At 40.5% G+C, this 57,453-nt stretch carries 56 protein-coding genes and 1 tRNA gene (1 of these 57 only partly in view); 31 read left to right on the forward strand and 26 right to left on the reverse strand.

Annotated features, from left to right (window positions below):
* Positions 1–272: 272 nt before the first annotated feature.
* From CVT14_RS08865 to yedE, 5 genes are all read right to left on the reverse strand, one after another.
* Entirely contained in the window at positions 273–896 is a 624-nt protein-coding gene (locus tag CVT14_RS08865) for a tetratricopeptide repeat protein (protein ID WP_103635748.1), read from the reverse strand.
* Positions 897–1,102: 206 nt separating this feature from the next.
* A complete protein-coding gene (locus CVT14_RS08870; protein WP_107850151.1) occupies positions 1,103–2,857 on the reverse strand; it encodes a response regulator in 1,755 nt (584 codons plus the stop codon).
* 105 nt (positions 2,858–2,962) lie between these two features.
* Positions 2,963–4,114, reverse strand: coding sequence for a Cj0814 family flagellar-dependent secreted protein (locus CVT14_RS08875; RefSeq protein ID WP_107850152.1), 1,152 nt, complete (start codon positions 4,112–4,114; stop codon positions 2,963–2,965).
* Between the two features lie 266 nt (positions 4,115–4,380).
* Positions 4,381–4,457: transfer RNA gene (locus CVT14_RS08880), tRNA-Met, on the reverse strand.
* 116 nt (positions 4,458–4,573) lie between these two features.
* Positions 4,574–5,632, reverse strand: a complete 1,059-nt coding sequence (yedE, locus tag CVT14_RS08885; RefSeq protein WP_107850153.1) for a YedE family putative selenium transporter — start codon at positions 5,630–5,632, stop codon at positions 4,574–4,576.
* A gap of 135 nt (positions 5,633–5,767) precedes the next feature.
* Here yedE and CVT14_RS08890 point away from each other — a divergent pair, with 135 nt between their 5' ends.
* A complete protein-coding gene (locus tag CVT14_RS08890; protein ID WP_107850154.1) occupies positions 5,768–6,967 on the forward strand; it encodes a molybdopterin molybdotransferase MoeA in 1,200 nt (399 codons plus the stop codon).
* 76 nt (positions 6,968–7,043) lie between these two features.
* Here the strand turns inward: CVT14_RS08890 and CVT14_RS08895 are convergent, their stop codons facing one another.
* On the reverse strand, positions 7,044–8,105 hold the full coding sequence (locus tag CVT14_RS08895) for a TRAP transporter substrate-binding protein (protein ID WP_103574330.1): 1,062 nt from the start codon (positions 8,103–8,105) through the stop codon (positions 7,044–7,046).
* Between the two features lie 92 nt (positions 8,106–8,197).
* Here CVT14_RS08895 and pyk point away from each other — a divergent pair, with 92 nt between their 5' ends.
* Complete coding sequence (pyk, locus tag CVT14_RS08900; protein WP_103606912.1) at positions 8,198–9,649, forward strand: pyruvate kinase; 1,452 nt, start codon at positions 8,198–8,200, stop codon at positions 9,647–9,649.
* Between the two features lie 972 nt (positions 9,650–10,621).
* Here the strand turns inward: pyk and dnaJ are convergent.
* Positions 10,622–11,764 (reverse strand): molecular chaperone DnaJ, encoded by a 1,143-nt coding sequence (gene dnaJ, locus CVT14_RS08905; protein WP_107850155.1) that lies wholly within the window; start codon positions 11,762–11,764, stop codon positions 10,622–10,624.
* 123 nt (positions 11,765–11,887) lie between these two features.
* Here dnaJ and CVT14_RS08910 point away from each other — a divergent pair, with 123 nt between their 5' ends.
* From CVT14_RS08910 to CVT14_RS08955, 10 genes are all read left to right on the forward strand, one after another.
* Positions 11,888–12,559, forward strand: a complete 672-nt coding sequence (locus CVT14_RS08910) for a response regulator transcription factor (RefSeq protein ID WP_009294394.1) — start codon at positions 11,888–11,890, stop codon at positions 12,557–12,559.
* Positions 12,556–13,812 carry an ArsS family sensor histidine kinase gene (locus tag CVT14_RS08915; RefSeq protein ID WP_107850156.1) on the forward strand — a complete coding sequence of 419 codons (1,257 nt, stop codon included), beginning with the start codon at positions 12,556–12,558 and terminating at the stop codon, positions 13,810–13,812. Before CVT14_RS08910 ends, CVT14_RS08915 begins: the two co-directional genes overlap by 4 nt.
* Positions 13,809–14,381 carry a recombination mediator RecR gene (gene recR / locus CVT14_RS08920; protein ID WP_103633391.1) on the forward strand — a complete coding sequence of 191 codons (573 nt, stop codon included), beginning with the start codon at positions 13,809–13,811 and terminating at the stop codon, positions 14,379–14,381. Before CVT14_RS08915 ends, recR begins: the two co-directional genes overlap by 4 nt.
* 80 nt (positions 14,382–14,461) lie before the next feature.
* Positions 14,462–16,066, forward strand: a complete 1,605-nt coding sequence (gene trpD / locus CVT14_RS08925; protein WP_107850157.1) for an anthranilate phosphoribosyltransferase — start codon at positions 14,462–14,464, stop codon at positions 16,064–16,066.
* Positions 16,066–16,677 (forward strand): phosphoribosylanthranilate isomerase, encoded by a 612-nt coding sequence (locus CVT14_RS08930; protein WP_107850158.1) that lies wholly within the window; start codon positions 16,066–16,068, stop codon positions 16,675–16,677. Before trpD ends, CVT14_RS08930 begins: the two co-directional genes overlap by 1 nt.
* A complete protein-coding gene (gene trpB / locus CVT14_RS08935; protein WP_087582720.1) occupies positions 16,670–17,851 on the forward strand; it encodes a tryptophan synthase subunit beta in 1,182 nt (393 codons plus the stop codon). Before CVT14_RS08930 ends, trpB begins: the two co-directional genes overlap by 8 nt.
* The gene (gene trpA, locus CVT14_RS08940; protein WP_021086085.1) at positions 17,844–18,593 is read left to right on the forward strand and encodes a tryptophan synthase subunit alpha; all 750 of its coding nucleotides are present in this window, start codon (positions 17,844–17,846) and stop codon (positions 18,591–18,593) included. The genes trpB and trpA overlap by 8 nt, the downstream gene beginning before the upstream one ends.
* 77 nt (positions 18,594–18,670) lie before the next feature.
* Entirely contained in the window at positions 18,671–19,090 is a 420-nt protein-coding gene (locus CVT14_RS08945; RefSeq protein ID WP_002942548.1) for a chemotaxis protein CheX, read from the forward strand.
* On the forward strand, positions 19,087–19,404 hold the full coding sequence (fliN, locus tag CVT14_RS08950; protein WP_002942551.1) for a flagellar motor switch protein FliN: 318 nt from the start codon (positions 19,087–19,089) through the stop codon (positions 19,402–19,404). The genes CVT14_RS08945 and fliN overlap by 4 nt, the downstream gene beginning before the upstream one ends.
* Entirely contained in the window at positions 19,401–20,279 is an 879-nt protein-coding gene (locus CVT14_RS08955) for an excinuclease ABC subunit A (protein ID WP_107850159.1), read from the forward strand. The genes fliN and CVT14_RS08955 overlap by 4 nt, the downstream gene beginning before the upstream one ends.
* Before the next feature lie 551 nt (positions 20,280–20,830).
* Here CVT14_RS08955 and CVT14_RS08960 read toward each other — a convergent pair.
* The 14 genes from CVT14_RS08960 to CVT14_RS09025 form a co-directional block, all read right to left on the reverse strand.
* Positions 20,831–22,279 carry a Ppx/GppA phosphatase family protein gene (locus tag CVT14_RS08960; RefSeq protein WP_107850160.1) on the reverse strand — a complete coding sequence of 483 codons (1,449 nt, stop codon included), beginning with the start codon at positions 22,277–22,279 and terminating at the stop codon, positions 20,831–20,833.
* 3 nt (positions 22,280–22,282) lie between these two features.
* A complete protein-coding gene (locus tag CVT14_RS08965) occupies positions 22,283–23,500 on the reverse strand; it encodes a sensor histidine kinase (RefSeq protein ID WP_199907334.1) in 1,218 nt (405 codons plus the stop codon).
* Positions 23,501–23,538: 38 nt separating this feature from the next.
* On the reverse strand, positions 23,539–24,210 hold the full coding sequence (gene hsrA, locus CVT14_RS08970) for a homeostatic response regulator transcription factor HsrA (RefSeq protein WP_002942555.1): 672 nt from the start codon (positions 24,208–24,210) through the stop codon (positions 23,539–23,541).
* A gap of 76 nt (positions 24,211–24,286) precedes the next feature.
* Positions 24,287–24,613: a dihydroneopterin aldolase gene (locus tag CVT14_RS08975; protein WP_002942574.1), complete on the reverse strand. Its 327-nt coding sequence runs from the start codon at positions 24,611–24,613 to the stop codon at positions 24,287–24,289.
* On the reverse strand, positions 24,610–25,221 hold the full coding sequence (gene plsY, locus CVT14_RS08980) for a glycerol-3-phosphate 1-O-acyltransferase PlsY (RefSeq protein ID WP_021089007.1): 612 nt from the start codon (positions 25,219–25,221) through the stop codon (positions 24,610–24,612). The genes CVT14_RS08975 and plsY overlap by 4 nt, the downstream gene beginning before the upstream one ends.
* A gap of 59 nt (positions 25,222–25,280) precedes the next feature.
* Complete coding sequence (locus CVT14_RS08985; RefSeq protein WP_021089029.1) at positions 25,281–27,569, reverse strand: ATP-binding protein; 2,289 nt, start codon at positions 27,567–27,569, stop codon at positions 25,281–25,283.
* 8 nt (positions 27,570–27,577) lie between these two features.
* The gene (locus CVT14_RS08990) at positions 27,578–28,660 is read right to left on the reverse strand and encodes a PilZ domain-containing protein (RefSeq protein WP_021089041.1); all 1,083 of its coding nucleotides are present in this window, start codon (positions 28,658–28,660) and stop codon (positions 27,578–27,580) included.
* Positions 28,661–28,782: 122 nt separating this feature from the next.
* On the reverse strand, positions 28,783–29,382 hold the full coding sequence (locus CVT14_RS08995) for a peroxiredoxin (RefSeq protein WP_107850161.1): 600 nt from the start codon (positions 29,380–29,382) through the stop codon (positions 28,783–28,785).
* Positions 29,383–29,579: 197 nt separating this feature from the next.
* Positions 29,580–30,584 carry a beta-ketoacyl-ACP synthase III gene (locus CVT14_RS09000; protein WP_107850162.1) on the reverse strand — a complete coding sequence of 335 codons (1,005 nt, stop codon included), beginning with the start codon at positions 30,582–30,584 and terminating at the stop codon, positions 29,580–29,582.
* Positions 30,585–30,587: 3 nt separating this feature from the next.
* Entirely contained in the window at positions 30,588–31,577 is a 990-nt protein-coding gene (plsX, locus tag CVT14_RS09005; protein WP_087582711.1) for a phosphate acyltransferase PlsX, read from the reverse strand.
* A 3-nt stretch (positions 31,578–31,580) separates the two neighbouring features.
* Positions 31,581–31,727, reverse strand: coding sequence for a 50S ribosomal protein L32 (rpmF, locus tag CVT14_RS09010; protein ID WP_002942540.1), 147 nt, complete (start codon positions 31,725–31,727; stop codon positions 31,581–31,583).
* Between the two features lie 11 nt (positions 31,728–31,738).
* Positions 31,739–32,098, reverse strand: a complete 360-nt coding sequence (locus tag CVT14_RS09015) for a hypothetical protein (RefSeq protein ID WP_002942543.1) — start codon at positions 32,096–32,098, stop codon at positions 31,739–31,741.
* A 14-nt stretch (positions 32,099–32,112) separates the two neighbouring features.
* A complete protein-coding gene (ndk, locus tag CVT14_RS09020) occupies positions 32,113–32,526 on the reverse strand; it encodes a nucleoside-diphosphate kinase (protein ID WP_002942517.1) in 414 nt (137 codons plus the stop codon).
* A 102-nt stretch (positions 32,527–32,628) separates the two neighbouring features.
* Positions 32,629–32,913: an NADH-quinone oxidoreductase subunit I gene (locus CVT14_RS09025; RefSeq protein ID WP_107850163.1), complete on the reverse strand. Its 285-nt coding sequence runs from the start codon at positions 32,911–32,913 to the stop codon at positions 32,629–32,631.
* A gap of 174 nt (positions 32,914–33,087) precedes the next feature.
* Here CVT14_RS09025 and uvrA point away from each other — a divergent pair, with 174 nt between their 5' ends.
* The gene (uvrA, locus tag CVT14_RS09030; RefSeq protein WP_107850164.1) at positions 33,088–35,916 is read left to right on the forward strand and encodes an excinuclease ABC subunit UvrA; all 2,829 of its coding nucleotides are present in this window, start codon (positions 33,088–33,090) and stop codon (positions 35,914–35,916) included.
* A gap of 113 nt (positions 35,917–36,029) precedes the next feature.
* On the opposite strand, the gene rpmA is transcribed toward uvrA, so the two are convergent.
* The 3 genes from rpmA to CVT14_RS09045 form a co-directional block, all read right to left on the reverse strand.
* Positions 36,030–36,287, reverse strand: a complete 258-nt coding sequence (gene rpmA / locus CVT14_RS09035) for a 50S ribosomal protein L27 (protein ID WP_002942569.1) — start codon at positions 36,285–36,287, stop codon at positions 36,030–36,032.
* A gap of 11 nt (positions 36,288–36,298) precedes the next feature.
* Positions 36,299–36,613 carry a 50S ribosomal protein L21 gene (gene rplU, locus CVT14_RS09040; protein WP_002942523.1) on the reverse strand — a complete coding sequence of 105 codons (315 nt, stop codon included), beginning with the start codon at positions 36,611–36,613 and terminating at the stop codon, positions 36,299–36,301.
* A 107-nt stretch (positions 36,614–36,720) separates the two neighbouring features.
* Positions 36,721–37,683, reverse strand: coding sequence for a hypothetical protein (locus tag CVT14_RS09045; protein ID WP_107850165.1), 963 nt, complete (start codon positions 37,681–37,683; stop codon positions 36,721–36,723).
* Between the two features lie 143 nt (positions 37,684–37,826).
* Here CVT14_RS09045 and flhB point away from each other — a divergent pair, with 143 nt between their 5' ends.
* On the forward strand, positions 37,827–38,900 hold the full coding sequence (gene flhB / locus CVT14_RS09050) for a flagellar biosynthesis protein FlhB (protein WP_035169883.1): 1,074 nt from the start codon (positions 37,827–37,829) through the stop codon (positions 38,898–38,900).
* A gap of 91 nt (positions 38,901–38,991) precedes the next feature.
* Here the strand turns inward: flhB and CVT14_RS09055 are convergent, their stop codons facing one another.
* Positions 38,992–40,671: an anaerobic C4-dicarboxylate transporter gene (locus tag CVT14_RS09055; RefSeq protein ID WP_021084942.1), complete on the reverse strand. Its 1,680-nt coding sequence runs from the start codon at positions 40,669–40,671 to the stop codon at positions 38,992–38,994.
* A 206-nt stretch (positions 40,672–40,877) separates the two neighbouring features.
* On the opposite strand from CVT14_RS09055, the gene larA reads away from it, so the two are divergent.
* The 7 genes from larA to ttdB are packed head-to-tail and all read left to right on the forward strand — an operon-like array spanning position 40,878 to position 47,682.
* Positions 40,878–42,128: a nickel-dependent lactate racemase gene (gene larA / locus CVT14_RS09060; RefSeq protein ID WP_107850166.1), complete on the forward strand. Its 1,251-nt coding sequence runs from the start codon at positions 40,878–40,880 to the stop codon at positions 42,126–42,128.
* 2 nt (positions 42,129–42,130) lie between these two features.
* The gene (larC, locus tag CVT14_RS09065; RefSeq protein ID WP_107850167.1) at positions 42,131–43,321 is read left to right on the forward strand and encodes a nickel pincer cofactor biosynthesis protein LarC; all 1,191 of its coding nucleotides are present in this window, start codon (positions 42,131–42,133) and stop codon (positions 43,319–43,321) included.
* On the forward strand, positions 43,293–44,066 hold the full coding sequence (larE, locus tag CVT14_RS09070; RefSeq protein WP_002942609.1) for an ATP-dependent sacrificial sulfur transferase LarE: 774 nt from the start codon (positions 43,293–43,295) through the stop codon (positions 44,064–44,066). Before larC ends, larE begins: the two co-directional genes overlap by 29 nt.
* Positions 44,063–44,809 carry a nickel pincer cofactor biosynthesis protein LarB gene (gene larB, locus CVT14_RS09075; protein WP_107850168.1) on the forward strand — a complete coding sequence of 249 codons (747 nt, stop codon included), beginning with the start codon at positions 44,063–44,065 and terminating at the stop codon, positions 44,807–44,809. Before larE ends, larB begins: the two co-directional genes overlap by 4 nt.
* Positions 44,810–44,837: 28 nt before the next feature.
* A complete protein-coding gene (locus CVT14_RS09080) occupies positions 44,838–46,163 on the forward strand; it encodes a DUF2809 domain-containing protein (RefSeq protein ID WP_234403123.1) in 1,326 nt (441 codons plus the stop codon).
* Positions 46,164–46,174: 11 nt separating this feature from the next.
* On the forward strand, positions 46,175–47,074 hold the full coding sequence (ttdA, locus tag CVT14_RS09085) for a L(+)-tartrate dehydratase subunit alpha (protein WP_107850169.1): 900 nt from the start codon (positions 46,175–46,177) through the stop codon (positions 47,072–47,074).
* Positions 47,071–47,682, forward strand: a complete 612-nt coding sequence (gene ttdB / locus CVT14_RS09090; protein ID WP_107850170.1) for a L(+)-tartrate dehydratase subunit beta — start codon at positions 47,071–47,073, stop codon at positions 47,680–47,682. Before ttdA ends, ttdB begins: the two co-directional genes overlap by 4 nt.
* Before the next feature lie 149 nt (positions 47,683–47,831).
* On the opposite strand, the gene polA is transcribed toward ttdB, so the two are convergent.
* Positions 47,832–50,468 carry a DNA polymerase I gene (polA, locus tag CVT14_RS09095; protein ID WP_107850171.1) on the reverse strand — a complete coding sequence of 879 codons (2,637 nt, stop codon included), beginning with the start codon at positions 50,466–50,468 and terminating at the stop codon, positions 47,832–47,834.
* A 175-nt stretch (positions 50,469–50,643) separates the two neighbouring features.
* Here polA and obgE point away from each other — a divergent pair, with 175 nt between their 5' ends.
* The 10 genes from obgE to CVT14_RS09145 form a co-directional block, all read left to right on the forward strand.
* Positions 50,644–51,702: a GTPase ObgE gene (gene obgE / locus CVT14_RS09100; RefSeq protein WP_103651356.1), complete on the forward strand. Its 1,059-nt coding sequence runs from the start codon at positions 50,644–50,646 to the stop codon at positions 51,700–51,702.
* 46 nt (positions 51,703–51,748) lie between these two features.
* Positions 51,749–52,084: an EF-hand domain-containing protein gene (locus tag CVT14_RS09105; RefSeq protein WP_107850172.1), complete on the forward strand. Its 336-nt coding sequence runs from the start codon at positions 51,749–51,751 to the stop codon at positions 52,082–52,084.
* Positions 52,085–52,100: 16 nt separating this feature from the next.
* Positions 52,101–53,006 (forward strand): methionyl-tRNA formyltransferase, encoded by a 906-nt coding sequence (fmt, locus tag CVT14_RS09110; protein ID WP_107850173.1) that lies wholly within the window; start codon positions 52,101–52,103, stop codon positions 53,004–53,006.
* Between the two features lie 16 nt (positions 53,007–53,022).
* Complete coding sequence (gene thiD, locus CVT14_RS09115) at positions 53,023–53,811, forward strand: bifunctional hydroxymethylpyrimidine kinase/phosphomethylpyrimidine kinase (RefSeq protein WP_107850174.1); 789 nt, start codon at positions 53,023–53,025, stop codon at positions 53,809–53,811.
* Between the two features lies 1 nt (position 53,812).
* Entirely contained in the window at positions 53,813–54,448 is a 636-nt protein-coding gene (locus CVT14_RS09120) for a biotin--[acetyl-CoA-carboxylase] ligase (protein WP_107850175.1), read from the forward strand.
* Positions 54,445–55,227: a ParA family protein gene (locus CVT14_RS09125; RefSeq protein ID WP_002939402.1), complete on the forward strand. Its 783-nt coding sequence runs from the start codon at positions 54,445–54,447 to the stop codon at positions 55,225–55,227. Before CVT14_RS09120 ends, CVT14_RS09125 begins: the two co-directional genes overlap by 4 nt.
* A 15-nt stretch (positions 55,228–55,242) precedes the next feature.
* On the forward strand, positions 55,243–56,103 hold the full coding sequence (locus tag CVT14_RS09130) for a ParB/RepB/Spo0J family partition protein (protein ID WP_021084955.1): 861 nt from the start codon (positions 55,243–55,245) through the stop codon (positions 56,101–56,103).
* 95 nt (positions 56,104–56,198) lie between these two features.
* Positions 56,199–56,621: a FoF1 ATP synthase subunit B' gene (locus CVT14_RS09135; protein WP_009294346.1), complete on the forward strand. Its 423-nt coding sequence runs from the start codon at positions 56,199–56,201 to the stop codon at positions 56,619–56,621.
* A 9-nt stretch (positions 56,622–56,630) separates the two neighbouring features.
* Positions 56,631–57,143, forward strand: a complete 513-nt coding sequence (locus tag CVT14_RS09140; RefSeq protein ID WP_021089024.1) for a F0F1 ATP synthase subunit B — start codon at positions 56,631–56,633, stop codon at positions 57,141–57,143.
* On the forward strand, positions 57,143–57,453 hold the 5' portion of the coding sequence (locus tag CVT14_RS09145) for a F0F1 ATP synthase subunit delta (RefSeq protein ID WP_021089043.1). The gene runs 220 nt beyond the window's last position; 311 of the gene's 531 nt are visible here — the first part of the coding sequence; it begins with the start codon at positions 57,143–57,145; its stop codon lies off the right edge, out of view. The genes CVT14_RS09140 and CVT14_RS09145 overlap by 1 nt, the downstream gene beginning before the upstream one ends.

A 57,453-nucleotide genomic window follows, 5' to 3' on the forward strand; every position in this document is an offset into this window, starting at 1 on the left:
GACCATACCATAAAGCTTCTATTTTGGCCTTTTCATCATCTTTGGTATCTTTAGGGATATTTTCTTTTTGGATAGTGGTTTCTTGTATCGATGTGTTGCTAAGTCCGTTTATGCTAGTTATCATTTTCAATTCCTTTGAAAGTAATGGCCTACAATAAAATTTGTAGGCCACTTAAATTTTACCAACCACCTAGGTCGGATTCCATTCTTCTTTTAAAAGCGTCTCGTAATTGTCTAACAACGGTAAAGAACATCTCATGCTAATTAATTTTTTAATAGCCTTTTTTATTCAGCCCTCTGTAAATAACACATCCTGACTGAAGTCCTAAATCACAAGCCTTGCCATAATATTGTTTTGCAGTGGAAAAATTTTGTTTTACACCTTTACCGTCTTGGTAAAAAACCCCTAAGATAGCGCAACAATCAGCATTTCCACTATCACAAGCTTTTTGAAATAGCTGGGCTGCTTTTTGGTAATCTTGATTTACACCTTGACCGTCTTTGTATAAAACACCTAAGCCTAAGCAACTCATAGACCATCCACCATCACAAGCTTTTTGATAAAGCTCAGTAGCTTTTTGGTAATCTTGATTTACACCGTAACCGTCTTCATAAAAAACCCCTAAGTTAAAGCAACCCTCAGCATTTCCACCATCACAAGTTTTTTGAAAAAGCTGGGTTGCTTTTTGGTAATCTCGATTTACACCTTTACCTTCTCCGTATAAAGACCCTAAGCTATTGCAACCCCCAGCCACTCCACTATCACAAGCTTTTTGATAAAGCTGGGCTGCTTTTTGGTAGTCACCTTTAACGTAAGCTTCGTATCCCAATTCAGTAAGATCTTTGGAAAATCCAATAGAAAATAAAACTACAAGTAAAACTAAAATTCTTTTCATGTTTTTACCTCCTTAATGTAAACTATATAGACGATATTTTGTCTTTCTTAAACTTAAATTATTATTAATTATCTATTTATTTTTATGATAAAATATCATATATAAGCTTACCTATCATTTCCTATACTTTTTCTAGAAAACAAACTCTGGTTTTAGTTCATATTTTTTTAAGAGAAATGGGTCAAATTTCAAGCATAAATTTACTCCTAAACTCTCGTATCTACCTTTTTATAAAGCCTATCTTTGCTAGATAGTTCTTTAAATTTGAGGTCGTTTTCAAGGTAGGTGATGTTGTAAATTTCTTTGGTGGTGATGCTTTTGCCGTTTTCAAGTCCGATCAGAAATTTACTTGTAAATTTATCAGAGAGGTTTTTAACTAGCTTTGCTCCAAGCTCTTTTAGGCTAGATATCTTATCATCTTGCTTTATGCCTATATCTTTAAAGTCAAGTCTATTTAACTCTACATCATTCATGCTCTTAGCATCTAAATTTATACTTGCTCTTTTACTATCTTTGTCATCTTTGCTTATTAGCTTGCCAGTGTCACTATAAATTTCTTTTACCTCTAGCTCTCTTCCACTATCAAATTTAAGCGTGATAGTGCCATTTTTGTTTAGCTTCATAGCTATTACGCTGTCTGTGTCCTTTAGAGCAGCTGTAGCCTTGCTCGTATCACTCTCAAAAGCATGCTTTACTCTTTCTAAATTTTCTAGGCTAAACTCAAGCCCAGTCGCCTTTTCAAACTCACTCTGCATAGCGATCATATAAGATGACTTTGTGGCTTTTAGCTTTGAGATGAGACCATCTGCATCCTCTACATCATTTTCTTTTAAATTTTTGCTTACCCACTCTACATCTTTGCTGTGAGTGCTAGACTCTTTTTGGTAGTCGTTATAAAATTTCATAAAGCTATCTTTTTGATAGCCTGCGTATGAAAAGCTCTCATCTTGTTTAGACCCAGAAGGCTTTATGATAGGGTTAAACTCGCTAAGCTTTTTCTTGCCGTCAAAGCCAACTTTCTCATAGGCAAAGTTGTTTAAGCCGCTCTCTTCGTTAAATATCTTATTATCCCTAAGATCTACCCAGCCGTCTTTGCCTGCATGGTCTTTGAAAAATTTATTAGTCTCTTCTTTGTCTATCTTTTGGTAGCGATACTCAGCTGAAAATAGAGTATAAGGGTTTGAATTATTTAAACTAACTCTATAATCAACTGTGTTTTTGCTAGCAAAGTCCATAGCCTCATGGCTTAAATTTCTAATATCTTTTTTAATAAAGTCGTTAAGGTTTATCTCGCTTACAACTTCGCTTAGTTTGAAAATTTTCTCATTTCCGTCTTTGTCGTAGCCTCTAACCTTTAGCTTGTCAAAGTATTTATCACCAGAATTTATCACTCCGTCCTTGTTGCTATCAAAGTTAAATAAAAATCCATTTGCATCTAGCTTGCCTATGCCTAGTTTGTCATTATCGTCATAAAGATCCAAAAAGACCTCCACGTCACCCAGTGAGGTTTTTATCGTTTTTTCATAGGCGTAGTCATTTAAATTTGTAAATTTAGTATCTGCTGACGCAATGGGCTTAATGGGAGTTTTTGAATTTATATGTGAAAAATAGGTGCTAGTTTGATCCACTTTCCTTAGCGCTGAGGCATCTTCGCCAAAGAGATATTTGTTTTCAAAGTCCTTTTTGTCCCAGTTTCTCCGCTGGATATCCACGTAAGAAAAAGCATCGTTTGTCCCGCTATCTGCTTTAGCATACTCTGACTTTACGCCACTGGTGCTGGCATTTTGAATGATAGAGTAGGTGCTATTTGAGATAAGCTTAGTAGCTATGTCTTTAAGCTCAGATTTTAAATTTGTATTGTCTAAAGTTTGCACTCTATCTACACCAAGAAGGACTCTTGAATAGATCATATCTTTGGGTAAATTTATATTTATGGGCTCTAAATTTGGTGATACATTCATTTTAAATCCTTTTAAAATATATATCTTATATCGGCAAATATAAAAAATGTTTAGTAGTTTATAGTCTAAAAGGGCTTAGAGCGAATGCCTACTATGTTATATTTTTTAAAGCTCTCTTGTCTTCGTCCTCTCATCAAATTCTTTTAAAACGTCCATTATCTTGCTTGCTAGTCCCTCAAGCGTTTGATCTTTTTTTAGCTCTAAATTTCTAAGCTTTAAAATCCTAGCTAGTATATCTTTTAGATCTTTCTTGCCAGATAGTATCTCATCATAATAAGCCTTTGGTATGCCTATCTCGCTTCTATCTTGCTTTGTAAGTATGAGTTTGTCTCTATATACATTGCGAGCCTCATCAGTTATTCTTGTTGTGCCACCTTGCAGTGCAAGACCTTGCTCGTTTTTTAAAAATGCTACAAAGATTTGCTCCTTTGTATAGCCTTGTTCATTGTCATATACAGACATATCAGGCTTGAAGTCATATCCAGCACTACTAACCCACATATAAGGGATAGTATGCTCAGTTGTCATAACTTCTGGAGAAAAGTCAAGGAAATTTCCATTGACTTCTACATTTATATCACTTAGATCATTCATTAGCTTACGTGCATCGTCTGCGTCTTGTGCTGTTCTAAATACATGAGTTACCTTCTCATTGCTTCTATCGGTTAGCCCATCTATCTCGTCACTTGACATCCTACCCATTAGGTATTCAGAATAATCTATTTTTTTATCTTTTGAAAAGTAGCCCTTTGGCATCTTTGCTAGATCTTCATTTGAGTAAAACTCTTTACCTTTACTGATCACTCCAGCTGAAATTTGATCAAAAATTTTATAGTATTGCTTTATTGTGTCTGCTAGATCGATATTTGCAAAACTATCCTCTCCAAAGAGCGCATTATCTTTTTTTGTTTCCATTGAAAAATTTATACTATTTGGGTGCTTTTGATTGTGCAGCACTATCGCATCAAGTGTGCTTTTGTGGATTTTAAAGTCCTGTGGCAGGCCTGCAGCCTTGTTAAAATCAACCCCCATAAATCCTTTAGCATCTACACTATATCCGTAACCCTCTTGTGAAGTAAATTTAGCCTGATAAAGAGAGTCGATACTACTAGATGAAACAAAGTCATTCTTAGGAGTAGTGGTTTGGCTAATAGAATTTATATTTGGAGTGTTAGGTAAGAAATTTGCAAAGCCTTCGCTTTTTGTCTGTTTTTGGTAGTGCTGTTTTGTTAAGATGGAGTTATAAGAGATTTTCATGGCTTACTCCTTGAAATTTAGCTTCAAAGAGTAAGCAAAAGTTGTGCCGAAAATTTAAGCGAGATAAATTTATGTTTGCTCGCTTTGAAATAAAATTTTACCTATGGGCAAAAATAAAAGCAAATTTATAGAAAGCATCTTGTAAAATAAATCAATCCTGAAAAAATGTACCGCTTTTTATAAAAACTGTACCATACTTTTAGGAAATTTTAAAGAAAGGGAAACTGCAAAAAGGGCAGTTAAAGTATCGATAAGTAGGACATCTATGGTGTCACGGGGGAGACTTGAACTCCCGACCTCCGGCTTATGAGACCAGCGCTCTAACCAGCTGAGCTACCGTGACAACTTAAAATAAGTTTTGGATTATACAACCTAAGAACTTATTTTTAGCTAAAATTTATCTCACTCAAATTTTATAGATATAAAAATAAATTTGACTGCAAAAGCAGCCAAATTTAGTTAAGCTTTTTTAGTGAAAAATCCAACGTAAATAGCGTAGATAAAGCCAATCACTACGGCATACGGGGCAAAAGGTGTTATGCCAGATCCTGAGCTTGCAAGCACGAAGTTGTGACTTATCGCAGCTCCAGCTCCCATGCCTAAAACAAATACTGCTGAGCTTAAATTTCCAGCTCCCATTTGCACTAGGTGTTTGCCAGGGCAGCCATAGCTTAGGCTAAAGCAAAGACCAGCGAGCGTCATGCCAAGGAAATTCCAAAGCATATCATTGTGAGCGATAGGTTGAGCTTCAAAGCCAAATTTGTATTGATCTAGCACTAAATTTGTGATACTTGCGCAGACAATGATAGAGATGACGCCATAAAACATCGAAAAGTCACGCTCGAAAATTTTGCTTATTGCTCCCACTGAGCAAAATTTACTTCTTTGCATAAATGCGCCAATAATGATGGCACAAATAAGTGAGATAAATAAATTTGCATGCTGTGAGCCTGGACCTTTTTCTGAGCTAAATAATGCGCCATTTTCGCCAAGTTTTAGACCAAAGATAAGTGCTAGTAAAAGCAAAATAGCGATAATCAGTGGCAAAAACCCGATAGCTTTTGCAGTGGTTTCACTCTCAGGTAAAATGTAGCCATTTTTCTTAAAAGCTCGTCCCACAAAGACACCAGCAAACAAGCCAACAACGCCAGCTATGGCGGTCATATCTCCGCCTCCAAGACGTAAAAACGCTCTCCAAGGACAACCTAAAAATATGAGGCAGCCTATCATCGCAAACACGCCTAAGAAAAACCTAGAAAATGCCGCACTGCCAGATACTGGAGTGAAATTTCTACTCCAAAGCATGCTAGCTAGAAAGCCTCCGATGATAAGCCCTAAAATTTCAGGCCTTAGATACTGCACGACTTTGGCCTGGTGAAAGCCAAGCGCACCCATGCTATCTCGTAAAAAACAAGCCGCACAAACGCCCATATTTGCTGGGTTGCCAAAATGAACGAGCACCGGACCAAGTATGCCAAGGCTCGCACCTGCGATGATGTAAAGTAGTGTTTTGTTCATGTAAATTCCTGTGTAAAGGTAAAACCAGACTGGTTTCTTAAACGATATTTTAATAATCATTAAATAAAACAAAGATTAATTTTTTTAAGAGCAAAGTGGATAGAATATGCAAAAATTTCATAAAAAGGATAAATGATGAAAGATTTTATGAGCTATGCAGATAGTCTGAAAATTCTAAAAGACACGATAAATGCGTGGGAAAAGGTTGAAAAAGTAGCCATCACAGATGCGCTTGATAGAAATATCGCTTATGACGTAGTGGCTGCTGAAAACTACCCAGCAAAGCCAGTTTCGGCGATGGACGGCTACGCTTTTGCCTTTAAAGAGGGCCTAAGCGAGCTTGAGCTCATCACCGATCTGCCAGCAGGTAGCGACAAAGGGCTACATGTAGAGGGTAGTAAATGCGTCAAAACCTTCACCGGCTCGCTAATGAGCGAAGGCACTGACACGCTCGTACCAGTCGAAAACGTCGAGGTTAGCGGCTCAAAAATAATCATCAAAAAGAGCGTGCCAAAGGGTTTTGCTGTGCGTGAAGTGGGTGAGAGCTACAAAAAAGGCGAAATTTTAATAAAAAAAGGCACGCGCCTAACATACGCTGAGATCGCTCTTCTTGCGGAGCTTGGCGTCTTTCACGTAAGTGTATTTGTCCGTCCAAGAGTGGCGATACTAGCAACTGGTAGTGAGATAAAAGACCTTGGCGAACCGCTTGATAGTCCAGCGCAAATTCACAGCTCAAACCACGTAGGTATCGCTATGCAGATACGCAAAATGGGTGCGGAGCCGATCCTTTGTGAGATCGTAAGAGATAAGGCCGAACTTGTCGAAAAAGCGATCATAAATGCACTAAAATCAGCCGATATCTTGGTGACTACTGGTGGCATCAGCATGGGAGACTATGACTTTGTAAAGGGCGCTTTAAATGAAAACTTTAGCCTCATCATCGAGGGCGCTGCGATAAAACCAGGCCGCCATATCAGAGTGGCAAAATCAGGCGACAAATACATCTTTGCGCTGCCGGGATTTCCTTACTCGGCGATGGTTATGTGCGTGCTTTACGTAAGGGTGCTTATAAACACTTGGTTTAGCCAAGAAGAGCCAAAGATCACGGCGATAATGGACGAAGACTACAAAAAACGCTCGCCATTTTTGGAATTTACAGCGGTAAATTTAGAAAACAGAGATGGCAAAATTTTCGTAAATTTAAACGGCAAAAAGCTAGGCAGCTCAGCGATCGTAAATAACCTAACAAACGAAGCTGCGCTGCTTATCATCCCAAAAGAGACAGAATTTATCGCAAAAGGTGAAGTGGTAGAAGTTTTAAAGATGCCTTGCTAAAGTGAGTGAAATTCAAATTTGCCAGAAGTGCTTTGGCAAATTTAGAGTAAAAAGCAGGGAGAGCTCCCTGCTGTGATTATTTTTCTTCGTTTGTTTTGATGTAAGCGTAGTCAGAAATTTTAGTCCATTCTCTTGCTTTTTTGAGGAAAGCTCTTTGAGACTCGACGATCTCTTTAAATAGTGGATCTTTTGCGCTCTCTTCATCAAGTAGCTCGTTTGTAGCCTTTTTAAGAGCTGCGATGACCTCTGGTGGGAAAGATTTTACTTGGATGTCTGGGTACTCAGCCTTCATCTTGTCCCAGTACTCTACGTTTGCGTAAAATACCTTAGTATTTACATCTCTTGCCACTTCAGCAGCAGCCGCTTCAAAGATCGCTTTTAGATCATCTGGAAGTTTTTCATACGCATTTTTGTTGAAGAAAAACTGAGTTTCGCCGTTTGGCTCTTGCCAGCCTGTGTAGTAGTATTTTGCCACTTTGTGAAAGCCAAGTGCCATGTCATAAGCTGGGCTTACCCACTCGACTGAGTCGATCGTGCCCATCTCAAGCGCCATGTAAAGCTCGCCAGTTGGGATAGTGTTGATATTTGCGCCAAGTTTAGCGTAAATTTCGCCGCCAAAGCCTGGAATTCTGATCTTTAAGCCTTTGATATCATCAACTGACTTGATCTCTTTTTTAAACCAGCCGCCCATTTGCATGCCAGTGTTGCCAGCTCTAAAAATTTTGATGTTATATGGGTCAAAAACTTTCGCCTCTAGCTCTTTGCCGCCGCCAAATTCATACCAAGCTGTTTGTTCGTCGGTATTCATCATAAATGGTGTCGCTGTAAAAAACATTGTCTTAGGGTCTTTGCCTTTGTAGTAGTAGCTAGCTGTGTAGCCGATGTCGTACTGACCGCTCTTTGCAAAGTCAAGCATCGCAAAAGGTGACTTGTGCTTTGACGGGTAGTCGATCCTGATCTCGATGCGGCCGTTACTCATCTTTTCGACCTTCTCTTTTAGCTCTTTTGGCACGTCACCAAGCACTGGCATAGTGCTCTCCCATGAGGTTGCAAGCTTGAGCTTATAGACTTTGTCATCTCCCATGGCAGCGCAAGCAAGAGCTGCTAGGCCAAGAGACGCTAATAAAAATTTATTCATACTCTCTCCTTTAAAAATTTTGCATATTATACAAAAAATTTACATTATTAAATTGTGTTATAATCGCAAAAATCAAATTACAGGGCATAAAAATGATAAAAAAGACTAAAATTGTAGCGACTTTAGGGCCAGCAAGTGACAACGAAGAGACGATGGAGGCGATGGTTAAAGCAGGTGTTAATGTTTTTCGTTTAAATTTTAGCCACGGAACACACGAATACCACAAATCAAACATCGACAAGATAAGAAACATCGAAAAAAGACTAAACAAACGCATAGGCATCTTGCAAGATATCTGCGGTCCAAAGATCAGAGTCGGCAAGCTTAGCGAGCCATTTTACTTAAAAGCTGGCGACGAGCTTAGCATCTACGCAGAGGATATCGTGGGCGAAAAGATCGAAAAGGGCGTTTATAGAGTGAGCCTAAATCAGCCTCAAATTTTACCTATGCTAAGGGCTGGCGAGTACGTCTATCTCTACGATGGCTCGATCAGAGCAAGAGTTACAGGCGAGGGCAAAGATGTGGTAAAAACCATCATCGAAAATGACGGAATTTTAAACTCAAACAAAGGGGTAAATTTCCCAAATACCGCCCTTGGCATCGACATCATCACGCCAAAAGATAAAGAAGATATGGAATTTGGCGCAAAGCAAGGCGTAAATTTCGTCGCCATTAGCTTTGTGCAAGACGCAAATGACGTGATAAAAGCAAGAAATATCTTAAAAGAATTTGGCTCCAAAGCGGCTATCCTATCTAAGATCGAGAAATTTGACGCGGTCGAAAACATAGACGACATCATCGCAAAGAGTGACGGTATCATGGTAGCTCGTGGCGATCTTGGCATAGAGGTGCCATTTTACAAGGTGCCAACCATACAAAAGCTCATCATCAAAAAGGCAAATGCAGCCAGCAAGCCAGTCATCACAGCAACGCAGATGATGCTAAGCATGGCTGAGCATGAAACTGCTACAAGAGCGGAGATCAGCGACGTGGCAAATGCCGTGCTAGACGGCACTGACGCAGTTATGCTAAGCGAAGAGAGCGCGATCGGCAAAAACCCAGTCGCAGTCGTAGAGGCGATGAGCAAAACGATCATCCAGACGCAAAGCATCTATCCATATAATAAATTTGACGAATTTGACTTTTTTGACGAGACTGACATGGTCGCAAATAGCGCAGCTTCGCTAGCTGTTCGCATTAAAGCAAATGCGATACTCTCTATTACAGGCTCAGGCAAATCAGCCATAAAGCTAGCTAGAAACCGCACAAATATCGACATCATCGCTATCGCGCACGACGAGCAGACAGCTCACATGCTTACCCTTGCTTGGGGCGTGACGCCAGCGCTTGTGCTTGAAAAGACAAAGCTAAATGTCCTACTTGCAAATGTCATTAAAAAGGCTTACGACGCTGGATATGTCGAGCATGATAAGACCTATCTCGTCACAGCTGGCCACCCAACAGGCGTAGAGGGCAGCACAAACCTCATACGTATCATCAGACGCGACCAGCTTGATTATTACCTAGACCTTGCAACTGAGTAAATTTAAGGATTTTAGTGCCTGATATTTTGGCACTAAAATTTCTTTTAAATTTATGCGCTTTTATGCACTCGCCTTGAAAATCTACCGAATTTAAATTCTTTATTTTTCCACTAAATTTTGAGCCGTGATATGCCGGATCTAAATTTGAAATTTAAACTATGTGCTTTAAAATAAAACTACTACTTTTTTGCAAATTTTAAAATTCCATTCACTCGCAAGAATTGGCTACTAAAATTTGGCTTCGCTTACAGCTTAGCTCAAATTTTAGAGCCGAAATTACTCGTTCATGAAATTTTAAAATTTGCGAAAACTTACTTGATAGCAAAACGCATGCGGCACGATAGTGCTATCGCATGCACTTCTAACGTGCGAGGGGTTTGGAGGATTTAAAAAGGGGGATAAGGGGACGGCCTCGTAACTCGAGTCCCCTTGTCTCCCTTTTTAAATAAAAAGAAATTAAAGCTATTTTGCAAATTTTAAAATCTTACTCACTCGCCTTAGCAGACTACTAAATTTAGATCTTGCAAAGCTCGCCACTAAATTTAGAATCGTGATATGCTGGATCTAAATTTGAAATTTGCACGAGTTTTTTAACCGCATGTAGTGCTTTAGCACTGAAGCATGCCACATCTAACGTTGTCGGGGTTAGGGGATCGTTAAGGGGGAAGGGAGCTTCTTTGCGTCGCTAGCTCGCAACTGCAAGCAGACCGTAATTCAAGCCTATCCCCCCTTAACAAAGAAACATAAACATTTAAATTTGATTAGATTGCTTTGCAAATTTTAAAACTTTACTCACTCGCCTTAGCAACTTACTAAATTTAGGGCTCATAACTATTTGCCACTAAATTTAGAAGCGTGATATGCCCGCTCATTAGATTTTAAAATTTGTATGAAATTTACTTGTAAAAATTAGGATATAAAATTTATTTTGAAAGATTTTGTGACGCCAAATTTAGCGTCACAAATCTAAATTTATTTTTTCTTTTTGCCTTTTGGCTCGTCGCCTTTAAACCAGCTTTTTATCTTATCAAAGACGCTCTCATCGGTGCTTGACTTGCCTGAAACTATGCCAAAGCTAGCTTGAAGCTTGTTTAAAAGCTCTTTTTGCTCATCGCTTAGTTTATCAGGTGTTTGGATAGAAATTTGAGCTACAAGTCTGCCTTTTTTGCGTGAATTTACGCCCTTGATGCCCTCATTTTCAAAGATAAATTGTTGTTTATCTTTCGCGCCAACTGGCAGTTTTAGCTCGGCTTCACCGCGAAGTGTTGGGATTTTTATGCTCTCGCCAAGAACAGCTTGGGTAAAAAAGACTGGAATTTCTATATAAACATCGTCATTGTGGCGTATGAAGTGCTTGTCCTCTTTTACGTTTATGCTAACGTAAAGATCACCTTGAACACCGTTTGCACCGATGTTGCCTTTGCCAGCGACCCTCATCCTCATGCCGCTATCAACGCCCTCTGGGATCGTGATCTTGACGCTTTGTTGCTGCGTTTTATAGGCTTTTGCGTTGCAGTCAGGACATGGCTCGCTTATCACTTCGCCAGATCCGTGGCAGTATGGGCACTCTTGAACGATATTCATAAAGCCATTCCCACGTGTGATCCTGCCGCTTCCGCCGCAGTGCTGGCAAGTTTTGTTTTTGCCATCTTTGCTGCCTGTTGCATTGCATGTTGGGCAAGGCACTTTTTGATCAAATTTGATCTCTTTTTCGCAGCCAAAAACAGCTTCGTTAAACTCTAAATTTATAGGAATTTCAAGGTCGGCTGAGTATTTTTCGCTTCGTCTTTTTCTCTGTCTAGAGCCACCGCCAAAACCGCCTCCAAAAAACGAGTCAAAAATGTCTGAAAGGTCAAAATCAGCGCTAAAGCCACCGCCACTGCCAAATCTACCCTCAAGCCCTTCTTTGCCGTATCTATCGTAGATAGAGCGCTTTTGCTCATCGCTTAAGACCTGATAGGCTTCGTTTATCTGTTTAAATTTCTGCTCAGCCTCTTTGTCGCCAGCATTTCTGTCTGGGTGGTATTTTAAAGCGAGCTTTCTAAAGGCTTTTTTTATCTCGTCGCCACTTGCATTTCTTGAAATTTCAAGGATCTCGTAATAATCAAACTCCACATCTTTCCTTGTTTATTAAGCTTATTTTAAATGTGAGATTTTATCCAAAAAAGTTTAAATTTAAAAAAAAATTTACATTTTTGCCGTATAATCTCTACTATTTTTCAATGAAAAGGATGATTTATGATTAACGTTTTAATGATAGAAGACGATCCAGAATTTGCACAAATTTTATCTGAATATCTTGATAGTTTTAATATAAAAGTGACTAACTTTGAAGACCCATATCTAGGGCTAAGCGCAGGGATAAAAAACTACGACCTGCTCATACTTGACCTTACATTACCTGGCATTGATGGTCTTGAAGTTTGCAAAGAAATCCGCCAAAAATACGACATCCCTATCATCATAAGCTCAGCTCGCAGTGACATCAGTGACAAGGTCGTTGGACTTCAGCTTGGCGCGGATGATTATTTGCCAAAACCATACGATCCAAAAGAGATGTATGCTCGTATCACAAGTCTTATTAGAAGATATAAAAAGACAAATGAAGTTCAAGAAGAGGTCGTTGATAGCGCATTTAGGATAGACGACAAGCGCCATGAAATTTACTTTAATAATGAAGCTCTTGCGCTCACACCAGCTGAGTATGAAATCTTAACCTATCTCATCAAACAGCACAGCTTTTCAGTATCAAGAGAGCAGCTAGTTTATAACTGCAAGAGCCTAAAAGATAAGGACTCAAAGAGCCTAGATGTCATCATCGGGCGCCTTAGAACAAAGATTGGCGACAGCTCAAAAGCGCCAAAACATATATTTTCAGTTAGAGGCATAGGATATAAGCTTATCGGATGAAATACTCCATAACCACCAAGATAACTATCATCTTTGCCATCGCTTTCTCGCTGATGTGCTTGCTTTTTGTAACATTTGCAAACATTCAGCAAGAAAGTGCGCTTGAGAAGCTAAAAGATAAGCAAATAAGCGCTATGAACTATCTTGTGGCGCTTTACGAGCGTGGCAATCCTCCAAGAGATTTAGAGCACTACTTTAAAAATTTCAACCTAGAATATGTCGGCAACAAAAATTTAGCCACCTCTGTTACCTCAAGCGGAAACGCCATTTTTACGCAGCACACGCCTCTTGGCATGATGCAGTCGGTTAATTACAAAGGCGATTTGTATCTGCTCATCAAAAATCCATCTTTCATGCTGCTACTTGAGAGCAACGACGCAAGACACGTAAATGACCCGCTTTGGGTGGCATTTTTGATCATCTCGGCTCTACTTATCTCGCTTTATGTCTCGGTGCTTAGAAGCCTTTTGCCGCTTAGAAGACTTAGCAAAGATATCAGAAAATTTGCCAGCGGAAACATGGAGATGGCGATGACTGCTAGGCTAAATGAAAACGAGCAAGATGAGATCGGACAAGTCGCAGTTGAATTTGACAACGCCGTTTGCAAGATCAGAGAGCTCATCCGCTCAAGGCAGCTATTTTTACGTGCGATCATGCATGAGCTAAAGACGCCTATTGGCAAGGGTAGGATCGTCTCTGAGATGGTCGCAAACGACACCCAAAAGATGAGGCTTATAAACGTTTTTGAGCGCCTTGAGATGCTTATAAATGAATTTAGCAAGGTCGAGCAGCTTCTTTCAAAAAGCTATGCGCTAAACTACCAAGAGTGCCATTTTTCGCTTATTTTGGAGCAGGTGCAAGATATGCTCATGCTTGATAAATTTGAAGAGCGAGTGAGCTGTGATATCAGAGATGACGTTATATTAAGAGTTGATTTTCAGCTTTTTAGCTTGGCGATTAAAAATTTGATAGATAACGCCCTAAAATACGCAGAGGATAAGAAAGCCATCTTGATCTGCGATAGCGAATTTATAGCAGTTAAAAATTTAGGCAAAAAGCTAAATCACCCGATTGATTACTACAAACAAGCCTTCGTGCGCGGCGATAAAGTGAGTGCTGGAAGCGGCATGGGGCTTGGACTTTACATCATCGAGCAAATTTGCCAGATGCAAAAATTTGAGCTTGCTTACGACTACGAGGACGGCTATCACGTCTTTAAAATTTTACTTCGTGCAAAGGCAAAACGCGCATGAAAAGGGGCTTAGAGAAATTTAACGAGCTAACTGAGTCATTTGCTAGGCTTCCAGGTGTGGGTAAAAAGTCAGCCGCAAGGTTTGCCTACTTTGTTTGCATGCAAGATAGCTTTGCAGGGCTAAGGCTCGCGCAAAATATCGAAGATGCGGTGAGATTTATCAAGCGTTGTGAGCGTTGCGGCGGGCTTAGTGAAAATGAAATTTGCGACATTTGCAGCGACGAGAGCAGGGACAGCGAGGTCATCTTGCTAGTTGAGAGCCCAAAAGATATTTTGGTTTTTGAGCAAAATGGTATCTACAACGGCCTTTACTTCGTGCTTGACGAGATCGATGAGGATGCCATAGAGAGGTTGCGAAGTGCTATCAAGCAAAATGGCTCAAAAGAGGTCGTCTTTGCCTTTACGCCGGGGCTAAATTCAGACGCACTTATGCTTTACGTCGAGGATAAGCTTGGCATGAGTGAAATTTCATTTAGCAAGATCGCTCAGGGCGTGCCAACTGGTGTAAATTTAGAAAACGTCGATATGCTCTCACTTTTAAAGGCCTATGAGAGCCGCACAAAAGCCTAATTAAAATTTCTTTTAGTTATAATCTCACCTAAATTTATAATATTTAGCCCAATCCGCCGCTAAATTTAAAAGGATAGAGATTGATTTTACTTATAGATAACTATGATAGTTTTGTCTTCAACGTCGAGCAGTACGTAAAAGAGCTCACCAGCGAAGAGGTTAGATGCGTTAGAAACGACAAGATAACGCTTGAAGAGATCAAAAAACTAAACCCAAGTAAGATCATCCTAAGCCCAGGTCCAAAGCACCCAAAAGATAGCGGAGTTTGCTTAGAAATTTTAGAGGCCAACCTTGGCGTGCCAGTGCTTGGAATTTGCCTTGGACACCAAGCCATAGGGCTTAGTTTTGGTGCAAAGATAAAAAGACTAGACGACCCACTTCACGGCAAGACCTCGTTTATAGACGTGAAAAACAAAGAGCCGCTTTTTGCAGGGCTGCCTGAACGCTTTGAAGTTATGCGCTACCACTCGCTCTATGTCGATGAGCTCCCAGCTAGCTTAAGCGCTGATGCGGTGAGCGATGATGGCGTAGTTATGGCGCTTAGCGTTAAAGATAAGCCGATCTTTGGCATCCAGTTTCACCCTGAAAGCTACTTCACACAATACGGCAAAAAGATCGTTGAAAATTTTGTAAATTACAAAACAAAAGATGAGGTTAAAGAGCCTAAAGTCTGCTCACTTAAGCCATATCTTATAAAGCTTCAAGAGAGCATACCTCTTGATGATAGCGACTTTGAGCAAATTTGCGAGATAATAGCCAGCAAAGAGTACGAGATCGTGCAGCTTTCAGCCCTTTTGGTGCTTATTAGCGAAAAGAGCCTCTATCCAAAAAGCCTCGCTGCACTTGCAAAAAATATCCTAAAATACTCACAAACCTACCGCGATGATACGCCTATGATCGATCTTTGTGGCACTGGCGGCGATGGCTTTAAGACGATAAATATCTCAACCACAGTTGCATTTATCCTTGCAAGCCTTGGTATAAAGGTCGCAAAACACGGCAACAAGGCAGTTTCAAGCAAGTCTGGCAGCTCTGATGTGCTTGAAATTTTAGGCGTAAAAAGTGAAAAATCACTGGCAAAACAGCGTGAAAATTTAGCTAGTAAAAATTTAGCCTTTTTCCACGCACCATTTTTCCATCCGCTAGTTGGCGAGGTGAGAGAAGTGCGCCAAAGACTTGGCATAAGGACCGTATTTAACGTGCTTGGACCGCTTTTAAATCCAAATTTAAACCTTACAAATCAGCTAGTTGGCGTCTATCATAAGCCTGTTCTAAAACTCTACGCCCAGACGCTTAAAATCCTTGGCAGAAAGCATGCTTTGGTCGTTCGCGGCGATGACGGACTAGACGAGATCACGCTTTGTAGCGAAACAAGCGTTGTGGAGCTAAAAAATGGCGAAATTTTTGAGTATAGCATCACGCCAGAGCAGTTTGGCTTTAAAAGAGCGCTTCACAGCGACATCGAGGGCGGCACACCAGAAGAAAACGCCAAAACCTTGATCCGCACGCTAAAAGGCGAGGAGCAGGGGGCAAAATTTGACATAGTGGTCTTTAATGCGATGTTTGCACTCTACGCGGCTGATGGCGCAAAGAGCCCAGACGAGGCCAAAAAAATGGTTTTAGAGGCTATAAATTCTGGTAAGGCGTATAAATTTTTTGAAGAGTTTATAAAGGCGCAAGCGTAATGGCGCTAGTTAAAATTTGTGGCATCAAAACGCTAGATGAGGCGAGTGCGGTTTGCGCTTTGGATGTTGATTTTATCGGGCTGATATTTGCCAAAAGTAAAAGAAAGGTCGAGCTAAATTTAGCTAGGCAGATAGCGAAATTTGCTCACAGCAAGGGCAAAAAAGTGGTTGGTGTTTTTGCGGGGCAAAGTGATTGCGAGATAATGGAAATTTGCCAGTTTGCAGGGCTTGACGTCGCTCAGGTGCATGGAGCGATCAGTGAAAATTTGCATGCAAATTTGAAAGACATGGGGCTTGAGATTTGGCAGGTTTTTAGCGTGAAAGATAGCTTACCAGAGGTTGATTTTAAGCATTTTGACATGGCGCTTTTTGACTGTAAGGGCGAAAATGCCGGCGGAAATGGTACTAGCTTTGAGTGGGAAATTTTAAAAGAGGTTAAGTTTAAATTTGGCATGGCTGGGGGCATAGGTGAGCACAACATAAAAGAGGCACTGAAATTTAAGCCATGTCTAGTCGATATCAACTCAAAAGTCGAGGACGAAAACGGCATAAAAGATGCGTTAAAAATAGAGAGAATTTTAAAGATCATAGGTGAGGTAGAAGATGAATAGTAAGGCGTATTTTGGAAAATTTGGCGGGCAGTTCGTGCCTGAGACGGTGATGTTTGCCCTTGATGAGCTAGAAAATGCTTATGAGAGCATCGCAAAGACAAAAGAGTTTAAAGACGAGCTTGATGATCTTTTGAAAAACTACGTTGGCAGGCCTAGTCCGCTCTTTTTTGCAAAGCGCCTAAGCGAGCACTACGGACATGAAATTTACCTCAAACGTGAGGATCTAAACCACACGGGCGCGCACAAGATAAATAACGCCCTAGCTCAAGCATTGCTTGCTAAAAAGATGGGTAAAAAGAAAATTTTAGCTGAGACTGGAGCTGGTCAGCACGGCGTGGCAACAGCGACTGCGGCGGCACTTTTGGGCTTAGAGTGTGACGTATATATGGGAGCTACAGATGTGGCTAGACAGCAGCTAAATGCCTTTCGCATGCAGCTTCTTGGCGCAAAGGTGGTGAGCGTAGAAGATGGCTTAAAAACGCTAAAAGAGGCGACTACGGCGGCCATACAAGCGTGGGTAAATGAGATAGAGAGCGCATTTTACGTCATTGGCTCAGCCGTTGGTCCGCACCCATATCCAAAGATCGTGCGTGACTTCCAAAGCGTGATCGGTACAGAGGCAAAAGCTCAGCTTGAAAATTATGGCAAAAAGGCTGATTACGTCATCGCTTGCGTTGGCGGCGGCAGCAATGCTATTGGCATTTTTAGTGCGTTTTTGGACGATGAGAGCGTAAATTTAGTAGGTATAGAAGCTGGCGGCCTTGGCATAGATACCCCTTATCACGCAGCTACGCTTAGCAAAGGCAAAACCGGCATCATCCACGGCATGAAAACGACCGTGTTGCAAGATGAATACGGCATGATCTCGCCAGTTCACAGCATCTCAGCGGGTCTTGACTACCCAGGTATCGGCCCAGAGCACGCCCATTTAAACGATATCAAAAGGGTAAGATATGAAGCTGTAACCGACGATGAGTGCATAAATGCCTTGTATTTTCTAAGCAAGATGGAGGGCATCATCCCAGCCATCGAGAGCGCGCATGCGGTGGCGTATCTGGAGAAACTTTGCCCAAAGCTTGATAAAAAAAGCGTCATCGTCGTAAATATCTCAGGCAGGGGCGATAAGGACATAAACACAGTCATCGGCTACGAAAAAGGAAAAATTTATGGATAAGGTTAGAAGCGCATTTAACGGTAAAAAGGCAAACATCGGCTACATCGTGGCTGGATATCCAAGCTTAGAAAAAACGAAGGAATTTTTAGAAAATTTAGATGAGAGCACGCTTGATCTGCTAGAGATCGGCATCCCATACTCTGACCCGCTGGCTGATGGCAAACTCATCGCGCAAGCTAGCTTTGAGACAGCTCAAAGTGGCGTAAATACCGATGTTGTCTTTGATATGCTTGAGGGCTGCAAGGCAAAAGTAACAAAGCCACTTGTTTTTTTAGTTTATTACAACATTATCTTTGCTTATGGCGTTGATAAATTTCTCAAAAGATCACGTGAAGCTGGGGTTAGCGGCTTTATCGTGCCAGATCTGCCTTGTGAGGAGTGCGAGGAGTTTGCTCTAAAGTGCAAGGAGCTAAATTTATGCCTTGTGCCACTTATAAGTGTCACGTCTGGGGGCAGGGCGGATGAGATATTAAAATTTGGCTCAGGGTTTATCTACGTGCTAGGTGCTATCGGCGTTAGCGGCTCGAAAAGAGCCGATGAAGATAGGATAAAAAATTTAGTCCTAGAGCTTAAGAAAAAGAGCGACCTGCCAGTGGCTGTGGGCTTTGGCATCAAAAACAAAGATGATGTTAGCGAAGTGAAAAAATATGCTGACGCTGCGATCATAGGCACGCAGATAGTCAAGCTTTGTGCCAAATTTAGCGCAAAAGAGCTGGTTAAAGAGGTCGATAAACTCTTTTAAAATGCTTAATAAATTTATAGCTAATTTAGTAAAGCCAAAGTATAATTAACGCGCATTTCAAGTCTTAAGGAAGAGATATGAGAAAAGTTATAGATGAAGCCACGAGCTATCTTTGCAAGGATACTTTGGGGTTGGATTTAGAGTTTGGCAAGAGCCTTGGTAAAGGATTTTACGGGGCTAGCATACCAGTTTATAAGGGCAAAAGTGAGTATCAGTTTTATCTGTTTTTTAAAAAAGATACTTTAAAAATTTTCATGAATGCCTTTTTTGGTCACGAAGATGTTGATGGTGGCGATTTGGACGATCTTTGCAAAGAGATAGCTAATCAGATCATCGGCAAGGCTAAAAATTTGCTAAATGAAAAAGAGCCAAATGCTTATAAACTCGGAACGCCTGAATTTTTAGGCGAGGTTGAGAATTTTGGCATAAAGCTAAAAGAGAAATTTATATATAAGATAAAAAATAGAACATTTCAAATAGGCTACAAGATACAATGAACGACGAAGGTGCGATAGAGACACTAGAACAGCTAGGGCTTTTTAAGAGCTATGATGAGCTTATGGATATAAGTGTTGATTTTATAGCTGAGCTAGGAACTACCACAGTTAGCATAAATGAGCTTTTGAAATTTGAAGCTGGCTCGGTCATAGACCTGGAAAAACCAGCTGGCGAGAGCGTGGAGCTATATATAAATAATAGAATTTTTGGAAAAGGCGAAGTAATGGTTTATGAGAAAAATTTAGCCATCAGGATAAATGAAATTTTGGACTCAAAGTCAGTTATTCAATACTTCAAAAAAGAACTTTTATGAAATTTATACTATTTTTTGTGCTTTTTGCTACGCAAATTTTAGCTTCTAATCTGCTAACATACAACATCTATGAGCGCACCGACAGGGTCGATATCATGCTTAGCTTTGATGCGCCGTATGAGGGCAACATCTTTCAAAAGCGTGAAAAAGATACGACCTCTTTGATACTAAATTCTCTAAGCTACGATCAAAGCGCGAGCAAGGACATAAACTCAAAGATCATTCAAGAGCTTGAGATAGAGCCAAAGCAAAACTCTTTAGTTTTAAATTTACGCTCAAACGATGCGATCATCGTAAATGCCTCAAAGACAACAGATAGCTTCGGACTTCGCATCCGCGTAACACTAAAAAACACAAAAACGCAAGTGCAAAATATGCCTCAAGCAAGCGCAAAGATAGAAACTGCTAGCATGCCAAAGACAGAAAATGAACCTATGGTTAATATTGATTCGAGATACTTCATCGTCCTAAGTGTGCTCATCGCGCTTCTTATATTTTTATATGTTTTTAAAAGATATATCACTTCAAAAAGTAGTGATTTTAGCGGGTTCAAAACGCCACAAAATCAACCACAAAACGACACAAAGTCGATGAACTGGCTACTTAAAAATCAAAATAGCGGCGTCAATATCATCTACGAAAAATACCTTGACCGCACAAACAAGCTAATGCTTCTAAGCTACGAAAATAGGCGCTATCTAGTGATAGTTGGCAGCTCAAATGTCATGCTTGATAGCTTTGGCGAAGAGAAGATCCAAAATGAGCAAGACTTTGCAGTCTTTTTTGAAGAAAATAAGAAAAAACTTGGCTCATTTTTACAAGAGCGTCAAAATAGCCTAAATAACTACAAAGATAAAATGAGCGGAGAATTTTAACTCCGCTTTTTGCACTACTAAATTTTTAAAGTTTTTGCATAAAGCGCATGCAGTGCGCATACACCATTGCATGCCACTTCTAACGTTGTCGGAGTTAGGGGATCGTTAAGGGGGAAGAGAGCTTCTTTGCTTCGTTAGCTCGCAACTGCAAGTAGACCGTAATTCAAGTCCCTTTGTCTCCCTTTTGGATAAAAGAGTTTTTAAATTTAAGGTCTGTATTTTTAAAAGAGAAATTTGCTATTTTACAAATTTTAAAATTCCACTCATCCCTAAGAATTGACTACTAAAATTTGGCTTCGCTTGCCGCTTAGCTCAAATTTTAGAGCCAAAATTGCTCGTTCATGAAATTTTAAAATTTGTTTCACACTAAGAACATGGCACTTTGGCACTATTGCATATTTTGAACATGTGCCGAAGGATAAAAAGAGTGGGCAAGGTGTACGAATTTCGTATCTGACTTGCATTGCAAGCCTACAAAGCAAAATATAAGCCTTTACCCACCTCCTATTTTTAGAAAATAAATTTATAAATTTGACCGCTAACTTTTTGACCTACACAAACGAAATGGCAAAAATTTCAGGTTTTGCGATCTTTTTTATCTCTTCTTTTGCCATGGCAAATTCTTTTGCACCCTCTATTTTTAGCGTGTGGCCGCTAAACTCAAAGCTTAAATTTAACTTCTCACAGGTTATATCGAGTGCCTTGGCTAGCGCAAGGATAAAGCTTAGCCACCTTACACACTCAGCCTTTGGTAATAAATTTTTATACTTTTCAAACTCATAAATATTTTTCTTGCCATTTGTGCCAATTACTGCGGCTATTAGTGCCTTTTGCTCGTGTGAAAAGCCGTAGTTTAGGGCATTTAGTATGATATAGGCTGAGTTTTTGTGATCACCGTAAAAGCCTATCTCTTGACCGACATTGTGAAGTTTTGCAGCAATTAGTAGCGTATCAAGATAGCTCTCATTTAGTCCATGAAGCTTTTTAAGCGCCACAAAGATATCTTTTGCGTATCTTGCCACGGCTTTATTGCAAGATAGGATGAAGCGATCTTGCAGGCTTTTGACGCTTGGGTTAAAATTTTCTGGAAATTTAAGACTTGGACGCAAAAAGTCTTTTAAAAAGACCCCTTCTCTTACACCAACGCCACTTGTGATGACATTTTTGGCGTTTAGCGCCTTGGCAAGGGCTAAAAATATATGTGCGCCCTCTCTAATGGTGTCATATCTATCTTTTTTTATAGGGAATTTATTTAGTTCAAGCACGCTAACGTTTGCAATGCTCTCGATGTAGGCTTGCTCGTCACCAAGCTTGTAGCAAAAGCCATGTAGTGACGAGAGCGGATATAAATTTTTGCTCATTATGGCTGATGAGATCGCTCTTAAAGAGCCGCCGATGGCTATTAAATTTGGACACTTAAATCGCTCATCTATCTGTGCCGTGATCTGCGATAGAAATTTTGGTAGTTTGTTTAAATTTTTCTTATCAAAAAATAGCTCTTTTAGCCTCACTGTGCCTATATCAAGTGAGAGGACATCGACTATCTTGCTGTTACTTATCCTAGCAAGCTCGGTCGAGCCTCCGCCGATGTCGATAGTGACGCACTCGGCTAGATTGTGAAGCAAATTTTTAGCCGCTATCGCTCCAAAAGTAGCCTCTTCTTTGCCGTCAATGACTTTTAAATTTATGCCAAGTTTTTTTCTTAAAAGAGAGATCAAAACGCCTGAGTTTGGAGCATCTCTAAGCGCTGAAGTGCCGACACATAGGACTTTGGAGCATTTATAGCTTTTTATGATGTTGTCAAATTCGCCAAAAGCTTTGATCGCTTTTTGCATTGAAGCTTCTGAAATTTCGTTGTTTGAGCCGTATCCACCTTCTCCCAGTCGCACTTTGGTTTTATATTCAGCTAGTATAAAAAATGCTAAGCGTGATGTGCGCTCAAATATCGCCATACGCATAGAATTTGAGCCAAGATCGATCACTGCGGTTCTCTTTGCCATTTTTTATCCTTTTAAATTTAAAACGAGGCTTGCAACTGCTCCGTTTGTGTTCTCTCTATTTTTGATAGATATCTCAGCCCCAAGTGCCTGTGCTGCGCCCTTTGCGAGAAATAGTCCAAGTCCAGCACCACCTTTGTTGCCGTATCTTTTAAATGGAGCAAACAAGTCCTTGCTCTCGTCTATGCCCACGCCCTCGTCGGCAACCTCGATGATAAATTTACTCTTTTCAACCCTTGAGCTAATCGTAATCGTGCTATTTTTTGGAGAAAATTTGATAGCATTTTGGACGAAATTTTGCACGATGTGAGTTAGCAGGCTAGTTTGGATATTTAGGTTAAAAATTTCAGGTTTTAGATCGAGTGCGAGATTTTTTTCTTCACCTTTTGCTAGCACTTCGTAGTTTTTACCTAGTTTTTTTAAAAATGCGATCACGTCGGTATTTACTGGCTCTTCAAACTGCGCGCCTTCTTGACGGCCGATCTCAAGGACCGAGCCTATCATAGCGTTCATGCCGTTGATCGCTTCGTTGTTTGATTTTAGCGCTTCTATGTATTTTTCGCTATCTCTTGGCTTTAAAAGCGTCACTTCGTTTTTGGTTTTCATAACGGCAAGTGGAGTTTTTAGCTCATGCGCCACGCCTACAAAGAGCTCTTTTTGGTATAAAACGAAAGTTTGTATGCGAGAGATCAGCCTATTTATGCTATTACCAAGTGGCAAAAACTCGTCTGGCAGGCTTTTGATATCGATCTCTTTTAGAAATTTCTCATCTAAATTTGTAAGCTTGTGACTTAAAATTTTTATAGGTATTAAAAGCATTCTTGATAAAAATAGTGCGTAAAATAGCACCAAAAGTATCGCTGTGACATTTACGATTATAATATCTATAAAAATTTCTTCTACTATCTGGCTTTGAAGCGTCGTCTCTTTCTCTAGAACTAAGTAGTTACTATCATCTAGCCTTGTTGTTAGCGTGGTTGTGCTCTTATCTTTGATCTTTTGCATCACGAGGTAGGGTTTTTCGCCTTTAAGCTCGCCTACTTTTACGGTGGCTAGAGTTTTGTTTGGGATTTCTATAGTAAAAGTTTTTAGATTGTTAGGATTGAAATTTTGTGGATTGTTCTTGTAGGCTGTGGCTTGCTGGTTTAACTCGCTAACTACACTTTGAAAAACGGTGACTCTTATGTAGTGATAGAGCATCACCGAAACAACGGCAATTAGCATCATCGCACCAGATGCTAATTGCAGTATAAATCTATTTCTTAAGCTTTTTTGGGAAAGCAAAATCTATATCCGCGTCTTCTAACAGTTTCTATTGTTGAAATATTTAGCGGTTTGTCCATTTTTTGGCGGATTTGGTTGATAGCAACCTCGATAACGTTTGGAGTTACAAGCTCTGGCTCTTCCCAGATAGCGTCAAGTAGTTGCTCTTTAGATACGATCTGATCTGAATGTCTTGCAAGGTGAGTTAATACCTCAAATGGCTTGCCTTTTAGCTCGATGTCGCGACCAAGATATGTGATCTTCTCTTCATCAGGGTTGATGATAAGCTCGTCTATCTTGATGATATTTGTGCCACCAAAGCGTAGTCTAGCCTCTAGTCTAGCTACTAAAATGTCAAAATCAAATGGCTTTTTGATGTAGTCATCAGCGCCAGCTCTAAGTGCTTTTATCTCGCTCTCTTTGTCGTCTTTTGCAGAAAGAACTACAACTGAAGTGCGTGGAGATTTATGTTTTATGATATTTATAAGATCAACGCCGTCACCATCTTGAAGCATCCAGTCAGTCAAAACTAAGTCATAGTTTCTGATGCCGATGTAGTACTCAGCGTCTTTAAAATTTTCAGAGCTATCTGTCTGATAACCAAACTCTTGCAACCCCTCAGCAATCGTCTTATTTAGCGTTACTTCGTCTTCTACTATTAAAATACGCATTTCTTTTCCTTAAACTAAAATTTATGGTCGATTGTATCATAAATTAAGAAATATTTCAAGATACTTTAATAAATTTTTAAAAAACAGTGCTGATTTTTGCACCGACAATTGCATTTGGTAAAATCTCGGTTTTTAAAATCTCCATATCTAAGCTAGTAAGCGAGCTAAACCTCTCTTTTAGCGCTTTGCAGGTTGCTTCTAATGACTCTTCTACGCTTTGAAATTTCATCTCATTGTAAAATTCTTTTATAAAATCCGCCACCAAAACATAATCAATCAAGCTAGTAGAGCGAAATTCTAAGCTTACTTTTACCTCTTGCTTTGCAACTCTCTCAAAGTCAAACATCCCGATAACAGTTTGAAATTTATAATCTTTAATGATCGTTGTTATTTCACTTTTCATACGACTTTTTGCTCCTTGCCTGAAAGCAGGCGAACGATATTTGGTATGTGTTTATAAACTACCAAAAATGCGATGATAAGGATCGGCGCGTGAGTGTAAATTTCATCAAGCTCTGGGTGGATGATAAAGCTTGATGCGATGAGAGCTATCAGCGCGCATAGCGAGGCTAGAGAGCTTATTTTTAAAAATTTACCGACCAAAAACCAAACGACAAGAGCGATTATGATCTCAACTGGTAAGAAAAATGCGAGCACGCCAGCCCCAGTTGCCACGCCTTTGCCACCTTGAAAGCCTAAAAATATAGAAAAACAATGCCCCGCAACGCTTAAAACTGCCATCGTCCAAAGCACGCTTTGGCTAGCTCCAAGCAAAGAGGCTATGATGAGTGGCAAAACGCCCTTTAAAACGTCACAAACTACGGTTAAAATGGCTAGTTTTTTGGCGAGTTTTGGGTTTGTTTGCTTTAAAACCCTTAAAACATTTGTCGCGCCTATGCTTTTGCTGCCCTCTTTTTTTATATCAACATGTCCGAAAATTTTTGCTAGTATGAGCCCTGATGGGATGCTGCCAAGCAGGTAGCTAACGGCATAAAGTATTAAATTTTGCATATTTTACCTTTTAAATTTAAAGAGAAATGATATTAAAAAAATACTAATTTTTTTATAAATCATCTCCACAGAAGCACGATTTTTTCGTCGTAGATGTCGCTTTTCTTTGGTGAAATTTGCGTTTCGTTTATCGTGATGTTCCTAACATCATTTGCCTCTTTTAGCGCATCGCACTCTTGTGCAAATTTCTCTTCGAGCTCGCTTATGGCTAAGCTTATATCATTTACGCTTTGCTCGCTAAGCTTGACATCGCTTCGCTCTTTTAAGACCTTGTTTGCACTTCTTGCGCTTGAGGCGATCTTGCCCGCGTTTTGGCGAGATAAGAGCTTGTTGCCAAATATCGCTCCAAATATGCTTGCGCCTATATTTATAGCTGCGTCAAGGCCGCTTGTGGTCATCTCTTTTTGTTCTTTATCAAGCTTTGCAAGGGCTTTGTTTAGCTTATCTTGCAAGCTTTTTTGCTCTTTTTCAAATTTAGCCGTGAGCTTTGCGGTTTGCTCCTCTAAAATTTCGTTGCACTTATCTTGAAGCCTTATAAAAAACTCCTCTTTTGTCTCGTTTTCTTTTGAGTAAATTCCCATCGCCTCAAAGGTGTTAAATTTGAAATTTCTATACAAAAACTCTTTAAAATCTTTCTCTAAAGCGTCAAAATTTTTAGCGCTCGTTATGAAATTTGGCACAGCAGCAAAGCTTGCACCGCTTGGCTCATTTTCGCTCGCATCAACGCGCATGCCTTCGCTAGCCTCGCTCCAGTTTGGCTCTTTGTCATTTTCACTAAGCTCGTAAAGATAGCTCACCTCACAAACGCTGTCTATGCTCTTTTTAGCGTCGTAAATTCTCACTTTTGCGCTTGCTAGTAAATTTGGTGTGAGGCTTTTTGAGTTAGCATAAAGCTGCGTGATCGCACTTGAGATGATAGGCTTTGCGCTAAATTTCATCTCGCTTTTATCTACATTTTGGCTGTTTAAATTCTCTTTTTTATCTTTCATCAAATTTGAAATTTGCTCACGGCTTAGCGGACCTTTTAGATAGCTAAGTGCCCAGCGAGTGGAGATGACATTTAGTCCGTCCTCGTTTATATTTTTGAGTAAGAAATTTCTTTTGGCTAAATTTGATATGAGATTTTCAAGTGAAGCTTTGTCTAAGCTTGAGCCTGTGATGCCGCTTAGTCCGTCGATCACGCGGGCTTTGTCCTGCGCTGTTTGGAGACGGCCGATGAACCAAGTGCCGATGTTGCTAAGGCCTTTGTAGTCAAGATCGACTGGGTTTTGCGTGCTTAAAACGCAGCCCAAACCAAATGCACGGGCTTGTTTTAAGAGTGTGAGCATAGGCGTTTTTGACGGAGGGTTTGCGTTTGGCGGGAAGAAGCCAAAAATTTCATCCATATATAGGATCGCTCTAAGTGAGCTAGTGCCCTCTGTGCCGCGCATCCACGCTATGATCTCGTTTAGTAAAAGGGTGACAAAAAACATCCTCTCAGCGTCATTTAGGTGCGAGATCGTAAAAATATTGCACTTTGCTTTGCCGTTTTCGTCAAAAAGCATCTTTGAAATTTCAAGTCTAACGCCCTGCGTCCAGCCCTTAAAGCTTGGGCTTGCGATGAGCGCGTTTATCTTCATGGCAAGCTTTAGACGCTCACTGCTTGGATAAAAGGTATCTACATCAAAAACGCCTATCTTTTTAAACGGCGGATTTGCTATGAAATTTATAAGCTCTTCGATGCTGACGTCTTTTTGCTCTTTAAATTTGCTCTCAAATATAGTGGAGATAAGCAGCTGCTCTTTTGAGCTCATATCCTCAGAACTCATGCCAATAAGCGATATCACCGACGCTGCGAGCGAGTTTATATAGTTGCTAAAAATTTCTTCGTCACTAATATTTGGGCAGGCAAAGTCGCTAAGTAGCGCCACGCCTATGCCAGCTGAGCTTTTTGGTGTGTAGATATTAAAGCTAGCGCTATCTTTTAAAATTTTTACTCGCTCAAGGTCTTGAAAGCTCGACTCTATGCCGTTTCTCCAAAGCTCGGCCTGAGCGGCGGCAAATTCCTCTACGCTTTGACCTTTATTTGCCGCTTCTGCTTCGTCGACATAAGGTAAAAAATCCTCCGCTCTCATCTGCGGAAAGGTGAGGGCTAAATTTGTGATATCGCCCTTTGGATCGATGATGATAGAGGGAATGTTGTCTATGCAGGCCTCTTCTAAAAGCGTGATACCAAGGCCTGTTTTGCCGCTACCAGTCATACCGATAATGGCTGCGTGGGTGGTTAGGTCCTTGTTTTTATAAAAAAATGGCTCTTTATCTTTTAGTCCGATGTAAAAAAGTTTTAAATTTTCTTGTATGGTTTTCACTAATTGCCTTATTCGTATAAATTTATGCGTGAGCGAAGCTCATCAAGCGTCTCTTTGACGCGCTTTTGCGTGAAGTCTTTTATCGTTTTGTCATCATCAACTAGCTGCATGCAGTATCTGATGTAGCCCTTGTATGCTAGCTCAGTGACTAGCTTTAGCTTCAAAGAGACGTTTTTTACTTCATTTGGTGAGAGCATGATGTCAAAATTTGCCTCTAACTCCTCGCCGTCTTTAAAATTTGTAGCTTGTGAGCTTAATATGCTCATGCCGCCTTCTGAGATGTCATAAAGGCTGCCAACAAGCTCGCCTTGCTCTCCTTTTAGAGAAATTTTGGTAAAGCGATTTGGCAAGACGCGCTGGAATTTTCTCTTGTTTGCATGCATGGTCGCTGTGCGTGAGAAATTTGAAAGAGTGACGCTTTTATCGGCGATATTGTAGTCGATGATGTCGGCGCGAAGTTGCTTTGAGAAAAAGCTGTTTGGCAGGATAAAGCCCTTGCCATCTTGCTTCATGGCTAAAATTTGCATCATATCTACGCGAAAGACGACGCTATCTTCTTTAACCTCTAAAATTTCGGCTTCGTATTTTATATTTAGTCCGTCGTATAAATTTAAAAACTCAGGGCGGACTTTGGCGTTTTTCATGCGTGTAAATGTATTGATCGGATCTTCATAGAAAAATGAACCAGTATCGATCATCGTTTTTACCGTGGCTTCTTGGTGATCCTGCGTGTTATATAAAATTTCTTTCATCCTTGAGACGGCATTTACAAAATAGCCCACATATACTGCATCATCGCAGGCGTGACTAAAATTTAGTGTCAAATTTAAGAGCAAGAAATTTACTAGCTCGTCTTTTGCATTTAGTTTTGGTATTAGGCTGTTTAAGTCGTCGCGAATCTGTGTGGCATTTGGTTTTTGGATCAGCAGCGCGTCAAAGATACTCTCAAGGCAAATTTTCATCTGCTCGTGTGGCACTACAAGGGTCAGTTGTCTGCAAAATTTGATACCCTCATCTATAAATTTAGCTCTTAAACCAAGTATGCAATCCTCGCAATTTTCGACAAGTTCTTGCCTGCCCTTAAACTCCATGGGGTCTCCAAAAAAGGTTATTTATTAAAACATCGCTATCATATATAAAGTTATATTAAAAAAATATTTAAATTTGTGTAGAGAGGAAATTTCTAGGCAAGGCTGCCTAGAAATTTGAATAATTATAGTTTGCTTTCGTTGTGTGAAAGGTAGTCAGCAACGCCTTCTGTGCTTGGTTTCATACCAGCATCACCTTTGTGCCAGCCAGCTGGGCAAACTTCGCCGTGCTCGTTTGTAAATAGCATAGTATCTACCATTCTGATCATCTCGTCGATGTTTCTACCAAGTGGTAGGTCGTTTATAACTGCGTGGCGAACTGTGCCATCTTTGTCAAGCAAGAATGATCCGCGAAGTGCTACACCAGCGTCTTCTAGAAGTACGTCAAAGCCGCGAGCGATTGATTTTGTCATGTCAGCTACGATCGGGAAGCGAACTTTGCCGATACCGCCTTTATTTACTGGAGTCTCTTTCCATGCAAAGTGTGAGAACTGGTTGTCGCAAGAAACTGCGATAACTTCGATACCGCGTGACTTGAACTCGTCATATCTTTTATCAAATGCGATGATCTCGCTTGGGCAAACGAATGTAAAGTCCATTGGGTAGAAAAATACAACAGCGCCTTTTTCACCGATGTTTTTGTAAAGGTTGAAATCATTTACAATTTGATTGTTTCCTAAAACTGCTGCAGCTGTAAAGTCAGGTGCTTTTTTTGTTACAAACATATTTTCTCCTTAATAATAAATTTTATTGATTGCGAAATTATATCCATAAAAATTTAAATTCTAATTAAATAGATCTGGAAATTTTAAACAGTGTAATTTTAATATGCATTTGAAAATGAATGGAAATTTTTAAAAATTTATAGAGGATGTTGTAGAAATTTTATTAAATTTAAAGTTTTGGATGTAGAAGCGGTTAATTACAGGTCGCTAAAATTTCTTCCACCAAATTTTAGTATCGCAGAACCCCAAGTAAAGCCACCGCCAAATGCATCAAGAAGTAAAATAGAGCCATTTTTAATGCGTCCATCCTCGTAAGCATCATTTATCGCCATTGGGATAGAAGCGGAGCTTGTGTTGCCGTATTTTGCAACTGTCAAAACACACTGCTCGTCTGTAAAATTTAGCCTATTTTTTACGGCGTCTATTATCCTGATATTTGCTTGATGAGGTATGAAAAAGTCGATATCTTCGCTTTGCATTTTATTTTCATGTAAAATTTCTATCACGCTTTTGCTAAGCGTTTGAACCGCTATTTTAAAGACCTCATTTCCGCTCATGTGGATGAAATTTAGCCTATTTTTTAGCGTCTCTTCGCTAGCCGGAAATGCACTGCCACATCCTGGAGTTATCAAAAGCTCAGCCTGTCTGCCATCGCTTGCAGTGTGGATGTCGATGATCTCATTTTCTTCGCTAGCACTTATCACAGCAGCACCAGCTCCGTCGCCAAAAAGTATGCATGTGCTTCTATCTGTGTAGTCGATTATCGAGCTTAGTTTTTCAGCTCCTATGATCAAAACATTTTTTTTAGCACTGCTTATGATAAGAGAATTTGCAATCTCTAAAAGATAGATAAATCCTGTGCAAGCCGCACTTATATCAAAAGCTGTAATGCCAAAATTTAAGCCTAAATTTGAAGCTATCTTGCAAGCAGTTGAAGGCATGCAAAGATGATCTGGAGATATCGTAGCGCAGATTACCGCATCGATTTGTGATTTTTCAAGCCCTGAGCGCTTTATAGCTAGCTCAGCAGCTTTTGTGCCAAGGTCGCTTGTTATCTCGGTTGTTGCGATGTGTCTTTGCTCTATACCAGTTCGCTTCACTATCCACTCATCGCTCGTGTCGACCATTTTTTCAAAATCAAAATTTGTTAAAATTTTTTCTGGGACATACGACGCAATGGAGATCAATGAAGCTTTTGGCATATTTTACCTTGCAAAGTGTGAAAGTTCTTCTTCTATAACTTTATTTATATTCGAGTTAGCAAATTTAATTGCTTGAAAGATTGCATTTTTTATAGCTTTTGAGTTACTTTTGCCGTGGCTTATGATGACGCAGCCATTTACGCCAAGAAGCGGAGCACCGCCATACTCATCGTAGCTAACCTGTTTTTTTAGAGTTTTAAAGACTTTTCTCATAAGCACTGATCCAGCCATAGCAAGAGGTGATTTTTTGACTTGCTTTTTGATGATCTTGCCTATGGCATCAGCGACACCTTCGCTAGTTTTTAGTAGGATATTTCCCATAAAACCGTCACAAACCATGACATCAATGCTGCCATCAAAAATTTGATTGCCCTCTGCATTGCCAACAAAGCTATCAAGCCTAGAAACTAGTTTAAAAGCCTCTTTGCTGACTTCATTGCCTTTGCTTTCCTCTTCGCCGTTTGACAAAAGACCTACTTTTGGCTCTTTTCTGCCTAAAATTTCTTTTGCATAGGCTTCGCCCATTATGGCAAATTGAAATAAGTGTTCGCTTCTGCAATCAACATTTGCGCCAACATCCAAAACCAAAGTAGCTGTCTCTTTTGAATTAGGCATAAGCGTAGCGATTGCTGGACGAGATACATTTTTTAATCTACCAACTCTTAACGTAGCTAAACTCATAGTAGCACCGCTGTGACCAGCAGAAACGACAGCATCGACTTCTTTTTCTTTTAAAAGCTCAACAGCTTTGTAGATCGTGCTATCTTTTCTTTTTAGTGCGTCTGTCGCTCCGTCAGCCATAGAGATGACTTCGGTAGCTTCTATAAATTCTATATTTTTTAAATAGGGTTGTGGGATGAGTGGTTTTATGGCATTGCTATCGCCAACTAATACAGCTTTAAATTCTGCCTCTTTCAGTGCTTCGATAACGCCAGATATTATAGGCTCTGCACCAAAATCACCACCCATAGCATCAATAGCAATGCGAATCATATTTTAGTATTCACCTGTTGTTTTGTTTATGCGGTGAGGCATTTTCCAAGAACCATCTTTGTCTTTTACAGGCACTGGAAGTGTAACTTTGTAATGTGTTCTACGTTTTGCTGCACGAGAATGACTCACTCTTCGCTTTGGTACTGCCATTTTACTCTCCTTTATAAATTTTTACATTTTTCACAATAAAAATAATCGCTCTTAAAAGCTTCTAGCTCGCTTTCAAAAACTTCTTTTAAATCAATATTGCCATCAAAAAATTCAACCGTATCGCTAAGCTCATTTTCTCTGTCTTTATAGACACCATCACTTAAATTTAGCTCTACGTCTTGATCGATAGGCAACATAAATTCATCACCACATCGATCACAAATATATTTTATCTCACCCTTTATAGTGCCTTGGCATTTTACCAAAAAAGGGTCTTTTCTTTTTAAAATTCCACTAAAAACTAGATCATTGTTTCTTACTAGCTCAAAGTTTATCTCTTTGTTTGCTATTTTAGAAAACGGAATAATCAAATTTTAGTCCAAAATTAGCAAATTTCTCTTGAAGCAAAGAAGAAATTTATCTCATTTACAGCGTTTTCTAGGCTGTCGCTTCCGTGAACTGCGTTTGCGTCAATGCTATCAGCAAAATCAGCTCTAATAGTGCCAGGAGCTGCTTCTTTTGGGTTAGTTGCACCCATTAGCTCGCGGTTTTTAGCAACTGCATTTTCGCCCTCTAAAACCATAACTACAACTGGTCCGCTTACCATAAAATCAACTAGATCGTTGAAGAAAGGTCTATCTTTATGAACTGCATAAAATGCTTTTGCATCGCATTTGCTAAGTTTGATTTTCTTTGCAGCTGCGATTCTTAAGCCATTGCTTTCAAATCTATCTATAATCTTTCCAACAACATTTTTCTTAACAGCGTCAGGCTTAATAATAGAAAGTGTTCTTTGCATAAATTTTCCTTAAAATTTAGGTTATTTAAATGAAGTTGGCAATTATATCAAATAAAGCTTAAAAATAAAATAGGCTCAAATTTGAGCCTAAATTTTGTAAATTTATTGGATAACTGGAGTGCTGCCAATGCGAGCGTCAGCACCGATTTGATCACGTGAAGGTTGTCCTGCTACTACGGCATCCCAAACGATGCAACCATCAGTTGGACAGGCAGATGCACAGGCTGGTTCGTCGTTGTAACCTACGCACTCAACGCATTTGTTTGAATAAACATAGTATGTATCTGCTCCAGTTGGGTTGTCGCTATCATCAACAATAGCTGAAACTGGACACTCATCGATGCATGAACCACAGCTTATGCATATATCGGTTATTTTTACAGACATTTTTTCTCCTTAAATAAAATTTTGGCGTAGAATATCAAAAAAAACTGAAAATGATATAAATATACTCTTAAATTTTCATAGCACGCTTAATTTCTCTAAACTACATTTATAAAGTTTTTATCACTTTTAGACTAAATTTACAGATTAAAATTTTAAAAAGGTCGTATAAATTTAATGAATGATACTATAAAAATAACTGGTGCAAGAGAGCACAATCTTAAAAATTTAAACCTTGAAATTCCTAAAAATAAATTAGTAGTTTTTACCGGTCTTAGCGGCAGTGGTAAGAGCACGCTAGCCTTTGACACGCTCTATGCTGAGGGGCAGCGCAGGTATATGGAGAGCCTTAGTAGCTACGCTAGGCAGTTTTTAGACCGTGTGGGCAAGCCTGATGTTGATAAGATAGAGGGTTTAACGCCTGCAATCGCGATCGATCAAAAGACAACTTCAAAAAATCCTCGCTCAACGGTTGGCACGATCACTGAAATTTATGATTATCTAAGGCTTTTATACGCAAGGGTTGGCGTGCAGCACTGCCATAAATGCGGCAAACCTATCTCAAAAATGAGTGCGAGCGACATCATAAATGAAATTTCAAAGCTCCCACTTGGCGCAAAAGTGATCATCTATGCGCCGCTAGTTCGTGAGAAAAAGGGAACATGGGCGGATCTGATCGAAAATTTACGTCAAAAAGGCTTTGTTAGAGCACAGATAGATGGCGTGGTGGTGAGGCTTGATGAGGAGATCGAGCTTGCAAAAACAAAAAAGCATACGATAAAGGTCATTGTTGATAGGATCGCCATCGACGAGCAAAATCACGAACGCCTTGCAAGCGACGTGGAAAAGGCGCTAAATGAGAGCTTTGGTGAGGTTGAGATAGAGATCGCAAACGCTGGCGAGCTGGGCTTAAAAGAGAGTTTTATACATTACAGCGAGCACATGGCTTGTTTTGACTGTAAAATTTCATTTACTCCGCTTGAGCCACTAAGCTTTAGCTTCAACTCGCCAAAGGGCGCTTGCGAGCACTGCGACGGACTTGGTATAAGGTATAGCTTAGATATGAGCAAGATCATCGACGAGGAAAAGTCGATAGAAAACGGCGCTATCAAGCTACTTTATGGCTACAACATGAGCTATTACTATAAATTTTTACTTGCTTTTTGCGAGCAAAATGGTATCGATATCAAAAAGCCCTATTACGAGCTTAGCGAAGATGAAAAGAGGCTCGTTTTATATGGCAACGTCAAGGATGTTGAGTTCTTTTGGAAGCGAAACAAGCTACTTAGAAAATTTGACGGTGTGGTTAAAATTTCACACGGGCTTTTGAAGGATTATAAGGACTTTGACGAGTATATGAGCGAGAAAATTTGCGACGCTTGTAACGGACATAGACTAAAACCTCAAAGCTTAGCGGTCAAGGTCGCTGGCCTTGGGCTTGGTGAAATTTTGGATATGAGCATAGAAAACTGCACCGCTTTTTTCTCAAATGAGAAAAATTTTGCTTATCTTAGCGACTACGACAAGGCGATCGCAAAGCCTATCTTAAAAGAGATCAATGAGAGGCTTTTCTTTTTGTATGACGTGGGGCTTGGCTATTTGTCGCTTGGACGTGATGCTAGGACGATCAGCGGTGGCGAGGCACAGCGCATCAGGATCGCGAGCCAGATAGGAAGTGGGCTAAGTGGCGTCATGTATGTGCTTGATGAGCCAAGTATCGGCCTTCACGAGCGAGATACGTTAAAACTCATAAAGACGCTTAGAAATTTGCAAGCTAAAGGCAACTCCGTGATCGTCGTCGAGCATGATAAAAAGACGATAGAGGAGGCTGACTATATCGTAGATATCGGCCCTGGTGCTGGTAAATTTGGCGGTAGCGTGGTCTTTGCAGGCACGGCAAAAGAGCTTTTAAGCTCAGACACTCAGACTGCACAATACATAAATGGCAAGAAAAAGATCGACTATCAAAAAAATAGAAAAGCTGAGAAGTGGCTTGAAATTTCAAATGTAAATATCAACAATATCTCAAATTTAACCGCTAAATTTCCACTTAGAAATTTAGTTGGCATCACTGGTGTCTCAGGATCTGGCAAGAGCTCGCTAGTGCTTCAGACCTTGCTCCCAGAGGCGCAGGAGCAGCTAAATAGAGCTAAAAAAGTAAAAAAAATAGCTGGGGTAAATTTAAGCGGACTTGAGAATTTAGACAAGGTCATATACCTCGATCAAAGCCCGATAGGCCGCACCCCACGCTCAAATCCAGCGACTTATACTGGCGTGATGGATGAGATAAGAAATTTGTTCGCGCAGACTAAAGAGGCCAAGCTTAGAGGCTATAAAATAGGGCGCTTTAGCTTCAACGTCAAGGGCGGGCGTTGCGAGAAGTGCCAAGGCGAGGGCGAGATCACGATCGAGATGCACTTTTTGCCTGATATCAACGTGGTTTGTGACGTTTGTAATGGTGCTAGATATAACGCTCAGACCTTGGAAATTTTATACAAAGGCAAAAATATCGCCGAAGTGCTAAATATGAGCATAGATGAGGCGGTTGAGTTCTTTAAGGCTGTGCCAAAGATTGCTTCAAAGCTCACCACGCTGCAAGACGTGGGGCTTGGCTACATCACGCTTGGACAAAACGCAGTCACACTTAGTGGTGGCGAGGCGCAGCGCGTAAAGCTAGCAAAAGAGCTTAGTAGAAGCGACACTGGAAATACGCTTTACATCCTTGATGAACCAACGACAGGACTTCATTTTGCCGATGTTGATAGGCTAGTAAAGGTGCTAAATCACCTAGTTGATCTTGGAAATTCTGTCTTTGTGATCGAGCATAATATGGATGTTATCAAAAACTGCGACTATATCGTAGATATGGGGCCAGAAGGCGGCGCAAAAGGCGGCAAAGTAATAGCATGCGGTAGTGTAAAAGAGGTGGCAAAAAACTATAAAAAAACAGGTAGCTACACAGGGGAATTTCTAGCACAAGAACTTGCTTTGTTAAAAGCAAAATAAAATAAATTTATATGGTTTGGTGTTTTTCTAAAATGCCAAGCTATATATAATAATATGTAAGATAAATAAATTCTAAGTGGATTTAAAAAGAAAAGGGGCGAACGCCCCTGGGGTTATGCAGCTGGATAAACAGATACTTTTTTTCTGTTTTTATCAAGTCTTTCAAATTTTACAAAGCCATCGACTAATGCAAAAATAGTGTGATCTTTGCCAAGACCTACGTTGTTTCCAGCGTGAGTTGCTGTTCCTCTTTGGCGGATGATTATATTTCCAGCACGAACGAACTCGCCACCAAATTTCTTAACACCTAATCGGCGTCCGATACTATCACGGTTATTTTGGGTTGAACCTTGACCTTTTTTGTGTGCCATATCTTATCTCCTTAAGCTGCGATACTTACGACTTTTACACGTGTAAATTGTCTTCTAAAGCCGCGTTTTAGTTTTGAGTCTTTACGTCTGCGTTTTTTGTAGATAACTACTTTTTTGTCTTTGCCTTCATTAACGACCTCAAGAACAACTTTTGCACCCTTAACAAATGGCGCACCTACCTTTACTTCGCCGTCATTTACAGCTAAAACTTCTGTAATCTCAACGGTTGATTTAGCTTCAGCACTAAAGTGATCTAGCTTAAGGAACTCGCCCTCGCTAACACGATATTGCTTACCGCCATGCTTAAATATAGCGTATTTTGACATACTCTACCTTTCTAAAATTTGGTAAGACCAAAAAGCACTTTTTTGCAAAAGATTTATGGAGCTTTGTTGGTTGTAAGGTGTGAATATTAGCCAAAAGTTTATAAATTCTACTTTAATGCCCCTGATCTTATGATCTCATCGGCTAAATTTCTTATCATAGATGTATGATCTAGAAAGAAGGTTTTGTCATTTGGCAAATGTGGCTGATATATCAGCGTTTTGGCTACTGGTGCGCTTAAGATCACATTTATCAGTTCAAGCTCAGGCGGCAAAACAAAATAAAGTTTTGGCTTAGGAATTTCATTTTGAAAGAGCCTCTTTGCGTAAAATTTACTGAAATTTTCATTTTTTGGTAGCTTTATCTCTTTAAAGAGTTCAAGCGGTAAAAAGTAGCGCGCCAAAGCATGAAGTCCATGCGCAAAGATATAGAGGCGTTTTTCAAATTTGGGTGCATCTGTCCTGCCAAAAGTGGAGCAAAATTTCTGCAAATGCTCGCTCATAGCGGCCGTATCTTTTTCATGCAAGGCAAGCACAAATTTAACCGCCTCTCTTTCATTTGCTGGCTTTTTAGACTCTGCAAAAGCACGAGCCTTTTCTAGGGCAGGGGCGAGTAAATTTTCATCTTGCCAAAGCATCGCCGTGAGCAGATCATGCATGACACATAGAAATTTATAGCCGTTTTTGCTTGGTGGCAGGCCTTTTGGAAATATCCTTGCCATACTATCTGTGTCGCCACAAGCGATAGCAAAAAATGCCGGTATGAGCTTCTCGCACTGATCATATCCGCCGCTACATCCTGGGAGTAAATTTAGCTTAGCGTATTGAAAGATGAGATCATTTAGTGCCTCGGCGTCGCCATCAGCTAGGCACTTTTCAAGGCAAAAGTCGTAGCGTCTAGCTCTTGAAAAAGAGAGTAATCGTATAAGCTCACATAAAAAGTCGTATTCGTTTAAATTTTTCTCTTTTATTTCAGCGTAAATCATTGCATACTCGTCTAAAAGTAGCTCTTCGTCGCTTTTTGGTGGTTTTTTGGCTTTAAAAATGTTAAATAAGCCTTCTAAAAATGACATTTTGCGTCTCCTTATTTTTGCTAATTTTAGCCAAAAACGCCTAAAATGGCTTAGTTTTTTTGAATTGCAAAATTTAAATTTAGCGGATAGTTTAACCGCATTTTGGCTATAATCGCCCAAATTTAAGCGAGCTTAGGACAAAGATGGCAGGCGAAGATCAGGAAAAAACCGAAGAAGCGACCCCCAAAAAGATAGAAGACGCCAAAAAGGACGGCAACGTCCCCAAAAGTCAGGATCTATCAGGCTTTGTGACCCTAGTTATCGCTATTGGCGTGCTACTTGCGATGCTAAATTTTATGAAAGATCAGGTCATCTCGCTTTACATCTACTACTCTAAATTTATCGGTCAGCCACTGACCTTGCCAACGGTAAAAATGATCGTTGTAAATACCTTTGGTAGGGCTCTTTTGATGATATTGCCAGTTTGTATCTGCGTCGCGGTTGCTGGCATAATCGCAAATGTAATGCAGTTTGGCTTTATATTTACCACAAAGCCAATAACGCCAAATTTTGGCAAGATAAATCCGCTAAAAGGGCTAAAAAATTTATTTTCTATGAAAAAGGCGATCGAGAGCGTCAAGATCGTCGTTAAGGTAAGCATCGTCTTTGGAGTTGGATTTTACTTTTTCTTGCAGTTTATAAAAGAGCTGCCTTACACGCTATTTTTTTCTATGTTTGACCAGCTTGCGTGGCTAAAAGAGAAGCTCATCATCCTAGTTAGCGTCATGCTTTTTATACTTTTTGTGATCGGTCTTGCTGACCTGCTCATCGTGCGTTTTCAGTATTTTAAAGACCTTCGCATGAGCAAGCAAGAGATCAAGGACGAGTACAAGCAGATGGAGGGTGACCCGCAGGTTAAAGGCAGGATCCGCCAAGCGCAAATGCGTGCAGCCAAACGCCGAATGATGCAAAACATCCCGCAAGCTGACGTCGTCATCACAAACCCAACTCACTACGCCGTGGCGATCAGATACGACAAAAGCCGTGACGAGGCGCCGATAATACTTGCTAAAGGGGTTGATTTCTTAGCGCTTCAGATAAAAAAGGTAGCGGTTGAAAATGGAGTGCAAATTTATGAAAATCCACCTCTTGCAAGGGAGCTTTATAGAGTTTGTGAGGTCGATGATACGATACCAGCGCATCTTTTTAGGGCTGTGGCTGAAGTACTAAGCTTTGTTTATATGAGTAATAAGCAGAAATTTCAAGATAAACTTTGAAAGCAGTAGGTCAAATTTTTTATAAAAATGGTAGTAAATTTTGTAGAAAAAAGACAAGCTGTCTTTAAAACAGCTTGTCAGAAATAAAATTTTAGTTAAGATATCCGTAGATATTTGCTAGCACCCAGCCAACAGCACAAGAGCTAAATACACCTATGAAACCAGGGATGATAAAGCTGTGGTTGATTACATATTTACCAATATGTGTTGTGCCTGAGCGGTCAAACTGCACGGCTGCAAGGTCGCTTGGATATGTTGGAAGGATGAAGTATCCATAGCAAGCAGTAGCAAACGCGACAATAACGCCTGGGTGAACGCCTATTTGAACAGCGAGTGGCACGAAAGTCGCAGCTGCAGCAGCTTGAGAGTTTAGGAATTTTGATATAAGCATACCAACTATGATATACATCCAAGGATATGCTTTCATAACCTCGCCAAGTGAGCCTTTAAGCATATCAATGTGAGAGTGGAACATTGTCTCAGCCATCCAGCTAATGCCGTAAATCGCAACAAGTGCAACCATACCGCTGTGGAAAATTTCATTTTGACCGATCTTAGCTGCTTTGATGCCTGAGTAGATCATCATGATAGATGCTGCTAAAAGCATGAAAATTTGGATCGTATCAACCATGCCAAGTGGCGCAGTCTTTTTCATAGTATCTTTTACTACTATGTTAGCGTTTGCGATAGTTTCGCTTTTATCTCCTGCAGTGATAACAACATCAGCGCCGTTTGAAACAATGCTTTGTGTTACCTTGTTGTCTTTATCTAACACTTGAACGCTTGTAAATTTAGTAGCATCTTTTACTTTATTGTCTTTTACGTTTGAGACGATCTTGCTATCGCCAACCATAGAAACAACTTGTCCGTCTTTAACAGTGATGTTTTTAACTGTTTTTTTATCTACGATTATTTCTATTGATTTACCAGGAACGTTACTTGTCCAGCTTGGGCGAAGTTGTTTGTAATAACCTAAAACCGCAACAACAGCGATTGTAGCTAGGAATATCCACATAACATTCCATTGTTTTTTTGGTAAATGCACACCGATTAATGAATGTGCCTCATCAGAACCATATATATATTTTCTTTGCTCTGGATCAGCTATTTTTGCTTGGAATTCTGGATCTTTATCAAGATCTTTACCTCTAAATACTGAGTAAGTTCCTATACAAAGCACACCCAAAAATGTAGAAGGAATGGTAACTTTTAATAAATCAACATAGCTTGTAAAGCCCTCAATATGGACTGTGCCAGTACCAAGAAGAACAGCAACCATAGACACACCAGCAACTGAAACTGGGCTTGCGATAATAGCAAGTTGTGATGAGATTGTAGTAGCTGCCATCGGACGTTCTGGACGGATACCACTTTTCATTGATACGTCATAGATGATCGGTAAAAGGGTATAAACTGTGTGACCTGTACCACAAAGCACTGTTAGCGTCCAGCCACAAATCGGTGCAAGATAACAAACTGTTTTCGGATGTTTTCTAAGCGCTCTTTCAGCAATCTGAAGCATAACATCAAGACCACCAGCTGCTTGAAGTGTAGCACTTGCTACAACAACTGCTAGAATAGTTAATATAACATCAATAGCAGGCTTACCTGGTTTTAAATCAAATGCAAATACCAAAATAACAAGACCGATGCCCCCAAGGACACCAAGTGCCATACCACCTTTTTTTGCTCCGTAGAACAAACAGCCGAGCACGACAATCAATTGTAAGAAAAACTGCGTACTCTCAGACAAACTTGTAAGAAATTCCATGATTTCTCCCTTTTCGAAAATTACGTAAATAGTATATAAATATTAAAATTAAATACTAATTAAAAAAGATATGTAGAATTTAATATTACATTTAATTCTTGTTATCTTATCTATAATTTTTATAGAAAAATTAAATATATTTAAAAGAAAGATTGAGATAAAATCCTAAAAGCAAATAATTAATAGTTAAATTTAAGGAGAGAAGCATGCAAATCCCTATCGCTTATGGCAAAGATGACCATATAAATTTAAAAATAGACGAAAAAAATCTGCTTGGTGTTTTTGACCCAAACAAAGTCGCTAAATTTGACGAAGCAGCGCTTATCGCAAAGGCTTTAGCAAATCCGATAAATCAAAAGAGCTTTGATGAGTTTATCGCTGGCGATGAAAAGATCGTTATCATCGTAAATGACGGTACAAGACCTACGCCAACTGCTAAAATTTTAAAGCAAATTTACCCAAAGCTTCGCGATAAAAATAAAATTTTTATCATCGCCACTGGCTGTCACAGAGAGGGCACGCTAGATGAATACAATATGATATTTTCTAAAGAAATTTACCCAGAGATCAGAGCTAAAAACGAGGTTCACGACCACGACTCAAAGCATGATGAGATGGTTTTTTTGGGCGAGAGCAAAAACGGCACTCAGATGTATCTAAACAAGATCGTAGCTGAAGCTAAAAAAGTGATCGTCATAGGTTCGGTAGAGCCTCACTATTTTGCAGGCTACACCGGTGGTAGAAAGGCCTTTTTGCCAGGCACTGCCTCATACGAAAGCATCACGCAAAACCACAAACTAGCACTTAGCGCTGACGCTCAGGCACTGCGCCTAGAGGGCAACCCTGTGCATGAAGATATGATCGATGCGATGAAAGTTCTTTCAAATATCGATGTCTTTTCTATACAGACAGTGCTTGATAGCGAGCATGGCGTCTATTACGCGAGTGCTGGCGATCTAAACGATAGTTTTTATGACTGCGTGAAAAAGGCCGATGAGGTCTTTTGCGTAAATATCCCACAAAAGGCTGACATCGTGATCTCTGTTGCGCCCTATCCTATGGATGTGGATCTTTATCAGGCACAAAAAGCCTTAGATAACGGCAAACTAGCGCTTGCACGGGATGGAATTTTAATAATGGTCGCAAAATGCCGCACGGGCATCGGTCCAAAACCTTTCTTTGACCTTATGGCATCGGCCGATACGCCAAAAAAAGTGCTAGAAAAGATAAATTCTGGCTTTAAACTTGGCTATCACAAGGCTGCAAAAATGGCTGAAATTTCGCTTTGGGCGCAGACTTGGGCAGTGACTGATCTAAGCGATGATGAGATGAAAGCTGTGCATCTAAAGCCGTATCACGACCTACAAAAGGCTGTAGATGAGGCGCTCGCTCAAAAAGGAACTGACGCAAAAATAATCATATTGCCGTTTGGCTCTATGACCGTGCCTAAGGTGTGAGTTTGGCTAAAATTTTATACTATGACGCAAGCTCTGGCATTAGTGGCGATATGAATTTAGCCGCTCTTGTCGGGCTTGGAGTGGATTTTAGCTATCTTTGCTCTGAGCTAGAGAAGCTAAATTTGAGCGGAGAATTTCGCTTAGAGCAAAAAAACGTAGTAAAAAACGGCATTGCTGCGACCAAAATAGACGTCGTTCTGCTAAAATCACAGCCTCACGCTAGAAGTTACGCTGATATCAAGCAAATTTTGGCTAATTCAAATTTGAGCGAATTTTGCAAGAAAAAGGCCATTGTGATATTTCACGTGATCGCGCAGGCTGAAGCAAAAGTGCATGCAGTTAGCATCGATGAGGTGCATTTTCACGAGGTTGGAGCGGTTGATAGCATAGTAGATGTCGTTGGAGCGGCGATATGCTTTGAATATCTATCTAAAAATTTTGGCATTACTAGAGTCGTCAGCTCAAAGATCGAGCTTGGCGGCGGCGTAGTAAAGTGCGACCACGGCTATCTTAATGTCCCAGCGCCAGCGGTTTGTGAAATTTTAAAAGATGTGCCAGTTAGTCTTGGGCGAGCAAATTTTGAGATGACTACGCCAACAGGTGCTGCGATACTAAAAGCATGCGCAGATGAGTTTGTAAGTGAGATAAATTTCAAAATAGAAAAAGTAGCTTACGGAGCTGGCGAAAAAAATGCGCCAAATTTTGCAAATGCCCTTCGCGCGATGATCTGCGATGTGGATGAGAGCCAAAATTTGGTGCAAAAAATGATATCTACAAACATAGACGATATGGACGCAGAAAGCTTTGCCTTTGCATGTGAAATTTTACGCGAAAATGGCGCTCTAGACGTCTTTAGTCACTCTATCTATATGAAAAAAGGACGCATCGGCTTTGAGTTAAACATCTTGTGTAAAAGCGAAGATGCAAAAAAACTAAAAGAGCTTATATTTACGCACACGACAGCCATTGGCGTTCGTGAGATAGATGTCGTAAAAACCGAGCTAAAACGAAAAATTGTAAGTGTTGAGACGAAATTTGGCGATATAAGGCTAAAAATTTCAGGCGAGGATGAAAAGGTAAAGCCTGAATTTGATGAGTGTAAAAACGCTGCACTTGCACATAAAACATCGATATTTCAGGTAAAAAAAGAAATTTTTAAAAAGTATGACGAAATTAGAAATTCTAAAAAATGATATAAAAAAGCTAGGAAATTTAGCCGTTGCATTTAGCGGCGGCGTAGATAGCTCGCTACTGCTAAAGGTCGCTGCGGACGTGCTTGGCGAAAATGCACTAGCCCTCACGGTAAAATCGTTCTATATGTCTTTGCGCGAGATAGACGAGGCGATAGAATTTGCTAAATTTTATGGCATCAGGCACGAGATATTTGAGGTGGGTATCGCTGATGAGATAAAGTTCAATCCGCAAAACCGCTGCTATCTTTGTAAAAAAGCAGTTTTTTCAAGGCTTCTTGCTCGTGCAAAAGAGCTTGGTTTTACAAATTTGGCTGATGGCACAAACAAGGACGACCTTGGCGAATATCGCCCAGGGCTCAAGGCAAAAGAGGAGCTTGGCGTGCTTTCGCCACTTGTAAATTTACGTAAATTTGAGATCCGCGAGCTCTCGCGCGAGCTAAATTTAGCAACGGCAGAAAAGCCAAGCTATGCATGCTTGCTAACTCGTTTGCCGCATGAAAAAGAGATAAGCATTAGCGATCTAAATTTAGCAGAAGCGGCTGAAAATTTACTGATAAAAAGCGGCTATGCAAATGTGCGAGCAAGGCTTGATGATAGAAAAATGAAGCTGCAAATGCCATTTTCTAGCATGCAAAACTTTTTAAATGACGTGAAATTTAAGTCCATCGTTAAGGAGCTAGTCGCACTTGGCGCGGCAGAGGTGACGCTTGATTTAAAGGGGCTTAGAGAGGATGTTTTGGTATGAGCGAGGCCGAAATTTTAGAATTTATCGCTGGTATAAAAAACGGCAAGATGAACGAGCAAGATGCGCTAAAGTATCTAAAAAACTACCCATTTAACGACATCGGATGCGCTAAGATCGACACTCAGCGTGCTTTGCGAAATGGCACTGGCGAGGTGATATATGGGGCAAATAAAACAGATGATGAAATTTTGCAAATTGCTAGTGCGATCGGCGAAAAAAATGAAAATATCTTAATCACAAGAACAAATGAGAGTGTTTTTAAGCGCATGCGTGAGATCTTTCCGCAGGCAAATTTTAACGCTCGTGGTAGGGTGATCAGCATCAAATTTCAAGAGCAACTACCCACAAAAAGCTACATCGCGATAGTATCTGCCGGCACTGCTGATGGCGCAGTCGTGGAGGAGGCTTATGAGACGGCAAAATTCTTAGGCAATGACGTGAGAAAATTTACCGATGTCGGCGTGGCAGGGCTACATAGGCTGGTCGCAAAGCTTGACGAGATACGCGGCGCAAAGGTCGTGATCGCCGTTGCTGGCATGGAGGGTGCACTTGCTAGTGTGCTAGCTGGACTTGTAAGCTCTCCAGTGATCGCAGTGCCTACTAGCGTGGGATATGGGGCAAATTTTGGCGGATTATCAGCACTGCTAGCCATGCTAAATAGCTGTGCAAATGGCATAAGTGTCGTAAATATCGACAACGGATACGGTGCTGCATATAACGCAAGCCTGATAAATCATCTCTAAATTTTAAATAGAATTTGTAAGGGTAAAATTGAGAGAGGATACGAAAAAAGCAATACTTTCGCCTACGGACGCATCTAGAAGTGAGTATTGTTGGGATGTTAGAATGAACTGGGCGATGATGGGTATTGCTATTTTAGCATTTGAAATTTTTATCGCAATTTACGCCAAAGACGGCTTCATACGCTACTATCTAGGCGATGTGCTAGCCGCAGCGATGCTTTACGCATTTGGGCGAGCCGCGTTCAGGCTACCGCCTAAAATTTTAGCGCTCGCGGTCTTTACTCTCTCGCTAGTTATCGAAGTCGCACAATATTTTAAGGTACTTGAAATTTTAGGCGTTCAAAATTACGCACTATGGATAATTTTTGGTGGAACATTTGATTGGACGGACATTATATGCTACGCGATAGGCTGCGTTTTAGCTTACGTATCTGAAAATTTCATCGGTAGTAAGCATGCGATCTATAACGAGATACGAATTTTTAGACGTAAAAGATTACCCAAAAATTTTAATGAAATTTTGCAAAGCGGCGACGATGAGAAGATTAAGGCGGTATTTGAAGTTTACGATATAAATGCGACCGACAAAGACGGCAACACGATACTGCATATGCTACATGCAAACAAAGATATCAAGAAAAAAGATCCAAACTCGCCCTATGCGTATGCGGACGCAAATTTAATCGAATGGATTATTATGCAAGGCGGCAAAATAAACGCTAAAAATAAAAAGGGCGAGACGCCACTTAGAAATTTTATGCGGTATGTATATAAAAATTTAAAACCGCATCAAAAGTTAGTAATCATAGGCAAGCAGGACTATGCCTCTCGGGAATATATAAAACAGGCTGGTGAAGTCGTTAATGTCGATTTTGGAATAATGTATAATTATATATACAATCTTCTACCTGAAAAATCGCAAATTTATATTTGGCGTCGCTTTGGCAAAATGTTGGAATACCTATATGTACCCGAGTATCCAACGGATATGGAAAAATACGATCCGCAAGAATACAACGAATTTACCTATGATTTTTGGATGAAATTCTTAAGACAAAAAGATAGCGTGCAGTATAAAATGATACATGCGGCTACTAATTTATACCGGTACTGGGACTACAACGGAGAATATGGACGTTCATGGGATGATGAATATACAGATAAAGCTGCTGTCGAAATTAAAAAATATTTTAAGCTAGGCAATAGGCTCGAAGAGCTAAATGACGACGCGCTTGATAAGATGTTTTATAATTTAAGGAAAAGCTGGCATGCTGAAGATGTAGGTAAGCTTAGATATCTGTTCGTGCTTTGGTTGCTTAAAAATCCCGAGCCGTTTTTTGAGGACGAAATTTAAAAGGAGAAGCGATGGATAAAGAAAAAGCTGTGCAAAAAATGACTGAAGTCATGGCGAAATTTGTCGGCTACACGGGCAAGGTGCTACCTGATGACGTGACGGCGAAGCTACTTGAGCTTAGCGAGCGCGAGACGCAGCCACTGGCAAAGGAGATCTATAAAACAATGTTTGAAAACCAGCGCCTTGCAAAGGAGCTAAACCGCCCGTCCTGTCAGGATACTGGAGTGATCCAGTTTTTCGTAAAATGTGGTGCAAATTTCCCACTCATCGGCGAGCTTGAAGAGCTACTGCGAGAGGCGGTACTGCAGGCTACTCGTGAAGCTCCGCTTCGCCATAACAGCGTCGAGACATTTGACGAGTATAACACAGGCAAAAATGTCGGCAAGGGCACGCCGAGTGTGTTTTGGGATATCGTGCCAGGTAGTAGCGAGTGCGAGATACACACCTATATGGCAGGTGGCGGCTGTAGCCTGCCTGGCAAAGCGACCGTTTTGATGCCTGGCATGGGCTATGAGGGCGTTGTTAAATTCGTCATGGATATAATGACAATCTACGGCATAAACGCCTGTCCGCCGCTACTAGTGGGTGTTGGCGTTGGCACTTCGATCGACGTAGCGTCCTTGCTTTCTAAAAAGGCGCTCATGAGGCCTTTAGACTCTAAAAATCCAAACGAACGAGCCGCACTAACCGAAAAACTGCTTGAAGATGGCATCAATAAAATCGGCCTTGGACCACAAGGTATGAGCGGTGCAAGCTCTGTAATGGGCGTGCATATAGAAAACTGCGCTCGCCATCCAAGCGTCATCGCCGTCGCCGTAAATGTGGGCTGTTGGTCGCACCGCAAAGGCCACATAGTCTGGGATGCGGATCTAAATTTCGACGTAAAATCGCACAAGGAGTTCGCGCTATGAGTAAGAAAATTTTAACTACGCCAATAAGCGCCGAGGATCTTTCAAATATCAAAATCGGCGACGTGATCTATCTGACTGGACACATCGTCACTTGCCGCGACGTACCGCATAGACGCGTGGTGGAGGAGGGTAGAGAGCTACCGCTAGATATCAAAGGTGGTGCGATCTTGCACGCAGGACCGATCATCAGAAAAATAGGCGAAAAAAGCTTTAAAATGGTCTCAGTAGGACCTACAACCAGCATGAGAATGGAGAAATTTGAGCGCGAATTTATCGCAAAAACCGGCGTGCGCCTTATTGTCGGCAAAGGCGGCATGGGAGAAGGTACGATGAGTGGTTGCAGAGAGTTTGGCGCGATTCACTGCGTGTTTCCGGCAGGCTGTGCGGTGGTGGCCGCAACGCAGGTTGAAGAGATCGAGAGTGCGGACTGGACGGAGCTTGGTATGCCTGAGACTCTTTGGAAGTGCCGCGTCAAGGAGTTTGGCCCGTTAATAGTCTCGATAGATGCGCATGGAAATAATCTTTTTGAGCAAAATAAGGTCAAATTTAACGAGAAAAAGGACGAGGCATTAGCTGAAATTTTACCGCAGGTCGGGTTTATAAAGTAGGTAAATTTTGGCTTGGTTGCTTATAAATGCGCTTTAAAATTTATGTTAATTTAAAGCGCATTATTTATCGCTGCTTCTAAAATTTATCTAGTTTTTGCTGTGTGCTTGGTATTAAAACCTACTGTCGCTCTTTCTAGCCAAAATTTGCTCTACTTCAACTCGCCCCAGTTTTTGGCGATATTTAGCGATGTTTTAAGTGGCACATTTAACGTGTAAATTTCTTCCATCGTCTTTTGTGTCGCCCTGCCAAATTCCTGTGCAAACTCGTCTTTTACTTCAAAGATCAGCTCGTCGTGGATCTGAAGCAACATTTTTGCGTTTTCATCTAAATTTGCTCTAACTTTTACCATTGCCATCTTAACTAGATCTGCCGCTGAGCCTTGAAAGACCGTATTTACCGCCTCGCGCTCAAACATCGCTATTTGCATAGGCGTAGCGCTTTTAAAGTCAAAGTAGCGCTTTCTGCCAAGTAGTGTCTGCACAAAGCCATCGTTTTTGGCTGAAATTTTTATGCTCTCTAAAAATTCTTTGATCGTCGCAAACGCCTTAAAATAGCGCTCTATGTACTCTTTTGCCTCGGCTCTTGTGATATTTACTTGATTTGCTAGTTTGCTTGAGCCCATGCCGTAAATTAGGCCAAAATTTATACTCTTTGCCACGGCTCTATTTTGCCCGTCGCTGCTACCAAATATGCTAATAGCCGTCCTTGCGTGGATATCCTCGTCATTTTTAAACGCCTCAAGAAGCGCTGGATCACGGCTAAAGTGAGCTAGCAGCCTAAGCTCGATCTGGCTGTAGTCAAGTCCTACAAAGCTATATCCCTCACGCGCCTCAAAGCACTCTCTGACATCCTTTGCAAGGCTGCCACGAGCCGGGATATTTTGTAAATTTGGATTTTTGCTTGAAAGCCTGCCAGTACTCGTGCCAGTTTGCAAAAAGCTCGTATAAATTCGTGAGCCCTCATCCTTTTTCGCAAGCGCTAAAAGTGGCTCGCAGTAGGTGCTTTGCAGTTTATATAGCTCGCGGTAAGCTAAAATTTTCTCTATCACCGGATGAGCGTCCGTAAGCTCAGCTAGCACGCTCTCATCGGTGCTATATCCTGTTTTTGTCTTCTTTTTGGTAGGGAGTTTTAGATGCTCAAAAAGTATGACACCAAGCTGTTTTACTGAGTTTATGTTGAAATTTTCGCCGCTTAGCTCGTAAATTTCACTTGTTAGCGCCTTTAGTTTGGTGTCGTTTTCAAGGATGAGCTTTTGCATCTTAGCTTCGTTTATCTTGATGCCGTTTTGCTCCATGTCAAAGAGCGTGAGGATAAAAGGAAACTCGTGCGTATTGGCAAGGGCGAGTAAATTTTTATCAAGTGTGTTTTGAAAAGTTTTATAAAATTTAAGCGTTATCCAAGCATCCTCACTCGCGTATTTAGCGGCATTTTCTAGCGGCACATCGCCAAAAGTCTGTCCCTTTTTAACCACATCTTCAAATTTGATCGTGTCGTAGTCATAAAGCCTCTTTGCTAGCGCGTCCATGCCGACACTTGAGTTTGGATCGCTAAGCCACGCAAGTATCATCGTATCTTTGAAATTTGCGGGCGGATTTAGGCCGAGATTGTTTTTTACTATCTCAAAGTCATATTTTAAATTTTGTCCGATCACGCAACCTTTATAAATTTGCCCTACCGCCCAAGTGGCAAATTTTAGGTCTATTTGCTTTGGCGCGCCTAGGTAGTTGTGGGCTACTGGCACGTAGTAGGCGTCCTCGTCGTTAAAGCAAAAGCTAAAACCAACGATCTTTGCGCTCTTGCTATCAACGCCCGTGGTCTCGGTGTCAAAGGCGACGATGGTCTCTGGCGTGACGCTAGAGAGCAGCTTTTCGATACTTGCCTCATCAAGTAGTAAATTTGCTCTAAAGCCAAGCTTAAATTCAGCATTTTCCTCTTTTTGCAAGCTCTTAAGAAGCCTGTTTAGATCGTATTCTTTTAAAATTTCTGAGATGTTTATCAAAGGATTTTGCTCTGGAAATTTAGAGTGTTCAAGATCAAGCGAAGTGATCGCGTCATCAAATAGCGTGGCTAGTTTTTTGCTCAAAAACGCCTCGTCTCTTGCGGCTGCTAGCATATTTTTGGTGCGCTCGTTTCTAAGAAGGGCTAAATTTTCATAAATTCCCTCTAAGCTACCATACTCAGCCAAAAGCTTCTTAGCTCCCACTGCGCCGATACCTTTGACGCCTGGGATGTTGTCTGAGCTGTCTCCTGCGATCGCTAAAAAGTCCCTCACCTGAGCTGGATAGACGCCATACTTTTCAAAGCAGCTAGCGCTATCGTGGTCGATCTTGCTTTGTGGGCTGTAGATGCTCACTTTGCCGTCCTCTATGAGCTGGTAAAGGTCCTTATCATGCGTGACTATGCGGACAAATATATCTTTATCTTTGCAAATTTTAACCGCACTTGCGATGATATCATCAGCCTCGTAGCCCTCACGGCTAAGGCTGTAAAGTCCCATTTTTTCTATCATATCTATACAAACTGGCAGCTGCTCTTTTAGCTGAGCTGGCGGCTCGCTCCTGTTTGCCTTGTATTCGCCCAAAATTTCATGGCGCAGGGTCTTGCCCTTGCTATCAAGTGCGAAGATGAGGTAGTCGCTTTGGTACTCATCTTTTAGGCTCGCTATGAAATTTGCAAAGCCACTTATCATGCCACTTGGTTTGCCATCTCTGTTTTTAAGCCCGCTCATAGCGTAGTAAAGCCTAAAAAAGAAGCCAAAAGTATCAATAATCGTAAGTGTTTTCATTCTCTATCCTTTTGCGCCATTTTATGAAATTTAGGCAAAAATTTGGCTGATTTTATAAATTTATCAGATGCTAAAAGCAAAGTGAGATTTTAAACGCAAAACAAATTTTAATCATTTAAGAGATATAATCTCGCCTAAAATTCAAACTAAATAATAGATAAATTTAAGGTAAAAAATGTTTATAGATAGCGTGAAATTAACCCTAAGTTCAGGGCATGGCGGTGCCGGTGCAGTAAGCTTTCGCCGCGAAAAGCACGTCATTTTAGGCGGCCCAGACGGAGGTGACGGCGGTGACGGTGGAGATGTATATTTTGTCTGCGACAACAACACCCACACACTGGCAAACTACAAGGGCAAAAAGGCGATGAGAGCAAGTGACGGCGAGGCTGGCATGGGCAAAAGAATGACTGGCAAAAAGGGCGAGAGCCTAGAGCTTATCGTGCCACCAGGAACGGCGGTCTATGACGCACAGACAAACGAGCTACTTTGCGACATGGTAGAAGAGGGGCAAAGGACGCTATTTTTAAAAGGCGGTAAGGGCGGACTTGGAAATTTTCACTTTAAAAACTCTATCAACCAAGCTCCAGAATACGCTCAAAAGGGTATGCCAGAAGAGAGCGTAGAGGTCAGGCTCGAGCTAAAACTGATAGCTGACGTGGGTCTTGTTGGCTTTCCAAATGTCGGCAAATCAACCCTCATCTCAGCCGTCTCAAACGCCAAACCACAGATAGCAAACTACGAATTTACCACGCTTACGCCAAAGCTTGGACTTGTCGAGGTCGATCAGTTTAGTGGCTTTGTCATGGCTGATATCCCTGGCATCATCGAGGGAGCGAGCGACGGACGCGGCCTTGGTGTGCAGTTTCTAAAGCACATTGAGAGAAATAAAATTTTACTTTTCATGATAGATAGTGCGAACTACAGAAGCATGAGCGAGCAGTTTAGCGTGCTAAAAGAGGAGGTCGCTAAATTTTCAAGCGTGCTTGCTAGCAGGGACTACGCGATCGCCATAACCAGAGTCGATGCGGCAGAAAATTTAGATGAAAATATAAAAGAATTTATGAAAAGCATAAATTTAGAGCCAAAACAAGTTGGTAAATTTGTCTATAAGCAAGATCTATACAGCTTTGACGCGAAAAAACCATACTTTGTTTTGCCGATCTCTTCAGCGATAAATGAGAACATCGACGAACTTAAATTTGCACTGCTTGAGCTACTTAAAAAGGAGCTTTGAGTTGCGACCTTTTGGCACTTTAAACTTAAAAATTTAAGAAGATAAAATGAAGAAAATTTTTTGCATTATGCTATTTTGCCTTGGTGCATATAGCTGCGAGCCAGCGGATCCAATATATATGTTTTTGGATTTTAATGACATAGATCGTGACGGCACGCTAAATTTAGATGAGTGGAGAGCATGTAAGGCGCCACCAGCGCTAAAAATAGCGCCAGATCTATGCACTAGTGATGAATTTAAGAGCTTAGATACCGATCAAAATGGCAAAATTAGCGTTGATGAGCTAAGAAATTTAGTATTGCAAAAGATTAGCTGGCAGAAATATCCATGCGCCTCTTGGCCGCCAAGCAGCAAAAACGCAGATCAAAATAAAAGTCGTTGAAATTTAAAGGAAAGTGATGAATGTAGTTTTTATGGGGACGCCTGACTATGCCGTTAGGATACTTAGGCACCTAAAAGAGGCTGGCTTTAATATAAAAGCAGTCTTTACCCAGCCTGATAAGCCAGTTGGCAGAAAGCAAATTTTAACCCCAAGCGAGGTCAAAATTTACGCACAAAATGAGCTAGTAGGCGTGCCAGTCCTTACGCCAAATACGCTAAAAGATGAGGCGGTGGTTGCCGAGCTAAAGGCATTTGAGCCTAAATTTATCGTAGTGGCAGCTTATGGCAAAATTTTGCCTGGGAGTGTGCTTGACGTGGCGACTTGTATAAATTTACACGCTTCGATCTTGCCAAAATATAGAGGTGCTAGCCCCATTCAAAGCGCGATCCTAGCAGGCGAGAAGCAAACTGGCGTCACAGCTATGCTAATGGACGCTGGCCTTGATACTGGCGATATGCTAGACTTCATCTACACGCCCTGCGAGAGCAAGATGTCAAGCGAGCTTTTTAGTGAGCTAGGCGAGCTTGGCGGTGAGCTAATCGTAAAAGTGCTTAAGAATTTTGAAAATTTAAAGCCACAAAAGCAAGATGACGCAGAGTCCTCGCACTGCAAAAAGATAAGTAAGAGCGACGGACTTTTTAGCTTTGACGAAGAGGCGGGGCAAATTTATAATAAATTTCGTGCGCTCACACCTTGGCCAGGGCTTTATCTGGCAAGCGGACTAAAAATTTTATCGCTTGAGTTAAGTGAAAAAAGTGGCAAAAACGGAGAAATTTTAAGCGTAGAAAAGGACCACGTTGTGGTTGCTTGCAAGGGTGGGGCGGTCAAAATTTACGAGCTTCAAGAGCCAAGCAAAAAACCAACAAACGCAAAAGCATATATAAATGGTAAGCGCCTTAGCGTTGGCGATGAACTAAAATAAATTTAAAGGAGCGGTTATGAAAAATGCGCTAAGTATAGCAGGGGTTGATCCAAGCGGTGGAGCTGGAGTTTTAGCTGATATAAAGGTCTTTATAGCACACGGCGTATATGCGATGGGAGCGATCACGGCGGTCACTGCTCAAAATACAAAGGGCATATTTGGCATGCAGCTAGTTGAGCCAAAGCTCATCGAGGATCAGATCAAAGCGATATTTGATGATATAAGAGTTGATGTGATAAAAATAGGCGTTGTCCCAAGCGTTGAGATCATCAAAAGCGTCGCAAAAACGCTAAGAGAGATGAAAAATTTACCACCAGTCGTGCTTGATCCTGTCATGAGCTGTAAAAATGGCGACATCTGGCTAGAGGGCACTGCAAAAGACGCGATCGTGGAGGAGCTTTTCCCACTTGCGAGCGTGATCACGCCAAATATCTTTGAAGCGCGCGAAATTTTAAAGCGTGAGCTAAAGGGCGAGAGCGAGCTAAAAGAGGCTTGCAAGGATCTTTTGAAATTTGGTACAAAGAGCGTCTATCTAAAGTGTGGCGAGATAGAAGGCAAGTCGCTTGATATATTTTATGATGGCAGTGAGTATGAAATTTTTAGTGATGAGCGTATAAAAACGACTGCGACACACGGTTCAGGCTGCTCACTATCAAGTGCGATCGCTTCAAATTTAGCAAATGGGCTTAGTCTAAAAGAGAGCGTGAAAAACGCGCACGATTATATCTTTAACGCTATCAAAAACGCGGTCATCATCGGCGGCGGACAAAATCCAGTAAATCACTTCTATAAATTTAAGGTGTGATTTGAAGGTTGAGTTTATCCAAAGCCTGCCTTCGACGCAGGAATTTTTGATAGACGCCCTAAAAAACGGCGAGATAAAGCCACCGCACATGATCGTAGCGTACAATCAAACTAAAGGGGTCGGCAGCCGTGGCAACAGCTGGGAGGGGTTTGGCGGAAATTTGTTTATGTCATTTTGCATAAGCGAAGATGAGCTGCCAAACGACATACCTCCGCCCTCGATCTCGATATATTTTTCTATGTTGATGCGTGAAGTCTTGAGCGAACTTGGTTCAAAGTGCTGGCTAAAATGGCCAAATGATTTTTACGTGGACGAGCGCAAAATAGGCGGCACTTTGACAAATAAAGTGGATGAAATTTACATTTGCGGCATGGGGATAAATTTAGCTAGCGCGCCCGAAAATGCAGGCATTTTGGATATCAAAACTAGCGTAGATGAGCTAGTTTGGGGCTTTGTTAGCATGCTTGATAAAAAGATTTTATGGAAGCCAATTTTTAGCAAATTTAGGATAGACTTTTGCAAGTCAAAAAGTTTTATTACGCATATTGCAAATAGAGCTGTTTCGCTTCAGGATGCTGAAATTTGCGAGGATGGAGCGATATTATTAAACGGGGAAAAGGTATATTCGTTAAGATGAGCGAGATAATAACAATAGCTAATCAAAAAGGCGGCGTTGGCAAGACCACAACAGCCGTAAATTTAGCCGCATCACTGGCGGTTGCTGAGAAAAAAGTATTATTAATAGACATCGATCCACAGGCAAACGCGACGACTGGACTTGGTTTTAGCAGAAGCGATTATGAGTTTAACATCTATCACGTCTTAACAGATAGGAAAAAGCTCTCACAAATAGTGCTAAAAACTGAGATCCCAACGCTTTTTCTAGCTCCGTCAAACATCGGACTTGTCGGCATCGAGCAAGAATTTAACGATCAAAGCAAAGACTATAAGCTAATCCTTAAAAACAAAATCTCAGAAGTTGTAGACGACTATGATTTTATCATCATCGATAGTCCTCCAGCCCTTGGCAGCATCACGATAAATGCTCTTAGTGCAAGCGATAGTGTGATCATCCCGATCCAGTGCGAATTTTACGCACTTGAGGGCTTGGCACAGATCCTAAACACAGTCAAGATCATCAAAAAAACGATAAATCCAAAGCTAAATATAAAGGGCTTTTTACCGACTATGTTTAGCTCGCAAAATAATCTCTCAAAAGAGACTATTGCAAATTTAAAGCAGCATTTTGAAAATAAGCTCTTTAAAAGCAAGGACGGCAAAGAGGAATTTGTAGTCGTCCCAAGAAATGTAAAACTTGCTGAAAGCCCAAGTTTTGGCAAGCCAGTGATACTTTATGATATAAAATCACCAGGCTCGATCGCATATCAAAATTTGGCATATTGTATTTTAAACTAAAAAATAAGGAAAAAAATGGCGAAAAAAGGTGGATTAGGGCGCGGACTTAGCGCGATACTTGAAGATGTAGAGCAGGCCTACAGCAAAGAGATCGCAAATTTAAACGACTCTGAGATAGTCGAAGAGATAAACATAGATGAAATTTTACCAAACCCTTACCAGCCAAGGACGCATTTTGACGAAGAGGCTTTAAAAGAGCTAAGTGCCAGCATCAAAAGGCACGGTCTCATACAACCAATAATCGTCATCAAAAAAGATGACGGCTATATGCTAATAGCTGGTGAGCGTAGATACCGCGCCACAAAGATGCTCGGAGCAAGCAAGATAAAGGCGATCATCGCTGATATCAAGTCTCAAAATTTAAGAGAGCTTGCGCTTATCGAAAATATACAACGCGAAAATTTAAATCCAATCGAACTTGCAAAGTCATATAAAGAGCTCATAAATGAGTATAAGATCACACAAGATGGCTTAGCAAACATCATCCATAAGAGCAGAACCCAGATAACAAATACAATGAGGCTCTTGCTGCTTAGCGACTACACACAAAGACTTTTGCAAGAAGACAAGCTCACGCAAGGCCACGCTAAAGTCATCGTAGGACTTAGTAGCGAAGAAGAAAAAATGGTCGTTGATACGATCATCGGACAAAAACTAAGTGTTAGAGATACAGAAATTTTAGTAAAAAAGATAAAAAATAAAGAAGAAGTAAAAGAGCCAAAACCTCAAATTTCAGAAGAAATGAGCAAAAAGTTATCAAATTTACAAGAAATTTTTAAAAATTTAAAGATAAAGACAAAAGTAAAATCTAAAAATTTAATATTAGAATTTAGCGACATTTCACAGGTAGAAGAATTTATAGCTAAGCTAAAATAGAATTACAAATTTATTTTTATTTTTAGTAATTTATTGTAAAATCAGACTTTGATTTGAATATTAAATAAAACTTAATAACAAAATAAGGAGAGTGGATGTTAGAAATAGATGTGCCATTGATGCTTTTAACGGCTATCGTTCTCTTTGTCTTGATCGCCATTTTAAATCCTTTGCTATACAAGCCAATGCTTAAATTTATAGATGACAGAAATGCCTCTATAAAAAATGACGAAGAGAGCACTAGCAAAAATGCAAGCGACTTAAGCGTTCATGAAAAAGAGATCGAAGAGATCATACAAAATGCAAGATCTGAGGCTAACAAAATAAGACAAGAGGCTTTAAATTTGGCAAAAGAAGAGTCTTTAAAAGAGATAAATGCGGTAAAAAGTAGTTTAGAGGCTGATTATAATGAGTTTTTAAACGCTTTAAGCTCTCAAAAAGATAGCCTAAAGGCAGATCTATCAGCTAAACTACCTGAGCTTAGAGCAGCTTTAAATGCTAAGCTCTCTAAAATTTAAAGGAAATTTATGAAGATAAAAATTTTATTTTTTCTAGCACTTCCATTTCTAGCATACGCTAGCGAGCATGGTGGAACAAACTACGACATAGTCGAGAGAACGCTAAACTTCTTACTTTTCTTTGGTATTTTGGTCTATTTTGCTGCTAAGCCACTAAAAGCTCTTTATCAAAGTAGGATCGATAGGATCGCAAATAAACTTGAGAGCATCCAAGAGAAGCTTCGCGACTCTAAAGCTAAAAAAGATGACGTTTTAAAGCGTGTAGAAGAGGCTAAGCAAAATGCAAACGCTCTAATAGAAACCGCAAAAAAAGAGGCTGTAAATTTAGCTGCTAAAGTTAAAAAAGAGGCTCAAAACGATATCGCAAATATCGAAAAAGGCTACAAAGAACAAAAAGAATTTGAAGAGCGCAAGATGACAAAAGGCGTTGTAAATGAAATTTTGAGCGACATTTTCTCAAGTGATAGCCTAAAAGTCGATCAAAAAGAGCTTGTAAATATCATACTTAAAAAGGTTAGCTAATGAATGAAGTAGTAGCCAAAAAATATGTTAAAGCGATCCTGAGCGATGCAAAGCTGGGCGAGCTAAACGCATTTATCGAAAATTTAGTTGAGCTAGCTGCCGCTTTTGGAAGCGAAAAATTTAAGAGCATTATAAGCTTGCCAACTCTAAAAGCTGCAAAAAAGGTTGAATTTATACTTTCTTTAGTAAAAAATTCAGACGCTAAATTTGCAAATTTTATAAAGCTTCTTGGTGCAAACAAAAGACTAGAGCTTATCCCAGCGATCTTAAACGAGATGAAGATAGAGCAATCTTTGCTTGAAAATACATA

The sequence above is a fragment of the Campylobacter concisus genome (genome assembly GCF_003048445.1).
GTDB lineage: Bacteria > Campylobacterota > Campylobacteria > Campylobacterales > Campylobacteraceae > Campylobacter_A > Campylobacter_A concisus_BF.

What these genes read in the sequence shown, in the direction of transcription:
- CVT14_RS08865 (WP_103635748.1), bottom strand. Translation starts at nt 896, where the DNA reads ATGAAAAGAATTTTAGTTTTACTTGTAGTTTTATTTTCTATTGGATTT.
- CVT14_RS08870 (WP_107850151.1), bottom strand. Translation starts at nt 2,857, where the DNA reads ATGAATGTATCACCAAATTTAGAGCCCATAAATATAAATTTACCCAAA.
- CVT14_RS08875 (WP_107850152.1), bottom strand. Translation starts at nt 4,114, where the DNA reads ATGAAAATCTCTTATAACTCCATCTTAACAAAACAGCACTACCAAAAA.
- yedE (WP_107850153.1), bottom strand. Translation starts at nt 5,632, where the DNA reads ATGAACAAAACACTACTTTACATCATCGCAGGTGCGAGCCTTGGCATA.
- CVT14_RS08890 (WP_107850154.1), top strand. Translation starts at nt 5,768, where the DNA reads ATGAAAGATTTTATGAGCTATGCAGATAGTCTGAAAATTCTAAAAGAC.
- CVT14_RS08895 (WP_103574330.1), bottom strand. Translation starts at nt 8,105, where the DNA reads ATGAATAAATTTTTATTAGCGTCTCTTGGCCTAGCAGCTCTTGCTTGC.
- pyk (WP_103606912.1), top strand. Translation starts at nt 8,198, where the DNA reads ATGATAAAAAAGACTAAAATTGTAGCGACTTTAGGGCCAGCAAGTGAC.
- CVT14_RS08910 (WP_009294394.1), top strand. Translation starts at nt 11,888, where the DNA reads ATGATTAACGTTTTAATGATAGAAGACGATCCAGAATTTGCACAAATT.
- CVT14_RS08915 (WP_107850156.1), top strand. Translation starts at nt 12,556, where the DNA reads ATGAAATACTCCATAACCACCAAGATAACTATCATCTTTGCCATCGCT.
- recR (WP_103633391.1), top strand. Translation starts at nt 13,809, where the DNA reads ATGAAAAGGGGCTTAGAGAAATTTAACGAGCTAACTGAGTCATTTGCT.
- CVT14_RS08930 (WP_107850158.1), top strand. Translation starts at nt 16,066, where the DNA reads ATGGCGCTAGTTAAAATTTGTGGCATCAAAACGCTAGATGAGGCGAGT.
- trpB (WP_087582720.1), top strand. Translation starts at nt 16,670, where the DNA reads ATGAATAGTAAGGCGTATTTTGGAAAATTTGGCGGGCAGTTCGTGCCT.
- trpA (WP_021086085.1), top strand. Translation starts at nt 17,844, where the DNA reads ATGGATAAGGTTAGAAGCGCATTTAACGGTAAAAAGGCAAACATCGGC.
- CVT14_RS08945 (WP_002942548.1), top strand. Translation starts at nt 18,671, where the DNA reads ATGAGAAAAGTTATAGATGAAGCCACGAGCTATCTTTGCAAGGATACT.
- fliN (WP_002942551.1), top strand. Translation starts at nt 19,087, where the DNA reads ATGAACGACGAAGGTGCGATAGAGACACTAGAACAGCTAGGGCTTTTT.
- CVT14_RS08955 (WP_107850159.1), top strand. Translation starts at nt 19,401, where the DNA reads ATGAAATTTATACTATTTTTTGTGCTTTTTGCTACGCAAATTTTAGCT.
- CVT14_RS08960 (WP_107850160.1), bottom strand. Translation starts at nt 22,279, where the DNA reads ATGGCAAAGAGAACCGCAGTGATCGATCTTGGCTCAAATTCTATGCGT.
- CVT14_RS08965 (WP_199907334.1), bottom strand. Translation starts at nt 23,500, where the DNA reads ATGCTAATTGCCGTTGTTTCGGTGATGCTCTATCACTACATAAGAGTC.
- hsrA (WP_002942555.1), bottom strand. Translation starts at nt 24,210, where the DNA reads ATGCGTATTTTAATAGTAGAAGACGAAGTAACGCTAAATAAGACGATT.
- CVT14_RS08975 (WP_002942574.1), bottom strand. Translation starts at nt 24,613, where the DNA reads ATGAAAAGTGAAATAACAACGATCATTAAAGATTATAAATTTCAAACT.
- plsY (WP_021089007.1), bottom strand. Translation starts at nt 25,221, where the DNA reads ATGCAAAATTTAATACTTTATGCCGTTAGCTACCTGCTTGGCAGCATC.
- CVT14_RS08990 (WP_021089041.1), bottom strand. Translation starts at nt 28,660, where the DNA reads ATGGAGTTTAAGGGCAGGCAAGAACTTGTCGAAAATTGCGAGGATTGC.
- CVT14_RS08995 (WP_107850161.1), bottom strand. Translation starts at nt 29,382, where the DNA reads ATGTTTGTAACAAAAAAAGCACCTGACTTTACAGCTGCAGCAGTTTTA.
- CVT14_RS09000 (WP_107850162.1), bottom strand. Translation starts at nt 30,584, where the DNA reads ATGCCAAAAGCTTCATTGATCTCCATTGCGTCGTATGTCCCAGAAAAA.
- plsX (WP_087582711.1), bottom strand. Translation starts at nt 31,577, where the DNA reads ATGATTCGCATTGCTATTGATGCTATGGGTGGTGATTTTGGTGCAGAG.
- rpmF (WP_002942540.1), bottom strand. Translation starts at nt 31,727, where the DNA reads ATGGCAGTACCAAAGCGAAGAGTGAGTCATTCTCGTGCAGCAAAACGT.
- ndk (WP_002942517.1), bottom strand. Translation starts at nt 32,526, where the DNA reads ATGCAAAGAACACTTTCTATTATTAAGCCTGACGCTGTTAAGAAAAAT.
- CVT14_RS09025 (WP_107850163.1), bottom strand. Translation starts at nt 32,913, where the DNA reads ATGTCTGTAAAAATAACCGATATATGCATAAGCTGTGGTTCATGCATC.
- uvrA (WP_107850164.1), top strand. Translation starts at nt 33,088, where the DNA reads ATGAATGATACTATAAAAATAACTGGTGCAAGAGAGCACAATCTTAAA.
- rpmA (WP_002942569.1), bottom strand. Translation starts at nt 36,287, where the DNA reads ATGGCACACAAAAAAGGTCAAGGTTCAACCCAAAATAACCGTGATAGT.
- rplU (WP_002942523.1), bottom strand. Translation starts at nt 36,613, where the DNA reads ATGTCAAAATACGCTATATTTAAGCATGGCGGTAAGCAATATCGTGTT.
- CVT14_RS09045 (WP_107850165.1), bottom strand. Translation starts at nt 37,683, where the DNA reads ATGTCATTTTTAGAAGGCTTATTTAACATTTTTAAAGCCAAAAAACCA.
- flhB (WP_035169883.1), top strand. Translation starts at nt 37,827, where the DNA reads ATGGCAGGCGAAGATCAGGAAAAAACCGAAGAAGCGACCCCCAAAAAG.
- CVT14_RS09055 (WP_021084942.1), bottom strand. Translation starts at nt 40,671, where the DNA reads ATGGAATTTCTTACAAGTTTGTCTGAGAGTACGCAGTTTTTCTTACAA.
- larA (WP_107850166.1), top strand. Translation starts at nt 40,878, where the DNA reads ATGCAAATCCCTATCGCTTATGGCAAAGATGACCATATAAATTTAAAA.
- larE (WP_002942609.1), top strand. Translation starts at nt 43,293, where the DNA reads ATGACGAAATTAGAAATTCTAAAAAATGATATAAAAAAGCTAGGAAAT.
- larB (WP_107850168.1), top strand. Translation starts at nt 44,063, where the DNA reads ATGAGCGAGGCCGAAATTTTAGAATTTATCGCTGGTATAAAAAACGGC.
- ttdA (WP_107850169.1), top strand. Translation starts at nt 46,175, where the DNA reads ATGGATAAAGAAAAAGCTGTGCAAAAAATGACTGAAGTCATGGCGAAA.
- ttdB (WP_107850170.1), top strand. Translation starts at nt 47,071, where the DNA reads ATGAGTAAGAAAATTTTAACTACGCCAATAAGCGCCGAGGATCTTTCA.
- polA (WP_107850171.1), bottom strand. Translation starts at nt 50,468, where the DNA reads ATGAAAACACTTACGATTATTGATACTTTTGGCTTCTTTTTTAGGCTT.
- obgE (WP_103651356.1), top strand. Translation starts at nt 50,644, where the DNA reads ATGTTTATAGATAGCGTGAAATTAACCCTAAGTTCAGGGCATGGCGGT.
- CVT14_RS09105 (WP_107850172.1), top strand. Translation starts at nt 51,749, where the DNA reads ATGAAGAAAATTTTTTGCATTATGCTATTTTGCCTTGGTGCATATAGC.
- fmt (WP_107850173.1), top strand. Translation starts at nt 52,101, where the DNA reads ATGAATGTAGTTTTTATGGGGACGCCTGACTATGCCGTTAGGATACTT.
- thiD (WP_107850174.1), top strand. Translation starts at nt 53,023, where the DNA reads ATGAAAAATGCGCTAAGTATAGCAGGGGTTGATCCAAGCGGTGGAGCT.
- CVT14_RS09125 (WP_002939402.1), top strand. Translation starts at nt 54,445, where the DNA reads ATGAGCGAGATAATAACAATAGCTAATCAAAAAGGCGGCGTTGGCAAG.
- CVT14_RS09130 (WP_021084955.1), top strand. Translation starts at nt 55,243, where the DNA reads ATGGCGAAAAAAGGTGGATTAGGGCGCGGACTTAGCGCGATACTTGAA.
- CVT14_RS09135 (WP_009294346.1), top strand. Translation starts at nt 56,199, where the DNA reads ATGTTAGAAATAGATGTGCCATTGATGCTTTTAACGGCTATCGTTCTC.
- CVT14_RS09140 (WP_021089024.1), top strand. Translation starts at nt 56,631, where the DNA reads ATGAAGATAAAAATTTTATTTTTTCTAGCACTTCCATTTCTAGCATAC.